Source organism: Sphingopyxis sp. BE235, from assembly GCF_031457175.1.
GTDB lineage: Bacteria > Pseudomonadota > Alphaproteobacteria > Sphingomonadales > Sphingomonadaceae > Sphingopyxis.
Window position 1 is genome coordinate 862635 of sequence record NZ_JAVDWC010000001.1, and the last position, 57671, is coordinate 920305.

General features: G+C 65.8%; 45 protein-coding genes, 1 tRNA gene and 1 riboswitch (1 of these 47 only partly in view). Of the genes, 25 read left to right on the forward strand and 21 right to left on the reverse strand.

Going from position 1 to position 57671, the window contains the following annotated elements; all coding sequences use genetic code 11:
• Positions 1 to 239 precede the first annotated feature (239 nt).
• A complete protein-coding gene (locus J2X38_RS04185; RefSeq protein WP_310251621.1) occupies positions 240 to 1007 on the forward strand; it encodes a glutaminyl-peptide cyclotransferase in 768 nt (255 codons plus the stop codon).
• A 10-nt stretch (positions 1008 to 1017) separates the two neighbouring features.
• Here J2X38_RS04185 and J2X38_RS04190 read toward each other — a convergent pair whose 3' ends face one another.
• The 4 genes from J2X38_RS04190 to J2X38_RS04205 form a co-directional block, all read right to left on the reverse strand.
• A complete protein-coding gene (locus J2X38_RS04190) occupies positions 1018 to 1698 on the reverse strand; it encodes a DJ-1/PfpI family protein (RefSeq protein WP_310251623.1) in 681 nt (226 codons plus the stop codon).
• A 21-nt stretch (positions 1699 to 1719) separates the two neighbouring features.
• Positions 1720 to 1812, reverse strand: a riboswitch (ZMP/ZTP riboswitch).
• A 34-nt stretch (positions 1813 to 1846) separates the two neighbouring features.
• Positions 1847 to 2059 carry a hypothetical protein gene (locus J2X38_RS04195; RefSeq protein WP_156419758.1) on the reverse strand — a complete coding sequence of 71 codons (213 nt, stop codon included), beginning with the start codon at positions 2057 to 2059 and terminating at the stop codon, positions 1847 to 1849.
• A 78-nt stretch (positions 2060 to 2137) separates the two neighbouring features.
• A complete protein-coding gene (locus J2X38_RS04200; protein ID WP_037514457.1) occupies positions 2138 to 2467 on the reverse strand; it encodes a hypothetical protein in 330 nt (109 codons plus the stop codon).
• 180 nt (positions 2468 to 2647) lie between these two features.
• Complete coding sequence (locus tag J2X38_RS04205; RefSeq protein WP_058536846.1) at positions 2648 to 2980, reverse strand: hypothetical protein; 333 nt, start codon at positions 2978 to 2980, stop codon at positions 2648 to 2650.
• 229 nt (positions 2981 to 3209) lie between these two features.
• Between J2X38_RS04205 and J2X38_RS04210 the strand changes: the two genes are divergently transcribed.
• From J2X38_RS04210 to J2X38_RS04235, 6 genes are all read left to right on the forward strand, one after another.
• The gene (locus tag J2X38_RS04210; RefSeq protein WP_310251626.1) at positions 3210 to 4196 is read left to right on the forward strand and encodes a metalloregulator ArsR/SmtB family transcription factor; all 987 of its coding nucleotides are present in this window, start codon (positions 3210 to 3212) and stop codon (positions 4194 to 4196) included.
• On the forward strand, positions 4193 to 5134 hold the full coding sequence (metF, locus tag J2X38_RS04215; RefSeq protein WP_310251628.1) for a methylenetetrahydrofolate reductase [NAD(P)H]: 942 nt from the start codon (positions 4193 to 4195) through the stop codon (positions 5132 to 5134). The genes J2X38_RS04210 and metF overlap by 4 nt, the downstream gene beginning before the upstream one ends.
• Complete coding sequence (locus J2X38_RS04220; protein WP_310251630.1) at positions 5131 to 6195, forward strand: homocysteine S-methyltransferase family protein; 1065 nt, start codon at positions 5131 to 5133, stop codon at positions 6193 to 6195. Before metF ends, J2X38_RS04220 begins: the two co-directional genes overlap by 4 nt.
• Before the next feature lie 4 nt (positions 6196 to 6199).
• Positions 6200 to 6724, forward strand: a complete 525-nt coding sequence (locus J2X38_RS04225; protein ID WP_058536843.1) for a GNAT family N-acetyltransferase — start codon at positions 6200 to 6202, stop codon at positions 6722 to 6724.
• A 22-nt stretch (positions 6725 to 6746) separates the two neighbouring features.
• Entirely contained in the window at positions 6747 to 9365 is a 2619-nt protein-coding gene (gene metH, locus J2X38_RS04230) for a methionine synthase (protein WP_310251633.1), read from the forward strand.
• Between the two features lie 94 nt (positions 9366 to 9459).
• Positions 9460 to 10413, forward strand: a complete 954-nt coding sequence (locus J2X38_RS04235; RefSeq protein WP_310251635.1) for a right-handed parallel beta-helix repeat-containing protein — start codon at positions 9460 to 9462, stop codon at positions 10411 to 10413.
• Positions 10414 to 10416: 3 nt separating this feature from the next.
• Here the strand turns inward: J2X38_RS04235 and J2X38_RS04240 are convergent, their stop codons facing one another.
• The 5 genes from J2X38_RS04240 to J2X38_RS04260 all read right to left on the reverse strand — a co-directional run bounded on the left by J2X38_RS04240 (position 10417) and on the right by J2X38_RS04260 (position 14857).
• On the reverse strand, positions 10417 to 10923 hold the full coding sequence (locus tag J2X38_RS04240; RefSeq protein WP_058536841.1) for a YbjN domain-containing protein: 507 nt from the start codon (positions 10921 to 10923) through the stop codon (positions 10417 to 10419).
• 129 nt (positions 10924 to 11052) lie between these two features.
• On the reverse strand, positions 11053 to 11406 hold the full coding sequence (locus tag J2X38_RS04245; RefSeq protein WP_310251637.1) for an accessory factor UbiK family protein: 354 nt from the start codon (positions 11404 to 11406) through the stop codon (positions 11053 to 11055).
• Positions 11407 to 11441: 35 nt separating this feature from the next.
• Positions 11442 to 11993 (reverse strand): TspO/MBR family protein, encoded by a 552-nt coding sequence (locus J2X38_RS04250; RefSeq protein WP_248456909.1) that lies wholly within the window; start codon positions 11991 to 11993, stop codon positions 11442 to 11444.
• A gap of 60 nt (positions 11994 to 12053) precedes the next feature.
• On the reverse strand, positions 12054 to 12794 hold the full coding sequence (locus tag J2X38_RS04255) for a TlyA family RNA methyltransferase (protein ID WP_310251641.1): 741 nt from the start codon (positions 12792 to 12794) through the stop codon (positions 12054 to 12056).
• A complete protein-coding gene (locus tag J2X38_RS04260) occupies positions 12794 to 14857 on the reverse strand; it encodes a protein-disulfide reductase DsbD family protein (RefSeq protein WP_405053426.1) in 2064 nt (687 codons plus the stop codon). Before J2X38_RS04260 ends, J2X38_RS04255 begins: the two co-directional genes overlap by 1 nt.
• 83 nt (positions 14858 to 14940) lie before the next feature.
• Between J2X38_RS04260 and J2X38_RS04265 the strand changes: the two genes are divergently transcribed.
• Entirely contained in the window at positions 14941 to 16638 is a 1698-nt protein-coding gene (locus tag J2X38_RS04265) for an alkaline phosphatase family protein (RefSeq protein ID WP_310251645.1), read from the forward strand.
• Between the two features lie 19 nt (positions 16639 to 16657).
• Positions 16658 to 17488, forward strand: a complete 831-nt coding sequence (gene proC, locus J2X38_RS04270; RefSeq protein ID WP_310251647.1) for a pyrroline-5-carboxylate reductase — start codon at positions 16658 to 16660, stop codon at positions 17486 to 17488.
• A gap of 153 nt (positions 17489 to 17641) precedes the next feature.
• Here proC and J2X38_RS04275 read toward each other — a convergent pair whose 3' ends face one another.
• On the reverse strand, positions 17642 to 18154 hold the full coding sequence (locus tag J2X38_RS04275; protein ID WP_058536836.1) for a MarR family winged helix-turn-helix transcriptional regulator: 513 nt from the start codon (positions 18152 to 18154) through the stop codon (positions 17642 to 17644).
• Between the two features lie 77 nt (positions 18155 to 18231).
• On the opposite strand from J2X38_RS04275, the gene J2X38_RS04280 reads away from it, so the two are divergent.
• From J2X38_RS04280 to J2X38_RS04295, 4 genes are all read left to right on the forward strand, one after another.
• On the forward strand, positions 18232 to 19317 hold the full coding sequence (locus J2X38_RS04280; RefSeq protein WP_058536835.1) for a branched-chain amino acid aminotransferase: 1086 nt from the start codon (positions 18232 to 18234) through the stop codon (positions 19315 to 19317).
• Positions 19318 to 19373: 56 nt separating this feature from the next.
• Positions 19374 to 19448 (forward strand) — tRNA-Gln (locus J2X38_RS04285).
• Positions 19449 to 19857: 409 nt separating this feature from the next.
• Positions 19858 to 20418 carry a hypothetical protein gene (locus J2X38_RS04290; RefSeq protein ID WP_310251650.1) on the forward strand — a complete coding sequence of 187 codons (561 nt, stop codon included), beginning with the start codon at positions 19858 to 19860 and terminating at the stop codon, positions 20416 to 20418.
• 28 nt (positions 20419 to 20446) lie between these two features.
• Positions 20447 to 20803, forward strand: coding sequence for a hypothetical protein (locus J2X38_RS04295; protein ID WP_310251652.1), 357 nt, complete (start codon positions 20447 to 20449; stop codon positions 20801 to 20803).
• Positions 20804 to 20938: 135 nt separating this feature from the next.
• On the opposite strand, the gene J2X38_RS04300 is transcribed toward J2X38_RS04295, so the two are convergent.
• The 3 genes from J2X38_RS04300 to J2X38_RS04310 form a co-directional block, all read right to left on the reverse strand.
• Positions 20939 to 21220, reverse strand: a complete 282-nt coding sequence (locus tag J2X38_RS04300) for a DUF1153 domain-containing protein (RefSeq protein WP_269433268.1) — start codon at positions 21218 to 21220, stop codon at positions 20939 to 20941.
• Positions 21221 to 21461: 241 nt separating this feature from the next.
• Complete coding sequence (locus tag J2X38_RS04305; protein WP_310251655.1) at positions 21462 to 21923, reverse strand: MaoC family dehydratase; 462 nt, start codon at positions 21921 to 21923, stop codon at positions 21462 to 21464.
• Between the two features lie 242 nt (positions 21924 to 22165).
• Positions 22166 to 25210, reverse strand: a complete 3045-nt coding sequence (locus J2X38_RS04310) for a TonB-dependent receptor domain-containing protein (protein WP_310251657.1) — start codon at positions 25208 to 25210, stop codon at positions 22166 to 22168.
• 392 nt (positions 25211 to 25602) lie between these two features.
• On the opposite strand from J2X38_RS04310, the gene J2X38_RS04315 reads away from it, so the two are divergent.
• A complete protein-coding gene (locus J2X38_RS04315; protein ID WP_310251659.1) occupies positions 25603 to 27981 on the forward strand; it encodes a penicillin acylase family protein in 2379 nt (792 codons plus the stop codon).
• Here J2X38_RS04315 and dacB read toward each other — a convergent pair.
• From dacB to J2X38_RS04350, 7 genes are all read right to left on the reverse strand, one after another.
• Entirely contained in the window at positions 27978 to 29459 is a 1482-nt protein-coding gene (gene dacB / locus J2X38_RS04320; RefSeq protein WP_310251661.1) for a D-alanyl-D-alanine carboxypeptidase/D-alanyl-D-alanine-endopeptidase, read from the reverse strand. The genes J2X38_RS04315 and dacB overlap by 4 nt on opposite strands.
• 1 nt (position 29460) lies before the next feature.
• Positions 29461 to 30483, reverse strand: a complete 1023-nt coding sequence (locus J2X38_RS04325) for a serine hydrolase domain-containing protein (RefSeq protein ID WP_310251663.1) — start codon at positions 30481 to 30483, stop codon at positions 29461 to 29463.
• On the reverse strand, positions 30480 to 31988 hold the full coding sequence (locus tag J2X38_RS04330; RefSeq protein ID WP_310251665.1) for a permease: 1509 nt from the start codon (positions 31986 to 31988) through the stop codon (positions 30480 to 30482). Before J2X38_RS04330 ends, J2X38_RS04325 begins: the two co-directional genes overlap by 4 nt.
• Positions 31985 to 33223 carry a dicarboxylate/amino acid:cation symporter gene (locus J2X38_RS04335; RefSeq protein ID WP_310251666.1) on the reverse strand — a complete coding sequence of 413 codons (1239 nt, stop codon included), beginning with the start codon at positions 33221 to 33223 and terminating at the stop codon, positions 31985 to 31987. The genes J2X38_RS04330 and J2X38_RS04335 overlap by 4 nt, the downstream gene beginning before the upstream one ends.
• Positions 33224 to 33244: 21 nt before the next feature.
• Positions 33245 to 34237: an N-acetyl-D-Glu racemase DgcA gene (gene dgcA / locus J2X38_RS04340; protein WP_310251668.1), complete on the reverse strand. Its 993-nt coding sequence runs from the start codon at positions 34235 to 34237 to the stop codon at positions 33245 to 33247.
• A gap of 10 nt (positions 34238 to 34247) precedes the next feature.
• On the reverse strand, positions 34248 to 35270 hold the full coding sequence (gene dgcN / locus J2X38_RS04345; protein WP_310251670.1) for an N-acetyltransferase DgcN: 1023 nt from the start codon (positions 35268 to 35270) through the stop codon (positions 34248 to 34250).
• A gap of 95 nt (positions 35271 to 35365) precedes the next feature.
• Positions 35366 to 36250 carry a LysR family transcriptional regulator gene (locus J2X38_RS04350; RefSeq protein ID WP_310251673.1) on the reverse strand — a complete coding sequence of 295 codons (885 nt, stop codon included), beginning with the start codon at positions 36248 to 36250 and terminating at the stop codon, positions 35366 to 35368.
• Between the two features lie 184 nt (positions 36251 to 36434).
• On the opposite strand from J2X38_RS04350, the gene J2X38_RS04355 reads away from it, so the two are divergent.
• Together J2X38_RS04355 and J2X38_RS04360 are read left to right on the forward strand one after the other, a co-directional pair.
• Positions 36435 to 38066 carry an amidohydrolase family protein gene (locus J2X38_RS04355; RefSeq protein WP_310251675.1) on the forward strand — a complete coding sequence of 544 codons (1632 nt, stop codon included), beginning with the start codon at positions 36435 to 36437 and terminating at the stop codon, positions 38064 to 38066.
• A 173-nt stretch (positions 38067 to 38239) separates the two neighbouring features.
• Positions 38240 to 39481, forward strand: coding sequence for an ROK family transcriptional regulator (locus tag J2X38_RS04360; protein ID WP_058536824.1), 1242 nt, complete (start codon positions 38240 to 38242; stop codon positions 39479 to 39481).
• A 4-nt stretch (positions 39482 to 39485) separates the two neighbouring features.
• Here J2X38_RS04360 and J2X38_RS04365 read toward each other — a convergent pair whose 3' ends face one another.
• Positions 39486 to 40871 carry a sugar porter family MFS transporter gene (locus J2X38_RS04365; protein WP_310251677.1) on the reverse strand — a complete coding sequence of 462 codons (1386 nt, stop codon included), beginning with the start codon at positions 40869 to 40871 and terminating at the stop codon, positions 39486 to 39488.
• 176 nt (positions 40872 to 41047) lie between these two features.
• Here J2X38_RS04365 and J2X38_RS04370 point away from each other — a divergent pair, with 176 nt between their 5' ends.
• From J2X38_RS04370 to J2X38_RS04410, 9 genes are all read left to right on the forward strand, one after another.
• A complete protein-coding gene (locus J2X38_RS04370) occupies positions 41048 to 41875 on the forward strand; it encodes a class I mannose-6-phosphate isomerase (RefSeq protein WP_310251680.1) in 828 nt (275 codons plus the stop codon).
• Positions 41872 to 43131, forward strand: a complete 1260-nt coding sequence (locus J2X38_RS04375; RefSeq protein WP_310251682.1) for a sugar MFS transporter — start codon at positions 41872 to 41874, stop codon at positions 43129 to 43131. The genes J2X38_RS04370 and J2X38_RS04375 overlap by 4 nt, the downstream gene beginning before the upstream one ends.
• A gap of 39 nt (positions 43132 to 43170) precedes the next feature.
• Positions 43171 to 45537 carry a GH92 family glycosyl hydrolase gene (locus tag J2X38_RS04380; protein WP_310251684.1) on the forward strand — a complete coding sequence of 789 codons (2367 nt, stop codon included), beginning with the start codon at positions 43171 to 43173 and terminating at the stop codon, positions 45535 to 45537.
• 95 nt (positions 45538 to 45632) lie between these two features.
• The gene (locus J2X38_RS04385; protein WP_310251686.1) at positions 45633 to 47585 is read left to right on the forward strand and encodes a sugar-binding domain-containing protein; all 1953 of its coding nucleotides are present in this window, start codon (positions 45633 to 45635) and stop codon (positions 47583 to 47585) included.
• Between the two features lie 295 nt (positions 47586 to 47880).
• A complete protein-coding gene (locus tag J2X38_RS04390) occupies positions 47881 to 50886 on the forward strand; it encodes a TonB-dependent receptor (RefSeq protein ID WP_310252685.1) in 3006 nt (1001 codons plus the stop codon).
• A 112-nt stretch (positions 50887 to 50998) separates the two neighbouring features.
• Positions 50999 to 52072 (forward strand): glycoside hydrolase family 43 protein, encoded by a 1074-nt coding sequence (locus tag J2X38_RS04395; protein WP_310251688.1) that lies wholly within the window; start codon positions 50999 to 51001, stop codon positions 52070 to 52072.
• 17 nt (positions 52073 to 52089) lie between these two features.
• Entirely contained in the window at positions 52090 to 54411 is a 2322-nt protein-coding gene (locus J2X38_RS04400; protein WP_310252687.1) for a GH92 family glycosyl hydrolase, read from the forward strand.
• A gap of 14 nt (positions 54412 to 54425) precedes the next feature.
• Entirely contained in the window at positions 54426 to 55862 is a 1437-nt protein-coding gene (locus tag J2X38_RS04405) for a glycoside hydrolase family 125 protein (protein ID WP_310252689.1), read from the forward strand.
• An 11-nt stretch (positions 55863 to 55873) separates the two neighbouring features.
• On the forward strand, positions 55874 to 57671 hold the 5' portion of the coding sequence (locus J2X38_RS04410; RefSeq protein ID WP_310251690.1) for a GH92 family glycosyl hydrolase. 533 nt of this gene lie beyond the right edge of the window; 1798 of the gene's 2331 nt are visible here — the first part of the coding sequence; it begins with the start codon at positions 55874 to 55876; the stop codon falls past the right edge of the window.

Here is a 57671-nt window from a genome sequence, read left to right on the forward strand (position 1 = left end):
CCGGGGTCGCATGCCGACTTGCCGAACGGCCAAGTCAAAAAAGAAGGGCCGGGGGAGCAATCCTCCGGCCCTTTTCTTTGTGCAACTTATCTCCATCGTCACCCCGGACTTGATCCGGGGTCCATGTCACGGGCGGCGTCATGGATGCCGGATCAAGTCCGGCATGACGAAAATGGCATGGCGAAATAGGGCAGGCGGGACATTGCCAGTTCAGGCGATGCGGCATAGCTAGGGCAGCGATGATCTTCGTCCTCGCTCTCGCCCTGCTCGCCGATCCTCCGGCCGCGGCAACGCCCGCGCCGCCGCCGATCGAGCGCTGCGGCTACCGCATCGTCGAAACCTTCCCGCACGACGCGACCAGCTTCACCCAGGGCCTCTTCTGGGACGAGGGGCATCTGTACGAGGCCACCGGTCAATATGGTCAGTCCCGCGTGGCGCGGCTCGACCTCAAGACCGGCAAGGCGCTGGCGCAGACAAAGCTGCCGGCGGACCAGTTCGGCGAAGGCATCACGCGCTGGGGTGATCAGATCATCGGCGTGACCTGGCAGGGCGGCGCCGGCAATCGCTGGTCGATCAAGGATCTGAAACGCGTCGGCACCTTCAAATATGAAGGCGAGGGCTGGGGCGTGACGATGGTCGAAGGCAGCCTGGTGCTCAGCGACGGCACGACGGAGCTCCGCTTCTTCGATCCCGCGACAATGAAGGAGCAGAGGCGTGTCACGGTGCGCTTCGGCGGCCGGCCGATCTCGATGATCAACGAGCTGGAGACGATCGACGGCCAGATCTGGGCGAATGTGTGGATGACCGACTTCATCGTCCGCATCGATCCCGCCACCGGCAACGTCGTCTCGCTCGTCAACCTGACGGGGCTCAAGGCCGACGCCGGTGTCAGGGGGACCGACAGCGTGCTCAACGGCATTGCATGGGACGCGAAAACGAAGCGCTTGTTCGTCACCGGAAAATATTGGCCGAAACTTTACGAAATCGCACTCGCGGGCTGCCGTTAGGGTCCAGACCCTAACCGCCCGACAACGCCGCCTCCATCCGCGCTGCCGCGGCGTCATAGACATGCTCTTTCAATCCCGCGGTGATCGCCTTGGGCGCGCGGTCGGGATGGCCGCCGGGGAAGGGCGGCGCGGGGTCATATTCGATCGCGAGCTGGATCGCCTGCGCGACCGCATCGCCGCGCAGCCGGGCGATCAAGGTCAGCGCGAAATCGAGCCCCGAGGTGACGCCGCCGCTGGTCACGACATTCCCGTCCTCGACGACGCGTGCCTTCACCGTTTCGGCACCGACCAGTGGCAGCAGGTGGGTATAGGCCCAGTGCGTCGTCGCGCGCTTGCCGTCGAGCAGCCCGGCGCGGCCGAGCAGGAAGGCGCCGGTGCAGACGCTCGTCACCCATTGCGCGCCCGCCGCCTGGCGCGCGATGAAATCGATCGTCGCGGCGTCGCCCAGCGCGTCGGCGACACCGTGCCCGCCGGGGATGCAGAGGATGTCGCCCTGCGGCGCACTCGCGAAATCATGCGTCGGCACGATCGCGAAGCCGCTGTCGGTCATGATCGGGTCGAGGCTGGCCGCGGCGCCCGCGAGTATGGCGCCGGGCATGCGCGAAAGCGCCTGCGCGGGAGCGGTGAAATCGAGCTGGGTGATACCGGGAAAGAGCAGGAAGACGATGGTGGTGGCGGGCGTATCGGTCATGCGGATGTCCTTGCGCTGGCGATGGATCACCCAGGCGCGCGGCTCCTGTCGACCCGTCGGTCCGCCCCGCTTCCCGATGGGACTCCATCTTCAGCGCCAGTTGCGGGGCGAGAGCAGCCTAACGCCCTGATGCGGCGAGGGGAAGGCGCTATTTGACGGTCTTTTCGGCGTCGCCGTCCGGCTTGTCCGCGGCGGCTACCGGCGCGCTATCGCGGCTTTCGAGCATTTCGGCGGCATCGTCGAGCGCCTTGGCCTCGCTGACGGTCACGCCGCCGGGGCCGGGCTCATTGTCGGTACGGCTGCATCCCGTCGTCAGGATCAGCATCGCGAGCGCGGCGCTCGTCATCCGAAGGTCGATCATCGCATGCGCTCCCATGAAAAAGGGCCCCATCCGTGGTGGATGGAGCCCCCGATATCAGCCCGAAGGCGTGCCGACGACTTACTTCTTGTCGTTGGCTTCGGCCTTCTTGGTTTCTTCGGCAATATTGGCGCCGGCCTTGTCGGCGGCTTCGCCAGCGGCGTTCACGGTGCCTTCGACGGCGTTGCCGGCCTTGTCGGCGGCGGCGGCGGTCGCATCGGCGGCTTCGTCGGCGGCAGCAGCCGTCGCGTCGGCAGCGCCAGCGGCAGCATCGGCAGCGGCATCGCCAGCGGCGGCGGCGTCATCGGCGGCCGAAGTGGCGGTTTCCGAAGCGGCGTCCTGGGTCTTTTCCGAGCAGGCGGCGAGGCTGAAGGCCGCGGCGGCCATCGAGGCGATGATGATCTTGCGCATGATATTCCTTTCGAATGCAATGGCCGGGCGACGGCCATAGGGACTGAGAGTTAACGGCGGATCAGGGGCTTGGCAACTGCGCCGATTGATACCTGTCCCGAATGAAAAAGGGGCCACCGGCGAACCGGCGACCCCCCTTTGCCTGTGGCATTTCTTCGGCCTGAAAGGCCGAAAAGACGCTTACTTCTTGGCTTCTTCCATCGCGCCCTTGGCGGCGTCGGCAGCTTCCTTGGCAGCATCGGCGGCTTCGGTCGCCTTGTCGGCAGCCTTGGCAGCGTCGCCCGAGGCAGCGGCATCGCCAGCGGCGTCGGCAGCGGCGCCGGCTTCGCCAGCAGCAGCTGCGGTCGCGTCGGCAGCGCCTTCGGCCGCTTCCATCGCGCCATCAGCAGCGCCTTCGACGGTCGCGGCTGCGTCTTCGGTTGCAGCAGCCGTGTCGTCGGCAGCCTTTTCGGCGCAAGCAGCGAGGCCCATCGAGGCGGCGAGGACGAGCGACAGAGTGATCGATTTCTTCATTTGGGAATACCCCTCTCGGTTTGAACTGACCGATCGGCACAGGAACTGATCGATCCCGAAATTTGCCAATCGCGCGCAGAATTACCCCCTCGCCAAATGGCACGCAACGCCCTTTTTGCCAGAGCCCCGCTGTTTCGTCGTAATTCGGTCCCGGCTGAAGGGTGCGTGGCGGAAATAGGGGAGCGGCGCTTGGTTGACCGGATATAAAGAAAGCTTTATATGTTGCTCCATGAGCGAGCTGATCGACATTTTCCGTGCCCTCGCGGACCCGACGCGATTGCGAGTCGTCGCGCTTTTGCGCGAGATGGAGCTCGCGATCGGCGAATTGGCGGTCGTGCTCGACCAGAGCCAGCCGCGCGTGTCGCGCCATGTCCGGATCCTTGTCGAGGCCGGGATCGTCGAGCGGCGGCGCGAAGGAAGCTGGGTTTTCCTGCGCATCGCGAACGGCGGGCCGGTCGCCGACATTATCGGCCAAGCCGAAAAATGGCCCTTCTCTGCGCGCGAGACGCGGGTCATCGCGCATGATGCGCGGCGGCTGGCGGCGGTGCGCGACGAGCGCGCGGCGTCCGCCGAACGCTATTTTGCCGAACATGCCGCCGAATGGGATGCGATCCGGTCGCGCCACGTCGCCGAAAGCGAGGTCGAGGCCGCGATGCTGGCGATGATGCACAACCGCCGGCTCGGGCACTTGCTCGACATCGGCACCGGCACCGGCCGGATGGCGGAAATCTTCGCGCCGACCGCGCGCCGCATCACCGCACTCGATCGCAGCCCCGAAATGCTGCGCATCGCGCGCACCAAGCTGGCGGAGCAATCGGTTCCGGTCGACCTGCTCCAGGGCGACTTCCTGAACCTGCCGGTCGATGATGCGAGCATCGACAGCATCGTCATCCATCAGGCGCTGCATTTCGCGCACGAGCCCGACCGCGTGATCGCCGAGGCGAGCCGCGTGCTGCGCGGCGGTGGCCATTTGCTCGTCGTCGATTTCGCGCCGCACGAGGACGAAGAGTTGCGCAATTTTGCGGCGCATGCGCGTCTCGGCTTTTCGGACGCGCAGATCCGCGGCTGGTTCGCGTCGGCGGGGCTGCTGCTGGAAAATACCCAGACGCTGGAAGGCGGGGAGCTGGCCGTGAAGCTGTGGCTCGGCCGCCGTCGCAGCGATGAAGATCAACCCCCCGTCATCGGCGACGGACAAAATAAAAGGCTTGCGGCATGACGTCGAATTTGAACTCGCTGGCAGAGGCGCGCCGCGCCGCGGCCTCGCCGCTGTTCGCCAACCTCGAAGGCGATATCGGCGTCAGCTTCGAATTCTTCCCGCCGAAGACCGAGAAGATGGAAGCGCAGCTGTGGGACACGTTCCGCACGCTCGAGCCGCTGGGCCCCAGCTTTGTGTCGGTCACTTATGGCGCGGGCGGTTCGACGCGCGAGCGCACCCATGCGACCGTCGCGCGCATCGCCGCCGAAAGCGCCGTTCCGCCCGCCGCGCACCTGACGTGCGTCGAGGCCTCGCGCGCCGAGATCGACGAGGTCGCGCATGCCTATTGGGATGCCGGAGTGCGCCATATCGTCGCGCTGCGCGGTGACGTCCCGGGCGGCGCGCCGTACCGCGCGCATCCCGACGGCTATGCCAATGCGATCGAACTCGTAGCCGGATTGAAGGCGATTGCGCCGTTCGACATTTCGGTCGCCGCCTATCCCGAAACGCATCCCGACGCCGATTGTCCGCAGTCCGACCTCGACAATCTGAAGCGCAAGCTCGACGCGGGCGCGACGCGCGCGATCACGCAATTCTTCTTCTCGCCCGACAGCTTCCTGCGTTTCCGCGACGCGGCTGCGGCGGCGGGGATCACCGCACCAATCATCCCGGGCATCCTGCCCGTGTCGAACGTGTCGCAGACGCGGCGCATGGCCGATATGTGCGGCACCGCGATCCCCGCGTGGATGATCTCGCTGTTCGAGGGGCTCGACGACCTGCCCGCGGCGCGCCAGCTTGTCGCCGCAACGATCGCCGCCGAAATGTGCCGCCGCCTCTATGCGGGCGGCGTGCGCGACTTCCACTTCTACACGCTCAACCGCGCCGAGCTGAGTTATGCCATCTGCCATCTTCTGGGCCTGCGCCCGGCGGCGGCGCCCGCGACGGAGAAAGCCGCATGACCGCCAATTTGACGAGCAGCGCACGCGAAGCCCTGCAGGCAGCGGCGAAGGAACGCATCCTGCTGACCGACGGCGGCTGGGGCACCCAGATCCAGCTCCGCAAGCTGGTCGAGGCCGACTATGCCGGCTCGCTCGGCCTGACGCACGACCAGAAGGGCAATAACGACATCCTCGCGCTGACGCGGCCCGATGTCGTCACCGCGATCGGCGAAGCCTATCTGGCGGCGGGTTCGGACATCGTGTCGACGAACACCTTCAGCGCCAACACGATCAGCCAGGCGGATTATGGCGCCGAACATCTGGTCGCCGACATCAACCATGAAAGCGCGCGGCTGGGCCGCGAAGCCGCCGATCGCTATCAGGAGCGCGACGGTCGCCGCCGTTTCATCGCGGGCGCGGTGGGGCCGACGAACAAGACTTTGTCGCTGTCGCCCGACGTCAACAACCCGGGCTATCGCGAGATCGATTTCGACGAGCTCAAGAATGTCTATCTCGATCAGGTCGTGGCGCTCGCCGAAGGCGGCGCCGACTTCATTCTGATCGAGACGATCTTCGACACGCTGAACGCCAAGGCGGGGATCGCCGCGACGCTCGAGGCAGAAGCGAAGGTCGGGCGCGAGCTGCCGCTGATGATTTCGATGACGCTCACCGATCTCAGCGGCCGCAACCTGTCGGGGCACACCGTCGAGGCCTTCTGGTATGCGGTCCGCCATGCCAAGCCGCTGACGATCGGGCTGAACTGCTCGTTCGGCGCGTCGCAGCTTCGCCCGCATGTCCGCGTGCTGTCGGACATCGCCGACGCGCTGGTGATGGTCTATCCGAACGCGGGCCTGCCGAACGAACTCGGCGAATATGACGAAATGCCCGACACGACCGCGGGGCTGGTGCGCGAATGGGCCGAGCATGGCCAGGTCAACATCCTCGGCGGCTGCTGCGGGTCGACGCCGGCGCATATCGCGGCGATGGCGAAGGCGGTTCAGGGCCTTGCGCCCCGGCACATTCCCGAGGTGCCAGTGCGGACGCGGCTCGCGGGGCTCGAGCCCTTCACCATGGCGGCCTGAACCGATGACCGACAATCCGACATGGACAATCCGGGAAGCCGGAGCCGACGATGCGTCGGCGCTCGCGCTGATCGGCGCCGCGACCTTCCTCGAAACCTTCGCGGGCATCCTCGACGGCGATGCGATCGTCGGTCATTGCGCCGCGCACCACAATGAGGCGGCGTACAAGGCCTATCTGGCGGCCGGCGCGCGCGCGTGGATCGCCGAGGCGCAGCCCGGCGGCGCGCCGATCGGTTTCGCGCTGGTCGGTAAGCCCGACCTCGCCGCGGCGCTTGAAGGCGATATCGAGTTGAAGCGCATCTATTCGCTGTCGCGCTTTCACGGCAGCGGGCTCGGCGCGGCGTTGATGAAGCAGGCGCTGGAAGCGGCGAGCGGCCATCGCCGCCTGCTTCTGGGCGTTTATGCGAAGAACGAGCGCGCGCTCGCTTTCTACCGCAAGCAGGGGTTCGCCGACCTCGGCACGCGCCAGTTCAACGTCGGCGGCAAGCTTTACGACGATCTCGTCCTCGCCCGCCCGCTCGCTGCCTAATACTCAGTTTCAGGATTACCCGATGACCACCGCCGCCTCATCCAGCTTCGTCAATATCGGCGAACGCACCAACGTCACCGGATCGGCGGCGTTCAAGAAGCTGATCCTCGCCGACGACTACACCGCGGCGGTCGAGGTCGCGCGCCAGCAGGTCGAAAACGGCGCGCAGGTCATCGACGTCAATATGGACGAGGGTCTGCTCGACGCCGAATATGCGATGACGACCTTCCTCAAGCTGATCGCCGCCGAGCCCGACATCGCGCGCGTGCCGGTGATGATCGACAGCTCGAAATGGAGCGTGATCGAGGCGGGGCTGAAATGCGTTCCCGGCAAGCCGATCGTCAATTCGATCAGCATGAAGGAAGGCGAGGAGCCGTTCCTCGAACATGCGCGCAAGTGCATGGCCTATGGCGCCGCGGTGGTCGTGATGGCGTTCGATGAGGTCGGGCAAGCCGACACCAAAGAGCGCAAGATCGAGATTTGCGAGCGCGCCTATAAATTGCTGATGACGATCGGCTTTCCGCCCGAGGATATCATCTTCGACCCCAATGTGTTCGCGGTCGCGACAGGGCTGGAAGAGCACGACAATTATGCGGTCGATTTCATCGAAGCGGTGAAGATCATCCGCGTCCGCTGCCCGCACGTCCATTTCTCGGGCGGGCTCTCGAACCTGTCCTTCGGCTTTCGCGGCAACGAGGTCGTGCGGCGCGCGATGCACAGCGTCTTCCTCTATTATGCGATCCCCGCCGGGCTCGACATGGCGATCGTCAATGCGGGGCAGCTCGACGTCTACGACACGATCGACCCCGAACTGCGTCAGGCGGTCGAGGATGTCGTGCTCAACCGCAAGGTCGAGGGCGAGGCCGAAAGCCCGACCGAGCGGCTGATCGCGCTCGCCGAACGCTATAAGGGCACCAGCGCGGCGCAGGAAAAGGCGGCCGAGGAATGGCGCGGCTGGCCGGTCGCCAAGCGGCTCGAGCATGCGCTCGTCAAGGGCATCGACGCTTATGTCGTCGACGATACCGAGGAAATGCGCCTGCTGATGCCGCGCCCGATCGAGGTGATCGAGGGGCCGCTGATGGACGGCATGAATGTCGTCGGCGACCTGTTCGGGTCGGGCAAGATGTTCCTGCCGCAGGTGGTGAAATCGGCGCGCGTGATGAAAAAGGCCGTCGCGCACCTGCTGCCCTTCATCGAGGCATCGAAGGAGCCGGGCGCAAAGGGCAAGGGCAAGGTCGTGATGGCGACCGTGAAGGGCGACGTCCACGACATCGGCAAGAATATCGTCGGCGTCGTGCTCCAGTGTAACGGGTTCGAGATCGTCGATCTCGGCGTGATGGTGCCGTGGTCGAAGATCCTCGAGGCGGCGAACGAGAATGACGCCGACATGATCGGCCTCTCGGGCCTGATCACCCCCTCGCTCGACGAGATGGTGACGGTGGCCGAGGAAATGCAGCGCGCGGGCATGACCATGCCGCTGCTGATCGGCGGCGCGACGACATCGAAAGTCCATACCGCGCTGCGCATCGATCCCGCCTATCAGGGCCCGGTGCTCCACGTCCTTGATGCGAGCCGCGCGGTGGGCGTAGCAACCTCGCTGGTCAGCGATACCGGGCGCGAGACCTATGTGCAGGGATATAAGGACGACTATGCCCATATCCGCGACGTGCGCGCGGGCAAGGGGCAGAGCGTGCTGCACACTCTCGAAGAAGCACGTGCCAATTATTACGACGCCTATCTCAGCGACAAGCCTGCGCCGCCGCTGCAGCCCGGGCTGCACCGCTTCGACGACTGGTCGCTCGACGATTTGCGCGAATGCATCGACTGGACGCCCTTTTTCCGCGCGTGGGAATTGCACGGCACCTGGCCGTCGATCATGGACGACGACGTGGTCGGCGAAACGGCGCAGGCGCTGAAGGCCGATGCCGATGCGATGCTCGACAAGCTGATCGCGGAGAAGTGGCTGACCGCACGCGGCGTCTGCGCCCTCTGGCCGTGCGCGCGCGACGGTGACAGCGTCACGATCCACATCGCCGAGGAGGAGCGCCATGTGACGCTTCCTTTCCTGCGTCAGCAGGTCAAGAAGAGCCGCGACCGCGCCAATATGTGCCTCGCCGATTTCATCGATCCGGCGGGCGACTGGATGGGCGGCTTCGCGGTCGGCATCCATGGCATCGAGCCGCATTCGGAACGCTTCCGCGCCGACAAGGACGATTATTCCGATATCTTGCTGAAGGCGCTGGCCGACCGCTTCGCCGAGGCCTTCGCCGAGCGGCTGCACCAGCATGTCCGCACCACCCTGTGGGGCTATGCGCCCGGCGAGCAGCTGACCAACGAGGCGCTGATCAAGGAAGAATATCGCGGTATCCGACCCGCCCCTGGCTATCCGGCATGCCCCGACCACAGCCTGAAGCCGATCCTGTTCGACTTGCTGGCGGCCGGCGACAATGCCGGGCTGGTGTTGACCGAAAGCTTTGCGATGTTGCCGACCGCGGCGGTCAGCGGCTTTTATTTCGGGCATCCCGAAAGCCAGTATTTCGGTGTCGCCCGGATCGGAAGCGACCAGCTCGAAGATTATGCGGAGCGGCGCGGCGTCGACATCGAAACCGCGACGCGCTGGCTGCGGCCCAATCTGGATTAACCTGCGTCCGCGCGCCTGTCCGATAAGGGGACAGGCGCGCGATTAACCAGCTTCGCCAACGACGGACGCGCCGAAAGCCGCTATGGGCGGCGGCATGTTCAAGGCACTTCTTCGCCGGCCCTTGTTGCCGCTGCTCGCCCTCCCGCTGCTTCTCGCGCCGGTGCCGCTGCCCGCGCAGACCGGGGGCGCACCTTACAGCGTCGATGGCCGCAGCTTCGGACGGCTGCAGGACGCCGTCGATGCGATCGGCGAAGGCGAGGGCACCATCCGCGTCGCCCCCGGCTATCATCGTGACTGCGCGGTGCAGACCGCGGGCCGTATCGCGTTCGTCGCCGTCGAGCCCGGCCGGGCGATCTTCGACGGCGTGACGTGCGAGGGCAAGGCGGCGCTGGTGCTGCGCGGCGCGGGCGCGAAAATCGACGGGATCGTGTTCCAGAATATGCGCGTCCCCGACGGCAATGGCGCGGGCATCCGCCTCGAAAAAAGCAATCTCGACGTCGTGAACAGCCTGTTCCGCAACAGCGAGGAAGGGATCCTCACCGCCGACGACCCCGCGGCGACGCTGACGATCGACCGCTCGACCTTCTCGCGCCTCGGCCGCTGCGACCGCGGCCTCAGCTGCGCGCACAGCGTTTATACCGGCGTCTATGGCCGCGTCGTCGTCACGCGCACGCGCTTTGAAAAGGGCAGCGGCGGCCATTATCTCAAGACCCGCTCGCCGCGCGTCGAAATCCGCGACAACAGCTTCGATGATACGCAGGGCACCGCGACCAATTATCTGATCGACCTGCCCGCGGGATCGACCGGACGGATTGCAAACAACCTGATGATCCAGGGACGCGACAAGGAAAATTACGGGGCGCTGATCGCGATCGCAGCCGAGGCGCGCGACAATCCGTCGCGCGGGCTGATCATCGAAGGCAATCGTGCGAGCGTTCCGCAGGGCACCGGCCGCAAGACGATCTTCGTCGCCGACTGGAGCGGCGAGCCGCTGGCGATCGGGCCGAACGAACTGGGGCCGGGGCTGACCCGCTTCGAAAAGATTTAGGGCTTAGGCTTCGCCGCGCGTTTCGATGAGCGACGCGGCGAGCGCCTCGGCCGGCGACTTGCCACCCCACAGCACGAACTGGAACACCGGGTAAAAGCGCTCGCACTCGTCGATCGCGCTTTCGATCAGCGTTTCGGTGAGGTCGAGCGGCAGCGATGCGTCGGCGCCGAGCAGCATGCCGTGGCGGAACAGGATTGTGCCGCTGTTCGACCACAGCTCGAAATGACCGAGCCACAATTGCTCGTTGATCAGCGCGAGCGCCTCGTGCGCGGCGGCGCGCTTGTCCTCGACGACGCGGATGTCGGGAAAGGCGAGGAGCTGGATGACGCCGTCGTCGGCGCGCCACACCGCGCGCAGCTCATAGGTCGTCCAGCTGCCCTGCGCGGTCGCGACGATCTCGTCCTCGCCGACCATCTCGTGCGGCCAGTCGTGCGCGGCGAAATAGGACGCCAGCATCTCCATCGGTGCCGCATCCTGGCCGTCATCGTCGTCGTAAATATCGTCACTCATGCGCGCGCCTTTAGCGGCTCTCGCGCATCGTGGCGAGTCCGCGAATATTCGTCGCCCCTGCGAAGGCAGGGGCCGCTATCGGCATTGCGCAAGGTTGCCAGCGGCCCCTGCCTTCGCAGGGGCGACGCATTACTTGGCCTTCGGCTTTGCCGCGGCTTTGGTTGCCGGTTTCGCAGCAGCGGGTTTCGCGGCCGGCTTCGCAGCGGCAGGTTTCGCAGCCGCCTTGGGCGTCGCCGCGGGCTTCGCCACGCCTTCGAGCCTATCGAGGCGCGCTTTCAGCGCTTCGGCTTCGGCGCGCGCGGTCGCGGCCATTTTCTTCACCGCCTCGAATTCCTCGCGGCTAACGAAATCCATGCGGCCAACCCATTCCTTGGCGCGGTCGCGCATCGCGGACTCGGCTTCGCGGCCGGCACCGGCAACGGTTCCGGCAATGCCGTTCACCATCTTGGCGAGATCGTCGAAAAAGCGGTTTTCGCTCTGCATCTTAACTTCCTTCGTCGGGGAGATACCCCTTGCCGTCACCCTATTTGGGTGCTGGCGGCGGCGGGGACAAGGGTTTCGGCATCGGGATTGCGCTGATCGATCTGGAAATTGAGGATCGCGGCAAAGCTGAGCCAGACCATATAGGGCACGAGCAGCCACGCCGCGGCCTTGCGGATCGGCGCAAAGGCAAAGGCGGTCGCGACCGTCACCATCAGGATGAAGATGATCACATAGAGCGCGGTCGTCACCTGATGCTGCCCGAAGAACAAAGGCGACCAGGCGAAATTGGCGATCAGCTGGACGAAGAAGAGCAGCAGCGCAAAACCGCGCCCCTTCGCGCCGCGGGCGTGGAGGATCATCGCGAGCGACAGGCCGAGGCAGATATAGAGGAGCGGCCAGACGGTGCCGAACACCCAGCCCGGCGGCGTGATCGGCGGCAGGTCGAGCGACGCGAACCAGCGATTGCCATAACCGCTGTTCGACAAGAGGCCCGACAGGCTCCCCGCAAGCACGATCGCCGGAACCGTGACGAGCGCCCAGCGCAGATAGGACATGCGAAGCTGCCCCGGCGTTGCGATTTCGGTCATGTCCGCATTATCCCCCACACGCGAATCCGTTGCATGGTGTCGCGATTGTGCGGCGCAGCGTCAAGCGGCTCGCTTCACCGCAGCGATCAGAAATTCCACATTGCCTTCGGGGCCGGTGATCGGGCTCTCGACAAGGTCGATAACGTCCCAGCCTTCGCCGGTCAGCCAGCCCTGCACGTCGGCGCAAACGCGCGCATGCACCGCGGCGTCGCGAACGACGCCTTTCTTGCCCACCTCATGTCGCTCGGCCTCGAACTGCGGCTTGATCAGTGCGACCATCCGCGCGCCGTCTTTCGCGAAGGACATCGGCACGGGAAGCACTTTCGACAGCGCGATGAAGCTCGCATCACACACGATCAGGTCGATGGGCTCTGGAATGTGCGTGGGCGTCAATATGCGCGCGCTCGTCTGTTCGTGGACGATGACGCGTTCGTCCTGCCGCAGCTTCCACGCGAGCTGGTTGGTGCCCGAATCCACCGCATAGACGCGCGCCGCGCCGCGGCTCAGCAGCACATCGGTAAACCCGCCGGTCGACGATCCGACGTCGATCGCGACCGCGCCGGTCACGTCCCAGTCAAGATGGGTCAGCGCATGGTCGAGCTTGATCCCGCCGCGCGACACCCACGGATGGTCGCGGCCCTTGACGCTGATCTCTGCATCCTCGGCAACCTGCTGCCCCGCCTTGTCGATCTTGCGGTCGCCGACGAAGGCGAGCCCCGCAAGGATCAGCGCCTGCGCGCGCGTCCGGCTTTCGGCGAGGCCGCGGTCGACGAGCAACTGATCGGCGCGCTGCTTCGCCATCAGCCGCCAACCTTGTCGGTGAGCAGGCCCGGGGTCAGGATCTGCGGCAGGATTTCGGGTTTCGCGGCGCCCGTCGCATACCAGAGGTAGAGCGGCACGCTGTTGCGGCCATGCTCGGCGAGGGTGCGCGTGATGACGGGATCGCCGTTGGTCCAGTCGCCGACGAGCGTCACGACACCCGCCTTGTCGAACGCCTCCTGCACCGCCTCGCGATTGATCGCCCCGGCCTCGTTCGCTTTGCACGACAGGCACCAGTCGGCGGTGAAATAGACGAAGACCGGTTTGCCGGTGGCGCGCGCCTTGGCGAGCGCATCTGCAGAGAAGGTCGATCCGGCGCCGTCGGCAGTGCGTTCGGCCTCGGCGACTTCGGTCACCGTGCCCGCGAGGCTGACAAGCAAGAGCAGCCCCGAGGCGTAGAGCAACCACGACCGCCGGTCCCCGCGCTGGATTGCGCCGTAATGCGTGAGCAGGACAAGCGCCATGGCGACCGCGAGGATCGGCCATATGAGCTGTTCGCCGCCGCCGAGTTGCCGCCACAGCAGCCATGCCAGCGCGAGCGTGGTGAGCCCCATCGGCAGCGCCATCCATTTGCGGAAACGGTCCATCCACGGTCCCGGCTTCGGCAGCCGGTTGCGCAGTGCGGGCACAAATCCGATTGCGAGGAAGGGCAGGGCGAGGCCCAACCCCAAGCCGCCGAAGATCGGCAGTGCTGCCCACGCTGGCAGCACCAGCGTCGCGCCGAGCGCCGCCCCGAGCAGCGGGCCGCTGCACGGCGTTGCAACAAAGGCCGCGAGCGCGCCGGTCCAGAAGCCGCCCGCCGCACCGCCCTTGTCGACAAGCGCCTGTCCGCCACCGAATGACGGCAGTTCATAGGCGCCGAGCAGATTGAGCGTGATCGCCAGTGCAAGGATCAGCAGCGCGAGCACGCTCACAGGATGTTGCAACTGGAACGCCCAGCCAACCTGCTCGCCCGCCGCGCGCAGCGCGAGCAGCACGCCGCCGAGCAGCAGTGCGGTGACGATGGCACCGGCAGTGTAGGCGAGCGCCTCGATCTTCGCCGACCGCGCATCGCCGCCCGAGCGAGCAAGGCTCAATGCCTTGAGGCTCAAGATCGGGAAGACGCACGGCATCAGGTTGAGGATCAGCCCGCCCAAGATAGCCCCGCCGAGCGCGGTCCAGAACAGTCCCATATCGATGCCGCCGGCTTTCCCGGCGATCGCCTTGCCGGCCGCGGGGACCGCGCCGGGGTCGAGCGTCAACGACAGTCCGCGCCCGCCGCCGAGTTTCAGCAGCGCCGAAACCGGCCCTGCTTTTTCGCCCTTGAAGCGCGTTTCGACGACGATGTGGTCGCCATTGCGGCTGAAGCGTTGCGGTGCGGCATAGTTGACGACATCCTGCGTCTCGACGAACAGGTGCGGCGCGTCGATCGCGGTGCTCGCGGGTAGGGGGATGGCAAAGCGCACCATCTCGCCCTTGCGTTCCCAAGTGCCGTGGCGGTCGAGCGGCTGCGGCAGCAGCGCGCGCCAGCCGTCGAAGCGGGTGCGCTCTGCGGGCGCGATCTTGCCGTCACCTGCCTTCAGCGCGACCGAAATCACCGCTTTTTCGGGCACGCACACCTTGTCGGTGCAGGCGAGCCAGTTCGCGACCCCCGATAGCGTCAGGTCGGTCCCCGGCGCGACGCTTTTGTCGACCTGCACCTCCGCCAGCAGCGCATAGGGATGCTCATAGACATGGTTCATCATGCCAAAGAGGATCAGCGCATCGGGCACCGGATAGCGAAAGGGCGCGATCGTCACCCCCTCGGGCGCGTTCCATTCGACCGACAGGCCGAAACCCGCGTCGCCACCATTCGCCCAATAGCCGTGCCAGGTCGGCTCGGGCGCCATCGTCAGCGCAAGTGTCGTGCTGCTGCCGGGGGCGGGCGCCGCCGACTCGGCGACCAGTTTTGGCTGGATATGCGTCGATTGCGCGTGCGCAGGGCTCATGGTGATGAACGACAGCGCCAACAAAGCCAGCACGGTTCGCCATGCGCGTGTCACAAAAGCCTCACTTGTCAAATTCATGCTCTGCCCGCGCCCGTTCATCGTTCGAAGGCTTGCCATATAGGCGGCTTTCGACGAGAGGACAGCCCGCGCTTTTTGGGGCGATGCCCCGCCATCATTTGGAGAAGCCGTCCGTGAAGCTGAAATATCTGTCCACTGCCATCGCTACCGCGCTTTGTGTTGCCGCCGCCGGAACCGGTCTCGCGCAGAATTCGGCGCCGCCGGTACAGAAAATTACCGCCACGACCCCGGCGCCGAAGCTCGTCGTGATGATCGCGGTCGATCAGTTTTCAGCCGATTTGTTCGCCGAATATCGGGGGCGTTTCACTGGCGGCCTCGCGCGGCTCGCGTCGGGCATCGTCTTCCCGTCGGGCTATCAGGCGCACGGCGCGACCGAAACCTGCCCCGGCCATTCGACGATCCTGACCGGTAATCATCCGGCGCACACGGGGATCGTCGCCAATAATTATTTCGACCTGTCGGTCGCGCGCGAAGACAAGCGCGTCTATTGCGCCGAGGACGAAACGGTCGCCGGGACGACATCGAAAAGCGGCGCATATGCGCCGTCGGTGAACCATCTGCTCGTGCCAACGCTCGGCGATCTGATGAAGGCGCGCGACCCGAAGGCGCAGGTCGTCTCGGTATCGGGCAAGGATCGCTCGGCGATCATGATGGGCGGCCGGCAGGCCGACGAACTGATGTGGCTCGCGCCCACCGGGCTCACCAGCTATCGCGGCACGACCTTGTCGCCGGCGGCGCAGCAGGCGGGCACCGCGATCGCCGCCGCGATTAACCAGCCGCGCCCCGCGCTGACGCTTCCCGCCGATTGCACCGTGCACGACATCGCGATCCCGCTCGAAAAGGGCGGCTCGGTCGGCACCGGCCGCATGGCGCGCGACGCCGGCGACTTCCGCCGTTTCATGGCGTCGCCCGAGGCCGATGGCGCGGTACTCGCGACCGCCGCCGCGCTGCGCCAGGTGCGCAAGATGGGTGAGGGTAGCGGCACCGACCTCTTGATCGTCGGGCTGGCAGCGACCGACTATGTCGGCCACAGCACCGGCACCGAAGGCAGCGAAATGTGCATCCAGATGGCGGGGCTCGACCGCGAGCTCGGCGATTTCTTTGCGCGGCTCGATGCGACGGGGATCGATTATGTCGTCGCGCTGACCGCCGACCATGGCGGCCACGACCTGCCCGAACGCAACCGCCAGAACGCCTGGCCCGACGCGCAGCGCGTCGACAAGGCGCTCGACCCCGAAGCAATGGGCAAGGCGGTCGCCGAAAAGCTCGGCCTGCCGCAGCCCCTGCTCTATGGCGATGGCGGTGACTATTATCTGGCGAAGACGCTGACCGCCGCGCAGCGCAAGGCCGTGCTCGCCGAACTGCTTCCGCGCCTCCGCGCGCATCCGCAGATCGAGGCGGTGGTGACGCGCGAAGAACTCGAGGCGCATTCGATTTCAAAACGCGCCCCTGACACCTGGACCCTGATGGATAAGCTGCGCGCCTCGTATAATCCGCAGCGTTCGGGCGATTTCATCATCGCGCTGAAGCCGCGGGTCACGCCGATCCCCGAATCGGGCATCGGCTATGTCGCGACGCACGGGTCGGTGTGGGATTATGACCGCCGCGTGCCGATCCTCTTCTGGCGCAAGGGGCTGGCCGGTTTCGAACAGCCCAACGCCGTGATGACGGTGGATATCATGCCGACACTCGCCTCGCTGATGGGCCTGGCCGTGGACGCGAACAAGATCGACGGACGCTGTCTCGACCTGTTGTCGGGGCCCGAGAGCAGCTGTCGATAAGGACAGAAAAGTAGGACCTATGACCAAAGCATTGCGGAATTTCTCCGGCCGATTCCTGTTCGTCGGCTGCGGCAATATGGCGGGCGCAATGCTCGATCGCTGGCTGGCGGCGGGTCTCGACCCGGCGCTGGTCGCGATCGTCGACCCCTATGCGGCGCCGCGCGCGGGCATCGTCCAGCACGCGTCGCTCGATGAATGGCAGGCCGCGGGCGGCAGCGCCGACTGGATCATGCTTGGCATGAAGCCGCAGCAGCTGGGCGACGTCGCCGATGTGCTGGCGCCGCTTGCGACCGGCAAGGTTCATCTGCTCTCGATCCTCGCCGGCGTGTCACTCGCCGATCTGGCCGCACGCTTCCCCCACGCAGGCGCGCAGGTTCGCATCCTGCCGAACCTCGCCGCGCGCATCGGCGCCGGGGTGTCGGCGGTCGCGACGCTGGGCGACGCCGACGATGCGGCGATCGACGCATTGCTCGACACATTGGGCCAGACGGTGCGGCTTGCCGACGATTCGACGATGGATCTTGTCACCGCCTTCACTGGCAGCGGCCCCGCTTTCGTCTTTCGCCTGATCGAATCCTATGCGGCCGCGGGCGAACGCCTCGGCCTGTCCGCCGAAGACGCGCTGGCGCTCGCGACCGCGACGTTCGGCGGCGCGACCGCGCTCCTTGCCGACAGCGGCGAAAAGCCGGGCGTGCTGATCGCGCAGGTCGCGAGCAAGGGCGGCACGACGCAGGCGGGGCTCGACGTGCTCGACAGCGACGGCCAGCTTGCCGCGCTGCTCACCAACGTGCTGCGCGCGGCGCGCGATCGCGGGCGCGAACTTGCGGATATTGCGCGCGGTGAGGGCTGACCCTTCATAACCCGCTCGTGTCGAGCGAAGTCGAGACACCCCTCAGTGTAGCGCCCAACCGATGGGCATCTCGACTTGGGCCAGCGGCCGAAGTTTATCCTGAGCGCCTGCCAAGGCAGTCGAAGGGCTCGATGCGAACGGAATTGGGTTTAGCTAGCCCGTATCTTTCCCCAGCATCGCGATCCGACGGCGTTCGCGGGCGGGGACAAGCGCCTCGCTGACCTGCCAGAACCCCGTCACCGCCTGCTGCCCCGCATGGGTATAGGCGCGGCTCATCGTGTCGCGCAGCATGCCAAAGATTACCGTCTCGACCGCTCGGCCGGTATCGGTCAGGCGCAGCTCCTTTTGCCGCCGGTCGCGATTGCCCGGGCGCGTCGTCAGATATTCGCGCGCCTCCAGCTCCTTCACCACGCGGCCGAGCGACTGTTTGGTGATGCCGAGCAAGGCGAGCAGGTCCGAAATCGTCAGCCCCGGTTGCCGCGCGATGAAATAGAGCGCGCGGTAATGCGCGCGCCCGAGCTCCTTTTCGGCGAGCCGCGCATCGATCGCGCGCCACAGCGAGGCGTGCGCGAAAAAGAGGAATTCGATGCCGCGGCGCACTTCGTCTTCGCGCAAGAAAAGAGCAGAGGCGGCGGGTACTTGTGAAAGAAAATTCTCATCCGGCATAGTCGCTACCGTTGCGCGCGCCGCCGGTCTTTGGCAAGAGGCCCGCTCCACAAACCAGCAAACACAGGTGTTTTCGCATGTCCGCTCCCGCCTTCACCCATCTGCCGCACCCCAATCTGATCGCGGACGATGTACGGGCGGCGGCGATCGCCGATCCGGCATTCGGGCGCGTCTTCACCGATCATATGGTGTCGATCCGTTATACCGAGGGACAGGGCTGGCACGATGCGCAGGTTATGCCGCGCGGCCCGCTGTCGCTCGATCCCGCGACCGCGGTGCTCCATTATGCGCAGGAAATCTTCGAAGGGCTGAAGGCGTACCGCCTCGACGACGGCTCGATGGCGCTGTTCCGCGTCGAGGCCAATGCCGCGCGCTTCAACGCCAGCGCGCGCCGCATGGCGATGGCCGAACTGCCCGAGGAACTGTTCATCGCCGCGGTCAAGGAAGCCGTCGCCGCCGACGCGCACTGGTTCCCGCAGGTCGACGGCGGCGCGCTGTACCTCCGTCCCTTCATGTTCGCGAGCGAAGTGTTCCTCGGCGTGAAACCCGCGGCCGAATATCAGTTCCTCGTCATCACCTCGCCGGTGGGCAATTATTTCAAGTCGGGCGCCCCCGCGATCTCGCTCTGGGTGTCGGAGGATTACACCCGCGCCGCGCCCGGCGGCACCGGCGCCGCCAAATGCGGCGGCAATTACGCCTCCAGCCTCGTCGCGCAGCGCGAGGCGATCGCCAAGGGGCACGATCAGGTCGTCTTCCTCGACGCCGCCGAGCGTCGCTGGATCGAGGAACTGGGCGGCATGAACATGTTCTTCGTCTTCGACGACGGCAGCATCGTCACCCCGCCGCTGACCGGCACGATCCTTCCCGGCATCACGCGCGAAACGATCATCACGCTGGCGCGCGACGCCGGGCTGACGGTGCGCGAGGAACCCTATGCGATCGACCAGTGGCAGGCCGATGCGGAAAGCGGCAAGCTGACCGAAAGCTTCGCCTGCGGCACCGCCGCCGTGGTGACCCCGGTGGGCAAAGTGACGCGCGGCAATTCAAGCTTCACCATCGGCGCCGGCGGCCCGGGACAAGTGACAACGAAGCTCAAGGACAAGCTAGTCGACATCCAACGCGGCCGCGCCGCCGATCCGCATGGCTGGGTTACCCGGCTCTGACTGGCTAGCTTGCCAAGCGGCCGAGAGGCGCTATAGACGCGCTCGCACCGGCCTGTTGGGGCGTCGCCAAGTGGTAAGGCAGCGGCTTTTGATGCCGCCATTCGCAGGTTCGAATCCTGCCGCCCCAGCCAGTCGAATCTTCGAGATTTGGCTGAAAAACATGGAATTCCGGTGCAAAGCGGAGTCTGTCACGACGACAGTCCGCCAGGTGCGGGCCAATCGGTTGGCGCCCGAAGGCATGACGAACTCCCGCCTTTCCACCGCCGCGCCGTTAGATCGCGCCTTCCCTCAGCAGCTTGGCGGCGTGATCCGCGGCGCGCGCCGAGAGCGCCATATAGGCCGGCGACGGGTTCTGGCAGCCCGACGCCCGTCCCGCAGTAGCCGCCGGTAACCGGCTCCCTTTCGGGCCGACCGATGTCTTCGCCGATTGGCGAGGGACGTCGGCTCGCCGCGTCCGTAGCACGGCCGGGCAACATCGCATTTGGCACGCGGTCGTGCGATGCGGCACGGGCGGGCATATTTGTTCGACAGGAGCGCTTCATGCACAAATCCTTCGGCCCGATCGCCGCATTATTCCTTGCGAGCGCGATACCGCTCGCTGGCCCCGCCGCGCAGGCGCAGGCGCCAGCGCCAGCGCCGGCACCGGCCGCTTCGCTGGTCGTGGGTGCCAAGGTTTATGACCAGAATGGCGAAGAGGTTGGCCAGATCGCCAAAGTGTCAGGAGACAGGGTGGCCGTGTCGATTGACGGCAACGGGCTGGTGGTTCCGAAGAATGCCTTTGTGAAGAGCGCGAAGGGCCCGGCGCTGAAAGCCCCGAAGGAGAAGATCGTCGCCGTTCTGAGGCAGGCCGAGGCCGATGCGGCGGCGGTTGACGGAGCCTTGAAACCGGGCGCCGAAGTGCGGAGCGCCGACGGTGCCGCTGTGCTCGGCAAGGTTACGGCGATGGCGTCCCAGGGCGCGGTGCTGGCGACCAGCGAAGGCAATATCACCATGCCGCGCGCCGCATTCTTCCTCTCGGCGAGAGGATTGGCGATGAAGGTCAATGAAAAGCAGTTTCTCGCGGGCGTCCGGGCTGCGCGGGCGCAGAAGAAGGGCGGTTGATCCCGCGCGCGCTTGAAGGGAGAGTGAGATGGCGCTCGAAAAGGAGCTTTATGACATCGAGCGAGGATTCTGGCTCGACGGCAAAGATCATTTCCTGAAGCATGTCGACCGCCAGTGCCTGCTCGCCTTTCCGCAGGCGGGAGAAATGCATGGCGTGCATTCGCGCGAAGAGGTCGCGGCGACGGCGACCAACGCCAGCCGCTGGCGTGACCTCACGATGGGGGATCGTCAACTTCTGGATAATGACGAAGATTTTGCGATCATCAGCTACCGGGCGGATGTGACGCGCGCCGATGGCGAACCCTATGCGGCGCTCGTCAGCTCAGCCTATGTGCGGCGCCCCGATGGTTGGAAGCTGGTGTTTCACCAGCATTCGCCGATATGATCGGTGACTAATCGCGGGCCATCGGTGCCCAGAGGCGGCGAAGCAGAGCATTTGGAAAGGGCGGCGCGAGAGGGACCAGTCTGCTCGCGCCGCCCCGCCGTTGCCGTGCGTGTGGGGACGCCCGGCATCGATTGATCATCTGCCCAACCGATTACGATATTCCTGCGTTCTGGTGATACGAAGGCCGGGGATGCCCGCGCGATCGATCGACCGCCGCCAGCCGGCAAGTTCCTCGACGCTCAGCCGGTATCGCGCACAGGCCTCGCTCTGGCTGAGCAATCCGCCATCGATCGCGGCCAGCACTTCGGCCTTGCGGCGGCTGACCCAGTGCGCCGTGGACGAGGACGGCAGATCGTCGAGAGTGAGCCGGCCCAGCGGCCCCATGACCGATGCCGGCCTTGTTTCATATTCGAGCACTGCGAACTCTCCATTCGCGCGGCCTGTGCCGCTTTGTGCCCCCCGCCCGACATCTGCAGGAAGGGGGTTAACAAAAACTTGCCCGAAGGCGCGCGATGCGGTGAACCGTTCGTCGCCGCTGAGGCGGACGGGCCTTGTCGTGCTTGCCGCGACCATCCTCGGCGGTGTCGCGCAGGCTCGAACTGCCTCAGCGTCTCCGCTCGCCGACAGACATCTATCGGCCGGGTGCTGCTGAAGGAGCCTAGCTATCGATGACGGGCCGGGTTGGCATTTGGATGAGGTTGGTGAACGCCATCACGACCGCGCCCTCCTGGTTGGTAACGGTCATTCGCATGGTCAGCACCCCCCGGTCCGGCTTGCTTTTGGAATGCGCGATGTCGACGACCTCGCGCGTGATGCGAAGCACATCGCCGGGCCGCACGGGTACGCGCCACGTCAGATCGTCGATTTTGAGGCCAAGAAGCGGCGTGCTCCCGAACGGGGCGGCTTCGACAAAATCGCGCATCACGACCGAGGCGACGTGCCAGCCGCTGGCAATAATGCCGCCAAAGCGCCCGCTCGCGGCCGCCGCGTTGTCGATGTGCATCGGCTGGGGATCATATTCGCTCGCGAAGCGGATGATATCTGCCTCGGTCATTTCGATCGGGCCGCCATGCCATTGCTGGCCGACCTGCAAATCATCCAGGAAAAGCGATTTCGACATGGGGGCTCCGTTGTTCCCGGGGCGGTTGGGACCCGCAGCGGGACACCGGCCGTGAGAGTTTCGCGGCCGCCTATAGTCCATGCTGGGGCCCGCCTCAATCACACAGACCCGGGCGTGTGCCACGCCTGCCTTTTCCGTTGTCGGACGGTCGATTTTCGTTCAACCCGAGCGACACCCTGGACCGCTCAACAAAAAAAGGGAGGGCCACCGGTGCCCTCCCTTTTTCTTTCGTTCGTCCCGTGTCACTTCATCTTGAAGCGCACGCCCACACGGAAGCTGCGGCCAAGCAGGTCCGAATAGGTGCTGTTCGCGGCGAGGCCGGTTTCGGGTAGCAGGATCGGGTCGGCGTCGAACACATTGGTGACGTTGACGAAGAATTCGGCGTCGCCCTTGGCCATCGCGTCGAACTTGAACGTCGCGTTGAGGTCGACGTAAGTCGCGCCGTCGATGCTGTTGTCCTCGTAGGTCGGGAACTGGTTGGTCGAGATCGGGCAGCTGGTCCCACACTCGATGCCGGTGGCATCGTACCTGCCGTCGCTCACGCCTCGCGCCGTCGCGGTCAGCGAGAAATCGTCGGTGTCGTAGGACGCGGTGAAGCGGTAGATCCACTTCGGGGTGATCGATTGCGTGCCGGTGCCGACACCCAGCGTCCCGACGGAGTTGAGCGGCACGAAGCCGGGCACCCCTGTTGTGACGATATTGTCGATATAGCGCGTCGCCAGGCCGCGCAGGGTGAAATTGCCCCCGGCGAGGGGCATCCGATACGACGCTTCCAGATCGACGCCGCGCATGACGAGGCTGGAGAAATTGACCGGCTGGCGGCTGATCAGGACGCGCGAGGGATTGGCTGGGTCGGGCGTGATCGCCGCGCAGAAGTCCGCCAGCCCCTCGAAACAGCGGTTGACGATGTCGTCCGCGCTGAGGCTGTCGATCGCTTGTTTCACCTTGATGTCAAAATAGTCGGCCGACACGCTGAAACCCGGAATGAAGCGGGGCGAGAACACCGCGCCGACGTTCCACGAATCCGCCTTCTCCGGTCTCAGATCCAGATTGCCCGTGATCGTGCCCAGGTAGGAGAGGCTGGAGCCATAAGTGCCGGTCCCCGGCCCCACTCCCGGGAAGAACGGGTTGGTGACGGTGGAGGTGTTGGCGGTACCCGCCTGGAACAGCTCGTTAAGATTGGGCGCGCGAATGTCGCGCGAACGCGTGGCGCGCAGTCGAATGTCGTCGATGGGCTGCCAGGTCGCACCCAGCTTCCATGTCGTGACATAGCCCGAGGTCGAATAATCGGTGGCGCGCACCGCCCCGTTGAACTCGAGTCCAAAGCCCAACGGCACGACCGTTTCGAGGTAGGCCTCCTTGACGTCGTAGCTGCCCTTGCTGGGGCGGTAGTTGCCGACCGACCAATTGCTGGTCGATGCGCCGGTGGCTGGGTTGAAGACGGGTTGGAACTCGGCGGGCACGGACCCGTCGATCTCCTCCTTGCGATACTCGGCGCCGACCGCGATGCTGACGTCGCCCGCCCAGGTCGCGAAAGGCGTGAGCGACAGGTTGGCGCCAACCACGGTCTGTTCGAGCGTCTGATCGCGGAACGGATCGCCGAGGACATAATCGACCGCCGCCGGATCGGCGACGCCGATGCCCAGCAGGTTGAGCGGGCGGCAGTTGGGATCGTCGTCCGCCGCGCTGGCGTTGACGTTGATCAGGCACTGGATCGAACCGACCGGAAGACCGCGCGGGTTGCCGGCCGGCGCGAACACGGCGGCGAGCGCGTTGTTTCTCCGCACCGTTTGCTGGATATTGGTCAGTTGCTCGTGCAACTCGGCGCGGCCGTACTGGGCATAGACGTCCCAGCCCGCCGGTTTTCCGAAAGCCTCGAAATCACCCTCGGCGCCGATCAAATAGCGCTGCACCTTGCGCTCGTTGTTCGAGCCGCGGCCGGGCAAGTCGACGGCGGTCGTCGCCAGCGTGGCGCTGGTCAGGCCCGCCAGCGCTGTCGGTCCGAGCGCATTATAGAGGAATGCGTTGCACGTCGTCGGGGCGGCCGCCGCGGTCGCCGCCGTGCCGCAGCCTCTCGCGTCCAAGCTAAGGCCGGTCATCAGGTTCGGACCCGCGTTGAACAGGGTTTCCTGCCGATTGTACGAGGCCTCGGCGAAAAGCGTGACCCCGTCGCTGACCTCGAAGCTCAGCCGGCCGAAGAGGCCATAGCGGTCTTCTTCCGGGCTGAGGCCGATGCGGCGGCCCGAATCATTGACCTGCCAGTCGCCGCCTTGCGTCAAAGACGGGGTGGACGAGCAGGCGGGCGAAGGAAAGGTCAAGGCGCCGTACTGGTACTGGTTGAGCGACCCACCCCCGCCGAAATAGGTCCCGCACAGCCGTGAAGATGCCACGGTGGCAGGGGGGCCACCGGTGGGGTTCGGGATGGTGCTGCCCGTGATGAGCCCGCCCGGCGTCGAGTTCGCCGCGCCGACCTGGGTCCGGAGCAGATACCGGGGCACGGTGCTGTTGGCGGTCCAGGCCGGGTTCTGGATCCGCACGAAGCCGGTGTGGTTCCAGTCGCGATCGACTTGGAAGATGCCGTCCGAGTGGGCGATCTCGCCCGCCACGATCAGGCGGCCACGGCCATCGGCGAACTTCAAGCCGGCGGCAATGCTCGCCGAATAGTTGAAGCCGTCGCCCTCATCGGTCACGCCGACATCGCCGGATAGCTTCAGCCCGCTGAAGTCTTTGTTCAGGATGAAGTTGGTCACCCCCGCAACCGCGTCGGAGCCATAGGCGGCCGAGGCACCGCCCGTGACCACTTCGACGCGTTCCACCAGTGACTGTGGGATCGTGTTGATGTCGACCACGCCGCTGGCGGTCGAACCCACGGACCGCCGCCCGTCGATCAGCACGAGCGTACGTACGGTGCCCAGGCTGCGCAGGTTGAGCGCATTGATGCCGGCGATGCCGTTACTGAGCTCAAGGCGCGAGTTCGACGGACGGATCGATGCCGCGAGCGCCGGCATCTGGTTGACGAAGTCCGCGATGTTGTTGGTCGGCGAGCTGTTCTGGATATCTTCCTGCGTCAGCACCATTACCGGCGTCGGCGCCTCGAAGCCGTCGCGCGTGACGCGCGAGCCGGTGACGACGATCTGTTCAACGGGCGCCGCTTCGACGCTGTCCGGGGCGGCGGTCGCCTCCTGCGCCAACGCCGGGGCGCTATGGACCAGCGCGATGGCGGTCATAGCCACGCCGAGGCGGCCCTTGCAGCCGAGCGGTCGACGAATATGTTCAAAATTACGCATATCAGCAGTCCCCTTTTTACCCAGAGCCGAGCCGCACGCCGCCCGAGGCGTGCCCCGGCGCGGTGCCGGGCTGGCTGCCCTATTTGTCCCACCTGACCATTTGGCGGATGCTTGGCCCGCCTTCTTATATTTCGTGATGTTCGTTATACGGTCCGGCCATCGTCGCAGCCGAAGCGCGCAGACAGCCGATTTCGTGACAACGAGGTTACAGGGTGGTTGCGGGGGGTCAACAGCTTGGCCACTAACCTGGCGATATGGACATATAGCCCGAAGATATGGCGTCGCTGAATAGCTTGTAGTTATAGGACGCAGCCCGCTTGCTATGGCCCTGCGGTGCGATGCTGCGATAGGGTCGCGTTTCGTCATTTTCATACTTGATCGGGGAGGGCCTGTTGATCCAGCGCCGCGCGTTTCTGCTGGCTTCGGTCGCGCTTGTCGCGGTGCCGGGAAGCCTGTTCGCGAAACCCCGGATCGAGGGCGCCGCGCAAACGATCAGCCTGTCCGGCGCGCGCGCGCCGGTCGAGGTGGTCGAAGACGAGCTGGGCGTGCCGCATGTCCGCGCGGCCTCGCTGCACGATGCCTTTTTCGGGCAAGCCTATCTCGTCGCGCGCGACCGGCTGTTCCAGATCGACATGGAACATCGCCGCGACATGGGGCGGATGGCCGAAGCCTTCGGGCCGCGTTTCGTCGCCGCCGACAAGGCGGCGCGGCTCTTCCTCTATCGCGGCGACATCGATGCCGAACTTGCGGCGCTGCCGGCGGACGTGCTCGAATGCGCGCGCGGCTATGTTGCCGGGGTCAACGCCCGGATCGCGGAACTCGCCGCCGATCCGGCGCAGCTGCCGCTCGAATATGGCATATTGGGGATCAGCCCGCTGCGCTGGGATATCGCCGACCTCGTTCGCAATCGCGGCATCGGCATGGGCGACGCCGACGACGAGGTGCGCCGCGCACAGCTTCAGGCGCGCGGTCTGCTCGATGCCGATCAGCTGATGGTGCCGCTGCGCCCCGCCTGGTCCTTCAACGTGCCCGAAGGGCTCGATGTCGCGGCGGTGAGCGACGCCGACCTCGGCGTCCTCGATCCGGCAAACCGCCCGATGGATTTCGATCCGGTGCAGGAAGCATCGCTCGACCCCGAACAACGTTGGACTGATCGCTTCGCGCTGGGCAGCAATGCGTGGACCGTTTCGCCGTCGCGCAGCGCCACCGGCCGGCCGATCCTCGCCAACGATCCGCATCTCGGTATCGGCCGCGCCAGCCCGCGGCATATGTGTCATCTGTCGGCGCCGGGGCTCGACGTCATCGGCGCGGGCGCGCCGGGGCTGCCCGGGATCATGCAGGGGCACACCGACCGCTTCGCCTTTGGCCGCACGAACTTCCACATCGACCAGACCGACCTGTTCGTCCTGCGCACCAAGGAGGGCGATCCGGGCCGCTATTGGCACAAGGGCAAGTGGAAGGCGTTCGAGACCTTCGAGGACGAGATTGCGGTCAAGGGCGCGCCGAGCGAGCGCGTGACGTTGCGCTATGCCGCGGGCCGCCCGATCGTGTCGGACGACGCCGCGCGCAATCGCGCCGTTGCGTTCGCCACCGTCAGCATGCTGCCCGGCGCCAACCAGCGGTTCGCGATCATCGCGATCAACCTGTCGAAGGACTGGGCCTCGCTGCGGCAGGCATTCAAGCTGCACGTGTCGCCGACCAACCTCCATTATGCCGATATCGACGGCAACACGGGCTGGCAGACGATCGGCTTCACCCCGCGCCGGCCGAAGCATGACGGGCTGTTTCCCGCGCCGGGCGATGGCGCTTTCGACTGGACGGGTATCTTGCCCGTCGAGGATATGCCCCACGTCTATAACCCGCGCGAGGGCTGGTTCGCTTCGGCCAACCAGATGAACCTGCCCGCGGGCTATCCGTATCGCGAGCGGATCATCAGCTTCAGCTGGAGCGACCCCTTCCGATACGATCGCGTCGCCGAGGTGCTGCGCAGCCAGCCGAAGCACCGGATCGAGGACAGCATCGCGCTGCAGCACGACGTTCAGTCGCTTCCGGCGCGCGCGCTGCTGAAGCTGCTCCCTACCAATCCCACGGCGGCGGCCGCCCCCGCCGCCGCATTGCTGCGGCGATGGGATTGCGGGATCGAGGCGGATAGCGCGGCGGCGCTGCTGTATGAAATGGTGATGCCGGCGCTATCGACGGCCTTTTACGACCGGATCGTGCCCGCGGCGGCGCGCGATCTGATCGCGTCGGTCAATCTGTCCGAAATGCTGCGCCTCCTTGCCGCGCCCGACAAAAGGCTGGGCGCCGACCCCGCCGCCGCGCGCGACGCGCTGGTCGACGGTGCGCTGGCGGCCGGCTGGACGAAGGCGGTCGAACTCGGCGGCCCCGATCCGGCGCGCTGGCGGTGGGGCGATCTGCACCGCGTGACGATCGCGCATCCCATGTCATCGAACCCGGCGATCGCCGCGGCCTTTCCCCGGATCGAGGGCGGCCGGTCGGGCGGCGACGGGACGACGCCGATGGCGCGCGGCTTCAATCCCAAGCGGGGCTTCAACGTGTCGCACGGCGCGAGCTATCTGTTCGTCGCCGACGTCGGCGCGTGGGACAACAGCCGCTTCCTGCTGCTTCCCGGGCAATCCGCCGACCCGCGCTCGGCGCGCTACCGCGACTTTTATCCTTACTGGCTCGCTGGGGCGATGCAGCCCTTGTGGTTCAGCAAGGCGGCGGTCGACCGGCATGCTGTGGGGCGGCTGACGTTGACGCCCGCTTAAAGCGCTTCGGCAATCGCCACGAGCGCGCGGTCGACCGCGGCGGTGGCCTGCGCGTCGGTGTCCTCGGGCATGTCGTTCGCCAGCGCTGAGAAGATCAGCGTCTTGCCGCTGCGCGTCGTCAGATAACCCGACAGCGCGCGCGATGCGTTGAGCGATCCGGTCTTGGCGAACAGCTTACCCTCAAGGATCGTGCCCTTGAAGCGGCTCTGCAGCGTCCCGTCGCGTCCGGCGATCGGCAGCGTGCCACGCCACGCCATGCTCCACGGCTGGCGTGCGATCCAGCTAAGCAGGCCGACGGCGGCGCGCGGGGTGATGCGGTTATAGCTCGACATCCCCGACCCGTCGGCGAAGTGATAGCCGGTCGCGGGCAGCCCCGCCTGCGTCATCACGCGATGCATCACCGCCTGCCCGTCGGCGATCGAGCCGCTGCCCGCCTGTCGCGACACGCGCCGCAGCATCAGTTCGGTGTGAAGATTCTGGCTCTCCTTGTTGATCCGCACCATATTTTCGGCGAGCGACGGCGCGGGCAGTTCGGCGAGCATCGCGGGTTCGGCGGGCAGGATGGCCGGCGTGCCCTTGCGGTTCTCGGGATCGTCGGCGGGCGTCAGCGGCCGGTGGCGCGCTTCGATTTGGCCATCGACGCGTACACCGCGCGCGCGCAGCAATTCGCCAAGGCGCCACGCGGCATGGTGCGCCGGATCGTCGATGCCATAGCGCAGCGTCAGGGGCGCGACCTCGGCGCCGACGGTGCCCGTCAGGCGAAGGACACGGCTGTTCGGCATGCGGTCGGCCTCGATCGCCTCTTCCTTGCCCGCGACGGTCGTGACCCGATTTTCGATGATATAATAGCCCGATGCCTGCACGCCCGGCGGGGCGCCGACCGCGCCCGGCGCCAGCTTCACCACCAGCTCATTGTCGTCGAGCGTCAGCGCCGACGTGCCGGTGCCGTAACGCGACTGGATATTGTTCCAGCTCATCCCGGGGCCCCAGCGCTCATCGGGGAACCAGCTGTCGTCGCCGATGATGTTGCGGACGTGGCGCGTCTTCGCCGCCACCGCGTCGGCGAGCGTCTGCAGGCAATCGACCTTGCAGTCATTGGCGCTCGACAGCAGCGCATCGCCGCGGCCGTGCAGCACGACGTCGACCTTGCCGTCGGCGCGCGTTTCGAGCCGCACCCCGGTGCCCTTTGCGGTGCGCTGGAGCAAAGGCAGCTCGGCATAGGCGATCGCGGTCGTGAACATCTTGGTGTTCGATGCGGGGATGAAGCGCTGATCGGGGGCGATCGACAGCAGTATTTCGCCATCGAGCGTCGTGACGAGCAGGCCGAAGCGCGACCCCGCGGGTCCCGCGGCCAGTTTCTGTTCGACCGTCGTCAGCAGTGGCAGGGGCGCCGGGGTCGTCTGTGCGTGGGCCGCGGTCAGCGAAAGCGACAGCGCGAGAGCCGATGCGAGCGCGAAGCGTCCAATCGATGTCGTCATATTAATTTCGTTCGTCCCAAGCTGTAATGACCCGCTCGCCCACCGCGGGGCGCAGGATCGTGATGCCGCTGTCGGCGTGGCGGGTCGGATGGACCCGGTTGGTGAGTAAGGTCCACGCAACGCCGCGCTCGAAATCGATCCACAGCCCAGTGCCGGTAAAACCCGTGTGACCGATCGTGTCGGCCGAACAGGCATCGCCGCCATGCCATCCGGCAAAGGCGTTTTCCCAGCCGCAGGTGCGATGGCGCTCATTCGCGGTGCGGACCTCGGCCAGCATCGCAGGCGACAGGATTTCCCCGGTGAGCATCGCGCGTGCGAACCCCAACACGCCGTCGACCGTGCCGAACAGCCCCGCATGCCCCGGCGCGCCGCCGAGCGCATAGGCATTTTCGTCGTGGACCTCGCCCTTCATCACGCGCCCGCGCCAGCTGCAATTTTCGGTAGCGACCGCCGGGCCGGGCGGCGGGCCGAAACCGAGTCCCTCGCCGAGCGGCCAGTCCGACAGCGCGGCGCCGGTCAGGCGCTCGATCGCGATGCCGAGCAGGATGAAGTTGATGTCCGAATAGACGGGCGGCCCGTGGCGCCATTCGCGCTGCAGGACAAAGGCGCGCAGCCGCGCCGGATCGTCGCCATAGGTGTAGATGGGCTCGACCGCGGGCAGGAAGGTCCTGTGCATCAGGCAGTCGCGAAAGGTCAGCCGGCGTTCGGCAGCGCCCGCGACGTCATATTGGCGGAGATCGGGGATCGCATCGGTCAGCGGCCGGTCGAGGTCGAGGCGTCCCTGTTCGGCGAGTTTCATGATGATCGTGGTCGTCGCGATCACCTTGCTGAGCGAGGCGAGGTCGAACCAGTGATTGCGAGTCAGCGCCTCGCGCTCGGGGACAAGCGCGGCCATTCCGGCGAAGCGCACCGCGCGCTCGCCGTCGGCGGACACGATCCCCAGCGCAGCGCCGGGAATGCGGCCGCTTTCGACCGCTTCGAGCGCGGGCGCGAATGCCGTTTCGCAAATCGCCTCGATCGTCATGTCGGCACGCGGCCCTTCACCCGCACGATGATGGGTAGCAGGAAGATCGCGGCAAAGCTCAGCGCGCCCGAAAGCAGGAAGAAGCCGTCATAGCCGATCTCAGTCTGCATCGAGCCCGACGCGCCCGCGAGCAGGCGCGGCAGCAGGAAGGCGAAGCCCGAGAGCAGCGCATATTGTGCGCCCGGATATTTCGGGCTCACCAGCATCGAAAGATAGACGACGAACACCGCACCCGCGAACCCGTTGCCGAACTGGTCGACCGCGACCGAGGTATAGAGGACAAAGGCCGACGGCTCGCTGTGCCACAGCCAGACATAAATCCAGTTGCCCGCCGCGGCGGTCACCGCGCCGATCCCGAGCGTCCAGCCGAGCGACAGCCGCGTCGACAGAAAGCCGCCGAGTGCGACGCCGAGCATGCTTGCGGACAGCGCGACGACGCCATCGGCAATGCCGATCTGGTGCAGGCTGTAACCCTTGTCGTTCCACAGCGGGTGCGACAGCGTCAGCGTGAGTACGTCGCCCATGCGATAGAGCGAGACGAAGGCGAGCACCGCGAGCACGGGCGTGCCATAACGCCAGAACAGTTCGACATAAGGCGCGGCGAAGGTCGATACGTTCGAAAGGGCATCGGCGGGGAGGCGGCGGATGCGCGGCAAGGCGAGCGCCAGCGCGACGAAGGGCAGCAAGGCGATCGCCAGCACGACCGGCGTGACATTGGTCTTCGCCGAAATGCCCGCACCCTGCGCCGCCGAGAGCAGCGCCCAGCCGACCACAGCGGTGACGAGCGTCGCGGCAAGTATGACGAACAGGCTGGCGAGCGTGCCCGCAACGAGCGCCTGCCCCCGGCCCCCGGTGCCTTCCTGGTCGGGCCGCATCGCCGCGAGGATCGGGAAAGGCAGGAAGGCGGCGACGGCAATGACCAGATAGGCCCAGGTCCAGTCGGCCCACGCCGCGACAAGGATCGCGCCGCTCCCCGCCGCGACCATCGCGCTGCGATAACCCCACAGGTTCGCGGCGACGATCGGCGCCTGTTCGGCCTGCGTCGGCGCAAGCTCGATGCGCCAGCCGTCGGCGGCGACCTCCAATGTCGTCGTCCAGAAAGCGAGCACGACCGCGAACAGCGCGGTGAGCGGCAGGCTCTTGTCGCTCGAGGTGAAGGCCATCGCGACCATCGAGAGGAAAATACCGAGCTGCGACAACATGATCCACCCGCGCCGGCGTCCCCAGAAACGGGAAAATCCGGGCACGTCGTATCGCTCGATCAGCGGCGCCCAGGCGAATTTGAACGTGGGCAGCAGCGCGATCCACGCGAAGAAGCCGATGATCACGATATCGACGCCGTGCCGCGCGAGGCGCAGCGTCAGCACCGCGTTGAACATGTAGAAAGGCAGCCCCGCCGAAAAGCCGAGCAGCAGGTAGAGGCCGAGCAGGCGCCGTGCCGATGGCTTGGCGGGCGGGTCGCCCGCCAGAACGCCGACAACGGCCTCGGCGGCCGCCGCGGTCACGCCTTTTCCTCGGGCTCGACGGCGTTTTCCCAGCGCGCGACGACGCTGGTGACCGTGAGGTTCGCACTCGCGCTTGCGACGGTGCGCGTCATGTCGAGCAGCCGGTCAAAGGGCAGGACGAAGCCGACGACGAGCGCGGTCTGTTCGGGCGAAACTCCGACCGCCGAAAGCACGGCGGCCAGCATGAACAGCGACGCCGACGGGATCGGCGCCGTGCCAAACGCGGCGAGCGCGCCGGTCAGCAGGACGATCGCCAGCATCGGCAGGTCGGGTTCGACCCCGACCGCCTGCAGCGCGAAAATGCTGAGCAGCCCGACATACATCGCGGTGCCGTCCTTGCCGATGCTTGCGCCGATCGGCAGCACGGTCTTGGCGACCCCGGGGGCGATCCGCAGATCCTCGAGCGCGATGCGCAGCGCGACGGGGAGGGTCGCGGCGGAGGAGGCGGTCGAAAAGGCGACCGCCAGCGCGTCGATAATCGTGCGATAGAAACGGAGCACCGGCCGCCGCGCGACAAAGGCGATCAGCGGCAGGTGGACGAACAATATCTGCAGGACCACGCCCGCCGCGACGCCGACCGCGAGCCAGCCGATGTTGGCGAACACCGCGACGCCATTGTCGGCGACCGCTTTTGCGATCAGCGCGAGCACGCCGAAGGGAGTGATCTCCATGACGATCCGCACCAGCTGGAACAGCACTTGCCCCGCCGACTGCAGCAGGTCGGCCATCGGGCGCCCCGCTTCGCCGGCAAGGATGACGCCGAAGCCGAAGAGAATCGAAAAGAAGATGATCGCGAGCATGTCGCCGGCGACGAGCGCCTCAACGATATTGACGGGGACGATGCCGATCAATTGGTCGTGCAGCGACTTGGCCTCGCCGAGTGCGTGCGGGACGGCGCTGCCGAGCGCGGCGCCCTGTCCGGGTTCGAGCAGCAGGCCCACGATCATGCCGATCGACACCGCGCAGAAGGTGGTCGCCGCGAACAGGCCGACGGTCCGCGCGCCGACCGAGCCCAGCTTTCGCGGGTCGGCGAGCGCGGTGACGCCCGACGCGATGCTGATGAAGACGATCGGGACAACGAGCATCCGGATCACACGGACGAACAATTCGCCGATGAAGGCGATCGCGCCGGTCGCGGCAGGCCACAGGAGCCCCAGCAGCACGCCGACGACCATCGCGCCCAATACGCGTTGCCACAGCGGCACTGCGAACCAGCCGCGAAGAAACCCCGTCATCCGTCCCCCTGTTTTATCGTATCAAATGCCGCCCCAGAAACCGGGCCGCGGCGGCGCCATGATGCCGTTCGCCGCGCTGACCCCGCCCGCGCGATCCTCTGCAAGCCAGAGCGGTCCGTCAAGGTCGACGAAGCTGCTCGTCGCCGCGATGGCCCAGGCGGGTGCGATCGAGAGCGACGAACTGATCATGCAGCCCGTCATCACATCGAGCCCGCGCGTCCGCGCCGCCTGCGCCAGATCGAGCGCGGCGGTGAGCCCGCCGGTCTTGTCGAGCTTGATGTTCACGACCGCATAGCCATCGGGAAGGCTGTCGAGATCGGCCGCGACATGCACCGCCTCGTCGGCGGCAATCGGGATCGCCGAGCGGAAACCGATGAGGTCGCGGTCGGCATCGGCGGGGAGTGGCTGTTCGAGCAGGTCGATGCGCAGATCGGTCATCAGACCCTGCAGGCTGCGCACTTCGGCGATCGTCCAGCTTTCGTTGGGGTCGACGATCATTTTCGGCTTGGGCGCCGCGGCGCGGACGGCCCCCAGCTGCGCGGCGGGATCGCTGCGATCGACCTTCACCTTGACCAGCGGCGCGTCGGCGAGTGCGGCGGCAGCCACCGCCATGCGTTCGGGGGTGTCGAGGCTGACCGTCATCGCGGTGACGATCGCGCGCAGCGGCTTTTCGAGGCCCAACGCCGCCGCGAAATCGCTTCCCGCGAGCCGCAGTTCCAGATCCCACAGCGCGCAGTCGACCGCGTTGCGCGCGGCACCCGCGGGCATCAGCTGCAGCAACTCCTGCCGGCCCACGCCGCGCTCGATCGCGCCGCGCGCCGCTTCGATCGCGGCGATCGTGCTCTCGGCATTCTCACCATAGCGGGGGTAGGGGACGCATTCGCCGCGCCCGGTGACCCCATCCTGCGCGATGGCGACGGTCACGACCTCGGCGGCGGTCTTGACCCCGCGCGAGATGCGAAACGGCGTGTGCAGCGGCAGGGTTTCGCCGGCGACGGTCAGGATGCGGGGCATCGCCGGGCGATCAGACGGTTTCGGCGGTGGCGGGGGTATCGAGCAGCCGGTCGAGGATTGCCTCGACCCCGAAGCGATAGGGGTCGCTGGTCGGCAGGCCGAATTCGGCCTCGGTCGCGGCGCACAGTGCACGCGCGTCGTCCTCGGCCATCGCCGAGGTGTTGAGCGCGATGCCGACCACCTGCACATCGGCATTGGTCAGCCGCGCCACGCGCAGATTGGCCTCCAGCGTTTCGGCAATGCCGGGCAGCGGATAGTGCGGAAGGCCGCGCATGTGCGGGCGCACCGGGTCGTGACAGAGGACGAGCGCGTCGGGCTGCGCGCCGTGCAGCAGCCCCGTCGACACCCCCGCGAAGGAGGGGTGATAGAGCGAACCCTGACCCTCGATCAGGTCCCAGCCATCATCGGTGCGTGCGGGCGAAATCTGTTCGATCGCGCCCGAGATGAAATCGGCGACCACCGCGTCGAGCGGCACGCCGTCGCCCGCGATCAATATGCCGGTCTGTCCGGTCGCACGGAAATCGGCGGCCACGCCGCGCTTTTCGAGCGCGCTGGCGAGGCACAGCGTCGTGTACATCTTGCCGACCGAACAATCGGTGCCGACGGTCAGCAGCCTTTTGCCCGCGCGCGGCTTGCCGTTGCCGATCGGAATGTCGGGCCGCGGGTCGCGCACATCGTGGAGCTTGCGGCCGAGCCGCGTCGCGGCTGCAATCAGGCGCGGTTCGGCGTTCAGCCGGTGGTGGAGCCCCGATGCGATGTCGAGCCCGGCGTCCATCGCGGCGAGCGCATCGACGATCAGATCCTCACCCAGCTTGCCGCCCGCATTGGCGATGCCGAGCACCAGCGTCCGCGCACCGGCGTCGTGCGCTGCGGCGAAATCCATGCGCGGCAGGTCCAGAGTCAGCGGACAATCGTCGTGGCGATATTCGCCGATGCTGATGTCGGGCCGGAACACCGCGAGCCCGCGCGAGGTCTTGATGTCGGCGGGGTCGCTCGAGTGGCCGAGGTAGAGAAGATAGGGCGTTTCGATCATGGATCCGGGAAACCTGCGAGATGATGAGAGGCCGATATTATCCCTTGCTGCCGTAACGCCCCAATATCTAGCGCCCCATATCCTATAGCTTGACGCTATAGCCCCTCGATCACCGTCGCGAGCACCGCGAGGAACGCCGACGCCGTTCGCGATGGCGGGCGGTTCTGCAGATAGACCGCGTTGATGTCGAAGGTGATCGCGGGCTGCAGCGGCCGGCTCGATAGCCCGGGGGGCAGCGCGGCATGCGCGGTGAAATTGTCGACGATCGCCATGCCGACCCCCGCGCTTACCAACGCCGCGGCGACATAATAGGTGCGCGCCGACACAACCTCGTCCAGCTCGACCTCGAGTCGGCTGAGCTCGCTCGACAGCATCCGTCCGATCGGGCCACCCTGCACCGGGCTGATGAACTTGTGCCCGCGCAGCTCGTCGAGGTGCAGGCGCGGCGGTGCGCCGGGCATGTCCCCCTCGCGATAGATGACGACCAGCTCGCCCTCGCCGATCACCTGATGCGCGACGGGCGCCGACAAGGGCACTTCGAAACTGATCGCGATGTCGGTTTCATGCTCATAGAGTTTGCGCACCATTTCGTCGTGATGCAGCGTCTGGAGGTCGAACATGATGTCCGCATGATCGCCCATGAAGCGGGCGACGGCCTCGGGTATCGCGCCGAGCCCGAGCGAGGGAAGCGCCGAAATGCGGAGCAGCCCGCCGCGCCCGTGGCGCAAATTCTGGCACGCCTGGCGCAGCGAGCGCACGCGGTCCTGAATGTCGGAGACTTCGGCGAACAGCGTGTGCGCGTCCTGCGTCGGGATCAGCCGCCCTTTCGACCGTTCGAACAGGGTCAGGCCGATCGAGCGTTCGGCGTGGCGCAGCACCTTGGTCACCGACGGCTGCGACACGTTGAGCGACCGCGCCGCGGCGCTGACCGTGCCGTGCAGGAAGACCGCGTGGAATATCTCGATCTGGCGCAGGTTCATCCCGTTACGATCCCGAAGTTGCGACACCGGGGCGTGCGATTGCCCCTTGTTTTGGCCGGATATTGTTGTGGCTTTGATCTCTATGCCATCGGGTTATAGGGGGTGCAACAACGCTGTCTGGACGCGGGACGTGCAATCGAGACATCTTCGTCCCTGATAAAAGCTCCATGGAAGGATCACGCCGATGCCCCAACCGCTTGCTTCGCTTTCGGTTCGCCGCACGATCGGTTCGCTGTCGGTGGCCGCAGCGCTGCTCTGCGTGGGCGGAGCGGCGGCGAAGGCGGATCAGACGGTCGATGTGATCATCCGCGGCGGTACGATTTACGACGGCGGGGAGGGCAAGCCCTTTGTCGGCGATGTCGCGATCCGCGGCGACCAGATCGTCTATGTTGGCAAGTCGGGCCGCCATAAGGCGGGCAAGGTCATCGACGCCAAGGGCATGATCGTCGCGCCGGGTTTCATCGATCCGCACACCCATGCCGACAGCTTCATCCGTTCGCCCGACAAGGCGGTGCGCGTCAATGCGGCGTGGCTCAATCAGGGCGCGACCACCGTGATGATCGGGGTCGACGGGTCGGGTACGCCCGATGTTGCGGAGGATGCCGGCAAGCTCGCGGCATCGGGGATCGGCACCAATATCGTTCCGTTCGTCGGGTTCGGCCCGGTCCGCCAGCGCGTGCTCGGTCAGGATGCGCGCGCGCCGAGCCCTGCGGAGCTCGACCGGATGAAGGCGCTGGTGGCCAAGGGCATGTGCGAAGGCGCCGTCGGTCTGTCGACCGGCCTCTTCTATGCGCCGCAAAGCTTCTCGACCACGGGCGAGGTCGTCGAGGTGGCGCGCGAGGCGGCGCGCCGCGGCGGCGTCTACGACACCCACCAGCGCGACGAATCGAGCTACAGCATCGGCCTGCTCGGGTCGGTGCAGGAAGCGATCGACATCGGGCGGCAGGCGGGAATGCCCGTCCATTTCGCGCATCTGAAAGCGCTTGGCGTCGATGTGCATGGACAGGCGGGCGCGGTGATCGACGCGATCGACGCCGCGCGCAAGTCGGGGGTCGATGTGACCGCCGACCAATATCCCTGGCTGGCGTCGGGATCGAGCCTCGATGCGTCGCTGCTGCCGCGCTGGGCGGTCGACGGCGGCGGGCCGGCCTTGCTGAAGCGGCTCGATGATCCCGCGACGCTGGAACGGATTCGCGGCGAGATGCAGGAGAATCTTCGCCGGCGCGGCGGCGCGAGTGCGCTGCTGCTCATCGCGCAGGGCTTTCCCTGGACCGGCCAGACGCTCGAACAGGTAGCAGGCACGTGGAAGCTCGACAGCCGCGACGCCGCGCTGCGCATCATCCGGCAGAGCATCGAAGCGGGCGAACAGAAGAGCGGCGGCACCGCGGTCGCGTCGTTCAACATGGCGCAGGCCGACGTCGACCTGCTGATGAAGCAGCCGTGGATGGTGACATCGTCCGACGGCTCGGACGGCCATCCGCGCATGTTCGCGACCTTTCCCGAAAAATATGTGCGCTATGTCCGCGAGCGGAAGGTCATCGACCTCGCTACCTTCATCCGCCAGTCGACGGGGCGCACCGCCGACATCTACAAGCTCGACCGGCGCGGCTATCTGCGTCCCGGCTATTTCGCCGATATACTCGTCTTCAACCCCGACCAATATGCCCCGCGCGCCGATTATGTGCGCCCGCGCGAGCTGAGCGTCGGTGTCCGCAAATTGTTCGTCAACGGCGCGCTGGCGGTCGACGACGGCCGGACGACCGGCGTCGCCGCGGGCCGCGCTTTGCTGCGGCCCCGTCCGGCCGGATGCCCATAGCCGACAACCACGCTTCAACCTGATCGCTGCACAGCCTTAGCGCCCGTCATTGACAGGAGGGCGTTGCTCCGCTTTATCTAAATTCGAATTATTAAAGCGCCTATGCTTTATGAATCGAATCTGTTTGGCGGGGGGCGCCGGGCATTCGGATCAGTTTGAAGGACAATCCAGCGATGGCCCTTAATCTTCCGGGTCTTGACCGGCGGCAACCGACGAAAAATGGTCCAGAGGCGCGCGACGCGCGGCTGACGCTCAGCCTCTCGGGCACCAATCTGGAGCGCGCGGGCGACTATAATCAGCGGATCGTGCTGCAGGCTATTCGCCTGACCGACGAAACGACGCGCAGCGACCTGGCGCGCGTCACCGGGTTGACGCCGCCGACGATCGTCAACATCACCAAACGGCTGATCGACCTGGGGCTCGTCAAGCCGGCGGGACGGCTGCAGGGCAAGCGCGGCCAGCCCGCGATGCGGATCGTGATCGATCCCGACGGCGCCTTTTCGATCGGGCTCAACATCGACCGCGATCATATCACGCTGGTGACGCTCGACCTCGCGGGCAAGATTCGCAGCCGCCACACGCGCGAGATCGCGTTCGCGCTGCCGGGAACGGTGGTCGATCATGTCCGCGATATATTGCCCGGGCTGCTGGAAGAGGGCGGCGTCGATCGGGGGCGCATCCTTGGCGTCGGGGTTGCGCTGCCCGACGATCTCGGGCGGATTTCGCTGCCGCACCGACCGACCGAATATGACGCGTGGGACGATATCGACTTGGGCGCGCTGCTCGGCGAAGTGCTCCCCTGGCCGCTCCACGCCGACAATGATGCCGCGTCGGCGGCGCTTGGCGAGGTTCATCTGGGCAACGGCATCGCGCTGCCGAGCTTCTTTTACCTGCTGATCAGCGCGGGCCTCGGTGGCGGGCTGGTGATCGATCGCAGCTATGTTCGCGGCGCCGATTCGCGGTCGGGCGAGATCTGGGCGCTGCCCGATCCCGCGCGCGGCGAGGGGGCGAATGTGCAGGACACGGTTTCGCTGTCGGCGCTTTACGCCCGGTTGGAAGCGGCAGGGCATGTCGTCGACGGGCCCGAGGCGCTGATCGACGGCCCGGCGGCGCAGGAGGCGGTGATCGTCCAATGGCTCGACGATGCCGCCGACGTGCTGGTCCAGCCGCTGATTGCGGTCAATTGCCTGATCAATCCGGCCGCGATCCTCATCGGCGGGCGGCTTCCGGGCAAATTGGTCGACGCGCTTGTCGAACGGCTCAATGCGCGGATGGCGGGGCGCAAGCTTCCCGTGGTGGCGCCGGTGCGACGCGCCGAGGCGGCCGACGATGCGTCGGCGATCGGCGCCGCGATCATCCCGTTCCTCGACAATGTCCTGCCGTCCGAATCGATCCTGATGCAGGCGGGGCGCTGACGCTTTACTCGATCCGCTCTGCCATCTCGTCGAGGTCGACGCCCCGCGTTTCGGGGAAGATCGCCGCGACGACGACGAACTGGACGACCATCGCGGCGGCGAAGATCGCGAACGGCGCTCCCGGCGACCACGCCACCAATATCGGGAAGATACCGGCGATCAGCGCGTTCATCAGCCAGTGCGTGCTCGCGCCAAGCGCGCTGCCGCGCGCGCGGACGGGGGTCGGGAATATCTCCGAAATATAAACCCAGATGACCGCGCCCTGGCTCGTCGCGAAGAAGGCGATGAAACCGATGAGCGCGGGGAGCATCAGGCCGTTGTCGAGCGCGCCGTAAAGGACCCCTGCGGCGGCGGCGAGGCATAATGTCATGCCCGCCGCCCCTGCGAGCAGAAGCGTCTTGCGCCCGATCCGGTCGATCAGCGCCATGCCGACGAGGGTGAACACCAGATTGGCGATGCCGATCAGCACCGCCTGGCGGTCGGGCGACAGCGACCCCGCGCGCGCGAAGATGTCGTTCAGATAATAGAGCACCGCGTTGATGCCCGCGAGCTGGTTGAACATCGCGACGAGGATCACGAGCATCATCGGGCGGCGATGGCGGCGCCACGACAGCTTCTCGCCCGGCGGGTCGCGTTCGAGCGCCTGCTCGACGCGGCGGAGTTCGGCTTCGGCGGCATCGGGCGCGGTGCCGATCCGCGTCAGCGCGATGCCCGCTTCGTCCCGGCGTCCCTTGGAGACGAGCCAGCGCGGGCTGTTGGGGATCGCGAACAGCAGAACGAAGAACAGCAGGGCGGGGGCGGCGGTGACGCCCAGCTTCCACCGCCATGCCGCGTCGCCGCCGACCAGCCCCGCGATCGTCGCGTTGCTCAGATAGGCGACGAGAATGCCGGTCACGATCATCAGCTGGAACAGGCCGACGAGGAACCCGCGGTGCCGCGGCGGCGCGATCTCTGCGATATAGACGGGCGCGAGCACCGACGAGCCGCCGATCGCGAGCCCGCACATGAAACGGAAGATAAGGAAAGCCGGCCAGCTCGATGCCAGCGCGCAGCCGATTCCCGCGATGAAATAAAAGGCGGCGAGGATCCGCAGGCTGTCGCGGCTGCCGAACGCATCGCCGGGCTTGCCCGCGAACAGCGCGCCGACGAGGGTGCCCCAGAGCGCGGCCGATACGGTGATGCCGAGCGTTTCGGGGGTGAGCGCGAAGAGATGGGTGAGGTCACCCGTCACCCCTGCGATCACCGCGGTATCGAATCCGAAGAGAAGACCCGCGAGGGCCGCCGTCCCGATCGCGGCGGCCAAAGTACCGCGACCTCCCGTGCCGCGCCCTCCCGGACGTTGCGGTGCGCCGGGCACCCGAAATGCTTCGCTGTCGTGCTTGCCTGTCATCCACTCTCTCCGACGGATCGGGCATCGGCGCCCGTCCTGATTGCCTGCAGACATGCCACAACGGCGATTTCGATCAAATAAATTAATTTTCATTATTATCTTGACGAGGGGCGTCCGGCCGGGGCAGTTTTTGCAAACCAGACCCGGAACGGCGGCTGGGAAACAGGGAGAGGTTTGTGCCGGCGAAATTGCTTGCGACCCATCGCGTGGAAAAGCCCTGGGGGCGCCACCAGCTGTGGGGGCCGTTTCGCGATTCGCCCGCGGGCGGCGAGCCCGTCGGCGAAATCTGGTTCCAGGCGCCCGGCGACAGCACGCCCGACCTCCTGATCAAATATCTCTTCACCAGCGAAAAACTGTCGGTGCAGGTCCATCCGAACGATGAGCAAGCGCATGCGCGCGGGCTGCCGCGCGGCAAGGACGAATGCTGGCTGATCCTGGGCGCCGCGCCCGATTCGACGATCGCGCTGGGAACGAAGGCGCCGGTCGATGCGGCCGTGCTGCGCGAGGCCGCGCTCGACGGCAGCATCGAACAATTGCTCGACTGGAAACCCGTGAAGGCAGGCGATTTCTTCTACGTCCCCTCGGGCACGGTGCATGCGATCGGCGCGGGTCTGACGCTGATCGAGGTGCAGCAGAACAGCGAGACGACGTACCGCCTCTATGACTATGGGCGCCCGCGCGAGCTGCATCTGGAGGACGGCATCGCGGTGTCCGATCCGCAGCCCTATGCCGCCCATCCGTCACCGGGCCGCATTGCCGACGACCGCAATATCCTCGTCGACGGGCCGAAGTTCGTGCTCGAGCGGCTGGCTGGCGGTGCGCGCACGATCGACCTCCCAGATAGCGTCACCGCCTGGCTGATCCCGGTCACGGGCAAGGGCGTTGTCGATGGCGTCGCTTTCGCGGCGGGCGAATGCCTCGCGCTTACCGGCTCGGTGCAGATCGACGCCGAGGCCGGGGCCGACCTGTTGCTTGCCTATCCGGGCGCGGAGAAATTCGCATGACCGCCAGCCGATCGGGCACCGCCTGGACCTTCGCCTATGTCACCATGCTCTTCTTCGTCTGGGGCGCGGTGACGGCGGTCAACGACATTTTGATCCCCGCGGTGAAGGCGATCTTCGCGCTCAGCGATACCGAAAGCTTCCTCACCCAATTCGCCTTCTTCATGGCCTATGGCGTCGTCTCGCTGCCTGCGGCGGCGATCATGGGGCGGCTCGGTGCGGCCAATTCGATCATCGTGGCGCTCGCGACGATGATCGCCGGCTGCCTGATCATGCCGCTGGCGACCGTCGTGCGCGAATATTCGATCGTGCTCGTCGGCCTGTTCGTGATCGCGTCGGGGATTACGCTGCTGCAGGTCGCGGCGAACCCGCTGTCGGCATCGCTCGGCCGTCCCGAACGCTCGCATTTCCGGCTGGTCTTGAGCCAGGCGTTCAATTCGTTCGGCACCGTTATCGCGCCCTATCTCGCGGCGCGGACGTTGCTGCAGGGCGGATTGTTCGAAGACGGGCCGGTGACCGAGGCGAAGATCGCCTATTCGCTCGGCCGGATCGACGTCGCTTATGTCTTCATTGCCGCAGTGATCGCGGTGCTCGCGATGTTCCTTTACCGCGTCCGCCACGAGATCACCGCGGCCGCGCCGCCGGTCGAAACAGGCGCGCGCGTGTCGAGCGCCTTCGCATCGCCGTGGGCGCTCGCCGGCGCGCTCGCGATCTTCCTCTATGTCGGAGCCGAGGTAGCGATCGGCAGCGCGATGGTCAATTTCCTCGAACAGCCCGATGTGTTCGCGATCAGCGCGGTACAGGCGGGCAGCTTCGTCAGCCTCTATTGGCTCGGCGCGATGATCGGGCGCTTTATCGGCTCGGGTCTCCTCTACAAGCTGCCCGCGGGTCCGCTCCTCGCGGTCGCGGCGGTCGCCGCGGCGCTGCTCTGCCTGACGATCAGCCAGATCAGCGGGCCGGCGGCGGGCGTGCTCGCGATCTCGGTCGGGCTGTTCAACTCGATCATGTTCCCCGTGATCTTCTCGCTGACGATCGAGCGTTCGACCGCGCCCGCGTCGGCGACGTCGGGGCTGCTCTGCATGGCGATCGTCGGCGGCGCGCTCGTGCCGCTCGTCTTCGCGCAGGTCGCCGACGCGAGCGGCAGCCGCTTCCTCGCCTTTCTGGTGCCGATGGCCTGTTACCTCGTCATCGCGCTGTTCGGCTGGCGCGCGGCGCGGGAGCCGGCGCGGACGACCAGCTTCGCAACTTCGCTGCACTGACCACGCAATCAACGAAAATATTCAGGGAAGAGGGTCGCAATGGATATCGACAGGAATGTGAACTGCGGGTGGAAATTTGGCGCCATGCTGGCGTCGTCGGCGGCGATATTGCCGCTCATGCTCGCCTTATCGCCCGTGGCGGCGCAGCCAAAAGCCGGTCAGTCGCCGGTCGATCTCGCCAACCCGCTCGTCGGCACCGCGCCGCTCGACGATCCCGCGGTGATCGGCAATGCGCCGCCGCCGGGCGAGCCTGTCTATTCGGGGCAGACCTCGCCGGGCGCGCGCCTGCCGCACGGCTCGGTCGAAGCGGCGCCGGTGAACAATAATATCGAGCTTCTCTATCCGAACGGCGTCCCCGTTCCCTATTATTACACCAACCCGACGATGATCGGCTTCACCGGCGGCGGCGGCTCGACCTATGGCGGCGGCGCCGAGCCGTTCATCATGCCGGTGGTCGGCGACTGGTCGCCGCCGCCCGCCTACAGCCAGTCCTATTATGACAAGTCGCGCGAAAAGGCGTCGCCGGGCTATTATTCGGTCTATCTCGACAGCTTTCGCACGCAGGCCGAACTGACCGCGACGCGCTGGGCGAGCGTCATGCGCTTCACCTTCCCCGCGAGCGAGCGGTCGAACATCATCGTCAACCTGCCGCGCCACGGCGGCTCGGTCGAGGTCGTCGGCGACCGCATCATACGCGGCATATCGAACGACAAGGACAGCGCCGACGGCGGCTATTTCGTCGCCGAATTCTCGAAGCCCTTCGCCGCGCTCGGCACCTTCCGCAAATCGCCGGGCGACAATGCGGGCTGGGGCATCGGCACCAGCGATGTGAAACCCGGCGGGCGCGAAATGACGGGCAGCTATGCCGGCAGCTATGTGACCTTCAAGACGAAAGCCGGCGAGCAGGTGCTGGTGAAGATGGCGCATGGCACCAGCTATGAGCAGGCCGCGCAGCGGCTCGCCGCCGAAGTGCCGGGATGGGATTTCGACGGCGTCCATGCGGCGGCGCGCGATACCTGGGCGCAGCTGCTGGGTCGCGTCCGCGTGACCGGCGGCACCGACAAGCAGCGGGGGCTCTTCTACTCGACCCTGTTCCAGTCCTTCGCCTCGCCGCGCCTGATCGCGCAGACGGGCGAGAAATTCGCCGACACCAACGGCAAGGTCCAGACCGCGACGCACGACCGTTATGGGCCGGTGCCCTTCTGGGACACGGGGCGCAACCAGATCGTGCTGCTCGAACTGATGGAGCCCGAGGCGGTCAAGAATATCATGGCGTCCGAACTCGCGATGGCGCGCGAGAAGGGCTATATGAACACCTCGTTCCACGGCGACAATGCGGTGTTCCTGTTCCTCGGCGCGTGGGAACGCGGCATCGAATTCGATTACGAGGCCGCGTACGAATATCTGCGCAAGAATGCGACCGACCCGAAGGGGCCGCGCGGCTATCTCGCCGAATATATGGAGCAGGGGTGGATTTCGGACATCGTGCCCGATCATAATCCCAGCCCGCCCTACGCCGGCGGCAAGGCGGGCGCGGACAAGACGCTCGAATATGCGTGGGACGATTATGCGCTCGCGCTCTACGCGAAAAAGCTCGGCAAGGACGCCGACCACAAGATGTTCCTGAAGCGCGCGGGCAACTATGCCAACGTCTTCGACAAATCGATCGGCTTCATCCGCGGGCGTACCGCCGACGGCAAGTGGATCGCGCCCTTCGATCCCGCCGAACCCTATTATAATTTCATGATGAAGGAGGCATCGGGCTGGTCGACCTTGTGGCTCGTCCCGCACGACGTGCAGGGGCTGATCGGCCTCCTCGGCGGGCGCGACGCGTTCAATGCCAAACTCGACGAGTTTTTCACCAAGCCCTATAATCCGACGGGCATCTGCCGCGACTGCACCGGCGTGATCGGCCAATATGTCCACGGCAACCAGCCCGACCAGCAAGCGCCCTATTATTACAACTGGAGCGGCCAGCCGTGGAAGACGCAGGCGCTGGTGCGCCAGATCCTCGACAAGACCTATGCCAGCGATGCCGCGGGTTACGGCTATCCGGGGATGGACGATCAGGGCGCGACCTCGTCGTGGTACGCCTTGAGCGCGCTCGGCTTTTACCCGGTCGACCCGTCAAGCCAGGATTATATCATCGGCAGCCCGGTGTTCGACGACGCCAGCCTCGACATGGGCAATGGCAAGACGCTGCGGATCGTCGCGAACAATAATTCGGCGACCAATGTCTACATCCAGTCGGCGACGCTCAACGGCAAGCCGTGGAACAAGCCGTGGTTCCGCCACGACGACGTCAAGGACGGCGCGACCTTCGTTTTCACGATGGGCGCCAAGCCGAACAAGGCGTGGGGCGCCGCGCCCGATGCCGCGCCGCCGTCGATGTCGCGAAAGCGCTAACCAGCCCCTCGCCCCCGCCACCCCGCGGGGGCGCGAGCCCAGGACCCGCCATCCCCCTCTGGTCCTGGGCTCCCCTAATCAACAGGACAGATATCATGCGCAGCCTTTTGATCACCGCATCCCTTCTCGCTCTCGCGCCGGTCGCAGCGCAAGCCCAGACCGCCGCATCGCCGCCTGCGGGTGACGCGGTCTACACCAGCGACCTGATGACGCGCTGGGGCAAGGAGGTGACCCCAGAAAACGCCTGGCGCCTCTACCCGCGCCCGCAGATGGTGCGCGAGCGCTGGGTCAATTTGAACGGCCTGTGGGACTATGCGATCGCCCCCAAGGCGGCCGAACGGCCGGCGGCGATGGACGGCCAGATCCTCGTGCCTTTCCCGGTCGAATCGAAGCTGTCGCGCGTTGCGCGCAAGGTCACGCCCGACGACCGCGTCTGGTATCGCCGCAGCTTCACCGTCCCCGCCGACTGGCGCGGACAGAATGTCATGCTCAATTTCGGCGCGGTCGATTATGAAGCGACGGTGCGCGTCAACGGGTCGGTCGTCGGATCGCACAAGGGTGGCTTCGACGCCTTCGGCTTCGACATCAGCCCCTATCTGAAAGCGGGCGCGAACGAGCTGGTCGTCGAAGTCACCGACCCGACGAGCGCGGGCACGCAGCCGCGCGGCAAGCAGATCCTCGACCCTGCGGGCATCTGGTACACCGCGGTCAGCGGCATCTGGCAGACGGTGTGGATCGAGCCAGTGCCGAAGCTCCATATCGCCGAGGTGCGCGCGACCCCCGACATCGACCGCGGCACCGTCGACGTCGCCGTCGCGCTCTCGGGCTGGGCGAACGACAATGACGCAGTGCGGCTGACCGCGAGCGCGAAGGGCAAGGTCATCGCCTCGACGATCATTCGCGCGAACCGGCAGGCGACGCTCGCGATCCCGAACGCGCACCTCTGGTCGCCCGACGATCCCCACCTCTACGATCTCAAGGCCGAGCTGGTGACGATCGCCGATCCCTATGCGGGCGAAGCCGAGCGCGACCGCAAAGCCTATGACTCGCGCTTCACCGACCATGAGAGCCGCGTCTATGCGAAGGCGAAAGTTCAGGGCGCGCCGCGCGACAGCGTCGCCGCCTATTTCGCGATGCGCAAGGTCTCGGTCGGCCCCGGCCGCGTCGCGGGGCAGCCCGCGATATTGCTCAACAACAAACCTTTGTTCCAGCACGGCACGCTCGATCAGGGCTGGTGGCCCGACGGGCTTTATACGCCGCCGTCGGAAGAGGCGATGAAGAGCGACATCGTCTTCCTGAAAAAGGCGGGGTTCAACATGCTGCGCAAGCATATCAAGGTCGAACCCGCACGCTATTATCACGACGCCGACCGGCTCGGCATGCTGATCTGGCAGGACATGCCCTCGGGCGGCGGCGAGGATCAATATCTCGCCGGCACCAGCCAGTATCAGGCGATCTTCCCGTCGGAAACGCTCGCCGAGCAGCAGAAACAATTGTCCGAGATGATCGGCGAGTTGCGCGCCTTCCCCTCGATCGTGACATGGGTCGTGAACAATGAGGGGTGGGGCCAATATGATTCGGCGACGCTGACGCGTTTCGTGAAGGGGATCGATCCGACGCGGCTGGTCGACGCCAATTCGGGCTGGCTCGACGTCGCGCCGAAGGATTCCGACATGCTCGACATCCACACCTATGAGGATGTGCCGAAGACGCCGCCGCTGCAGGCCGACCGCGCGATCGTGCTCGGCGAATATGGCGGGGTCGGTTTCCCCGTGCCGGGGCATATCTGGAAACCGGGCAAAGGCAATTGGAGCTATCAGGTCGCGCAGGACGAGAAGGAATATCTCGTCCGCTTCCGCCGCAAGATGGAAGGCGTGATCCGGCAGGCGAAGGAGAATGGCCTCAGCGCGTCGGTCTACACCCAGACGACCGACGTCGAGGACGAGATCAACGGGCTGCTGACCTATGACCGCGCGGTGCCGAAGGCATCGGCGGAGGCGTTGGCGGAGATCGCCGCGCCGCTTTGGAAGACTCCGACTCCGGACTGACCCGGAGCGGGCGAAAGCATGATGGCACCTGCCGTCCCCGGAGTCGGGGATGGCGGGCGCGGTGGTCTGCGGCCGCGAGTCTATATCCACGCAAAACTGCGAAAAATTGTGTCTTTATGACGAGTCCGTAACGATTCATCGCGTCCCGCCACCGGCTCGAAAAATTTATTTTGACAAATTGTTTTTTATATTCTGATAGAGGCTCAACGGGTCCGATGATCCGCTGCTCGGCGACTCCGAAAGCGCCGAATAACGAGTGGGGGCGAGCAGCCCCTCGAACAGGGAGGTCGATGTGATGAAGGCAGGACAAATCCATTCAGCGAAAGCGGCGCGGCGCGCGGCGCTGATCCGCGAACTGATGCTGGGCGCGGGCACGCTCGCAGCGCTGTGCAGCGCCGGACAGGCTTATGCGCAGGCCGCGCCCGCACCGGCGCCGCAGCCGCCGGCGGATGAAGCGGCAGAGGCGGCATCGGGCGATGCGATCGTCGTCACCGGCTATCGCAAGTCGATCGAGCAGAGCCTCGAACAGAAGCGCGAAGCCAACTCGCTGATCGAAGTCATCACCGCCGAAGACATCGGCAAATTCCCCGACAAGAACGTCGCCGACGCGCTGCAGCGCGTCCCCGGTGTGATCATCACCCGCGACGGCGGCGAGGGCAGCCGCGTCAGCATTCGTGGTCTCCAGTCGGACCTGACGCTCACCCTGCTCAACGGCAATTTCATCGCCGGCGCCGACAGCGGCGATCCGTCGCGCTCGTTCAACTATGTCCTGCTGCCGTCGAACTTTATCGCCAGCACCGAAGTGTACAAGTCTGCCGAAGCGCGGCTTGAGGAAGGCGGCGTCGGCGGCACGGTGATCCTCAACACCCGCCGTCCGTTCGACCTGCCGGCCTGGTCGGGCTTCGTCTCGGCCGAGGGCACCTATTCGGACACGACCAAGAAATTCGATCCACAGATTGCCGGCCAGATTTCATGGAAAGACCCCGAAGAGCGGCTCGGTTTCCTGATCGGTGCGACCTATCAGGAACGTTCGAACCGCGAGCTGCGCGGCTCGACCGAAACCTGGCGCTGGTGGAGCGACCGCGCCCCGAACGGCGACATCATCACCCCCGCGACCGACGTCAACGGCAATCCGTTCGAGAATGACGACGCGATTTCCTATTGGCCGGGCACGGGCGTGACGGGGCAGGACGGCAAGCATTATTCGGGCTATTGGGCGCCGCAGTCGGTGAACGCCGAAGTCTTTTCGCAGCAGCGCAAGCGTCTCGGCATCCAGGCGACCGCGCAGATGCGCCCGATCGAAAACCTGACCGTCACCGCCAATTATTTCCGCTTCGATTACAAGAGCAACTGGCAGAGCAATGTGCTGAAGATCCCCGAATGGGGTTATGGCAATTTCTTCACCGGACCGACCTTTGACGAGAGCGGCACGATCTTCCAGTCGGCGAATTTCCAGGTGCCCGCCGCGGGAACCGGCTGCCTTACCCGGCCGACACCCTGCACGATGGAAACGCCGCAGATTGCGGGTTCTTACAGCCGCGAAAAGCAGGTTTCGAACACGTTCGAGACCGAGGTCGCCTGGAATCAGGACAATTTCGACGCGGTGCTGAAATTCGGCAAGACGAAGGCGACCGGCGGTCCGTCGATGCGCTTCGGCGTCGCTGTGAAGCCGCGCCTGACGATCCCCGGGCAGGAGCAGAACGGCAATTTCCTGAGCGCGTGGGATTTCACCGGCGGCAATCTCAACATGGAATTCTCGCCCGAGCTGCAGGAAAATATCAAGAACGGCATTGCGCAGATTGACGTCGGCTCGACCGGGTCGGGCTTCACCAACAGCGCGATCTCGCAGCGTTATGCGCAGCTCGATCTTGTCCGCCGCTTCGACAGCTTTTTGAGCGCGTTCCGCGTCGGCGGCAAGTGGCGCGAGATGAGCATCCACCGCGAAACCGGCCGCAATGAATGGTACGCCGATCCGGCGACCAAGCGGCGCTATCAGGACACGCCCGAGGGCGCGGTCGCGCGGCCCGAATATTTCTATGACAATCCGATCGGCAACATCGCCGGCGGGTTCGATGCAAGCTCGTTCCCGGGCATCAATTTCAGCAATTATCTCGACTATATCAACGACACCTATGGCCCCTCGGTGCGGGTGCCCGAGCCGAACAACACCTATGACCTCAAGGAAAAGGTGTTCGCCGGCTATGTGCAGGCCGATTTCGAGGCTGGTCCGCTGCGCGGCAACATCGGTGTCCGCGTCGCGCACACGAAGCAGTCGGGCCTGACCTCGGATCGTCTGCAATTCCTCAACGATTATTGCGTCGACGGCCCGGGCGGACCGTTCGATCCGAATGTGCCGCTCGCTCCCGACGGCAATTGCCAGGTGCGGCCGCTTGCCGAGCGCGAAGTGATCGTCAACACGCAGATCGATCAGTCGAAGAGCTACACCGACTGGCTCCCCAGCCTGAACGTCGTCTATGAAGTCACCCCCGACATCGTCGTCCGCGGTGCGGTCGCCAAGGTGATCGCGCGCCCTTCGTTCAACGACCTCGGCTCGCAGCGTTCGCTCACCTATCGTTCGGCGGCTTACGCCTTCGACCGCGGCCAGTTCGGCGAGTTCGAGGGCTGGTCGGGCAGCGGCGGCAACGCCGATCTCCAGCCCTTCTCGGCGTGGCAATACGACCTGGGCGTCGAATGGTATTTCAAGCGCGGTTCGGTGCTCGGTGCCGGTGTGTTCCGCAAGGAAGTCTCGGACTTCGTCGTGCCGCTCGTGCTCGACGTGACGCGCGAAGTGAACGGCGAGCAGGTGCTGATCCAGCCCTATTCGACGGTCGCCAACGGTTCGAACGCGGTGTCGCAAGGCGTTGAAGTCTATGCCCAGCACACGTTGGACTTCGGCCTCGGGGCGCAGGTGAACTTCACCTATAACGACACCTCGGTCGCCGACATCACGCTTGACGGCGAAACCGTCGGCAAGTCGGCGCTGGTCGGCAGCGCGAAGACGCAGGTCAACGCGTCGGTCTTCTACGAAACCGACAAGTTCCTCGTCCGCGCCTCATACAACCGCCGCGGCGAAGTCGTCGGCGGGCTCCAGTCGGGCCTCAACGTCTACACCGACCCCTATGAACAGGTCGACATCAACGCCTCGTACGAGCTGATGGACGGGCTGATGCTCACCGCTTCGGTCATCAACCTGACCAAATCGGAAGAGCGCCAGCACCTTGGTAACGACACCAAGGACCGCTTCGTCCGCAGCAACTATTTCGGCCGCCGCGCTTACGTTGGCGTTTCGTACAAGTTCTGATGGGGCCCATACCCCAGCTCTCCCCCTTGGGTGGCTCCGCAAGGAGCCACCCACCTCTTTCCGGGCGAGCGGGTATGACTATGGTAATGAGCGAAACGGGGAGCGACGCAGGGTGCGTGTCGGGTTGAAATTGCTGGTTTTCGGTGCCGCGCTGCTGACGGGCGGCTCCGCTACGGCAGAGAATCCGATCGTTCCCGGCTGGTACGCCGATCCCGAAATTCGTGTTTTCGGCGACCGTTACTGGATCTATCCGACCTATTCGGACCATGGCGAGACGCCCGATCTCTCGCAGCATTTCAACGAGCAGCAGCAGAAGCTGCGCGAGCAGAAGACGGTTCGCCCGTCCTATCATTTCCAGACCTTCTTCAACGTCTTTTCATCGCCCGACCTCGTCCACTGGACGAAGCATAGCCACGCCCTCGACGTCGAGAATGTCGCCTGGGCGGCCTATGCCGTGTGGGCGCCGTCAGCGATCGAGAAGGACGGCAAATATTATCTCTTCTTCGGTGCGAACGACATCCAGTCGGACGACCAGTTCGGCGGTATCGGCGTCGCGGTCAGCGACCGCCCCGAGGGGCCGTTCAAGGATGCGATCGGCAAGCCGCTGATCGACGCCTTCCACAATGGCGCGCAGCCGATCGACCAGTTCGTCTTTCGCGACGATGATGGGCAGCATTATCTCTATTATGGCGGCTGGAAGCATTGCAACGTCGTGCGCCTCGGCGACGATCTGACCTCGATCGAGCCCTTTGCCGACGGCACGACCTACAAGGAAATCACGCCCCCCGGCTATGTCGAGGGCTCGTTCATGGTGAAGCGCAAAGGCGTCTATTATCTGATGTGGTCGGAGGGCGGCTGGACCGGCCCCGACTATTCGGTCGCCTATGCGATGGGACCGTCGCCGACCGGGCCGTTCAAGCCGATGGGCAAGATTCTGAGCCAGGATTTCAAGATCGCGCGCGGCGCGGGGCATCATTCGGTGGTCAATGTGCCGGGCACCGACGACTGGTATATCGTCTATCATCGCCGTCCGCTCGATCAGCAGAGCGGCGAGCGCCGCCAGCTCGCGATCGACCGCATGACCTTCAACGCCGACGGCACGATCGCTCCGGTGATAATGACAAATAAGGGCGTCGCAGCGCGCCCGCTGCCGGCACGAACGGCGAACAGGGGAGAGACGAAGTGAAGACGATCCGCAAGACGATGCTGAGCGCCGCCGCAAGCGCGCTCGTGCTCACCAGCGTCGGGACGCCGGTGGCGCTCGCGCAATCGAGCGCGAACCAGACCGCGCTCGTCGATTATGTCAATCCGCTGATGGGCACCGATTCGAGCTATCGCCTGTCGTACGGCAACACCTATCCCGCGGTCGCGGTGCCGTTCGGCATGAACAGCTGGACCCCGGTGACCGGCGAGCCCGGCAGCGGCTGGGGCTACACCTATGATGGCGAGAAGATCAGCGGCATCAAGCAGACGCACCAGCCGAGCCCGTGGATGAACGATTATGCCGCTTTCGCGCTGATGGCGGAAACCGGCCCGGTGAAGGTCAAGCAGCAGGAACGCGGCAGCTGGTTCAGCCACAAGGCCGAGGTCGCGCGCCCCTATTCGTACAAAGTCTATCTCGCCGACTATGATGTGACCGCCGAGGTCGCGCCGACGACACGCGCCGCGCAGTTCCGCTTCACCTTCCCCGAAAGCGATGACGCGCACATCCTGCTCGATGGCCTCGCGGGCGGATCGATGGTCAAGGTCGACGTCAAGAACCGCCGCATCACCGGCTATGTCCGCAACAACAACGGCGGCGTGCCCGACAATTTCCACAATTATTTCGTCGCCGAATTCGACCGCGACTTCACGCTCGCGCGCACCTGGGCCGGCGACAACGCGCCGACGAACGAACTGGCGCGCGAGGGCGATCATGTCGGCGCGGTGCTGAGCTTCAAGACGAAGAAGGGCGACAAGGTCCATGTCCGCGTCGCCTCGTCGTTCATCAGCCCCGAACAGGCGTTGCTGAACCTGCGCAGCGAAATCGGCAGCGACAGCTTCGATGCGACGCAGGCGAAGGCGAAGGCAGCGTGGGAGAAGGAACTGTCGCGCATCCGCGTGAACGATCCCGACCCCGAAAAGGTCCGTACCTTCTATTCGTCGCTCTACCGGATGCTGCAATTCCCGCGCGTCTTCTATGAAAAGGACGCGAACGGAAAGATCGTCCACTACAGCCCGTACGACGGCAAGGTCCACGACGGCTATATGTTCACCGACAATGGTTTCTGGGACACGTGGCGCGCGGTCTTCCCCTTCTTCGCGTTGATGTACCCCGACCTCGACAGCCAGATCATGCAGGGGCTGGTCAACACCTATAAGGAAGGCGGCTGGCTGCCCGAATGGGCGAGCCCCGGCTATCGCAACGTGATGATCGGGTCGAACTCGGCGAACCTGATCGCCGACGCCTATTTCAACGGCGTGCGCGGTTTCGACGTCGAGACGCTCTATGAAGCGATGATCAAGAATGCGACGACGAGCGAGGGCCGGCCCAAGGACAAGGCGGGCAAGGTCATCGCCGCGGTCGGGCGCGAGGGCGCCGAATATTACAACCGGCTCGGCTATGTCCCTTACGACGTCGGCATCAACGAAAATGCCGCGCGGACGCTCGAATATGCGACTGCGGACTTCTCGATCGCGCAGCTCGCAACTTTGCTCGGCAAGGAAGCCGATGCGAAGAAATATACCGAGCGCGCGCTCAATTACCGCAAGCTCTATGACAAACAGAGCGGCTGGATCCGCGGCCGCAACCAGGATGGTTCGTGGTCGACGCCGTTCAACCCCTACAAGTGGGGCGACGCCTTCACCGAGGGTAACGCGCTCCATTACAGCTGGGCGGTGATGCAGGACGTCCAGGGGCTGATGAACCTGATGGGCGGGCGGCAGAAATTCGTCGAGCGGCTCGACGCGATCTTCACCACCGCGCCGATCTTCGACGAAAGCTATTATGGTCAGGTGATCCACGAGATCCGCGAGATGCAGATCGTCGACATGGGCCAATATGCCCATGGCAACCAGCCGATCCAGCACATGCCCTATCTCTACAATTGGGCGGGTGCGCCGTGGAAGACGCAGCATCATGTGCGCGACATCATGGCAAAGCTCTATTCGTCGGCGCCCGATGGTTATCCGGGCGACGAGGATAACGGCCAGACCTCGGCCTGGTATGTCTTCTCGGCTTTGGGCTTCTATCCGGTCGCCTCGGCAACGGGCGAATATGCGATCGGCAGCCCGCTGTTCCAGAAGGCGGTGCTGACGATGCCGAACGGCAAGACGCTGACGATCAACGCCGCGAACAACAGCAATGCGAACGTCTATCTCCAGTCGGTCGCGCTCGGCGGGAAGCCGCAGAGCAAGACCTATTTCACCCACGGCGCTTTGTCGCAGGGCGGCACGGTCGACTTCGTGATGGGCGCCAAACCCAACAAGCAATGGGGCACCGCCCCCGCCGATGCGCCCTTCTCGATCAGCGTGGCTTCCAAATGATTTCGGAGATGAGCATGACCCCCAACCGCCGCGAGATCATGGCCGGTGCCGGCGCACTGGCGCTGGCGGCCGCGATGCCCACCGCCGCACGCGCCGCCGGTGCCTTCACCAGCAAGCGCCCGGCGCCCGCCCAGCGCGCCTTCACCAGCCCCGCGATCGAGGCCGAGATTTCGCGCGTGAAGGCGAAGATCGCCGACCCCGAACTCGCCTGGCTGTTCGAGAATTGCTACCCGAACACGCTCGACACGACGGTGCAGACGGGCACGCTCGACGGCCGCCCCGATACCTTCGTCATCACCGGCGATATCGAGGCAATGTGGCTGCGCGACAGCTCGGCGCAGGTGCAGCCCTATATCCACCTCGTCGCGAAGGACGCGAAGCTCAAGCGCCTGTTCCAGGGGCTGATCCAGCGGCAGGCGCGCTGCATCCTGATCGACCCTTACGCCAATGCGTTCGACAAGGACCCGACCGCGCCGTCGAAGCTCGAATGGTCGCAGACCGACAAGACCGAGATGAAGCCGGGGGTCGCCGAGCGGAAATGGGAAATCGACTCGCTCTGCTACGCGATGCGCCTGTCCCACGAATATTGGACGCGCACGAAGGACAAGGCGCCGTTCGACGACACATGGTCGCGCGCGATGAAGCTCGCGGTCGCGACCTTCCGCGAACAGCAGCGCAAGGACGGCCCCGGCCCGTACAGCTTCCAGCGCCCCGCGCTCCAGCCCACCGACAGCGTGATGCTGAGCGGTTATGGCGCACCGACGAAGAAGGTCGGGCTGATCCACTCGATGTTCCGCCCGTCGGACGATGCGTGCCTCTATCCTTTCCTGATCCCGTCGAACCTGTTCGCGGTGTCGGTGCTGCGCAAGATCGCGGCCGTTCACCGCGAGGCGCGTGGCGACAATGCCGCAGCGACCGAAGCCGAAGCGCTCGCTGCCGAGGTCGACGCCGCGCTAAAGGCGCACGCGCTGATCGACGACGGCAAGGGCGGTCAGGTCTGGGCCTATGAGATCGACGGCTTCGGCAACTGGGTGTTCATGGACGACGCCAATGTGCCGAGCCTGTCGGGGCTGCCGCTGATAGACGTCGTCGACAAGAACGACCCGATCTTCCTTCGCACCGCGGCGCTCGCCTGGTCCGACCGCAACCCCTATTTCTTCAAGGGCACGGCGGCCGAAGGGATCGGCGGCCCGCATATCGGCCTCGACATGATCTGGCCGATGTCGATCATCACCCGCGCGATGAACGCCGACGACGATGCGACGATCCTGCAATGCCTGCGCTGGCTCAAGACGACGCACGGCGGCACCGGCTTCATGCACGAAAGCTTCCACAAGGACGATCCGAAGAACTTCACGCGGAGCTGGTTCGCGTGGGCGAACGCGCTGTTCGGCCAGCTGATCGTCGAGGTCGCCGACAAGCGCCCGGCACTGCTGGCGCGGCCGCTGTGATGAGGGATAGAATGATTACCACGAGCCGCCGCCAGCTTCTCGCCACCACGGGCCTGCTCGCGCTCGGCGGCGCGATCCCTGCCGGCTGTTCGCGCGCCGCGGGCGAAGCGCTCGCCCTTGGCAAGCCGAACCTCTTCATCGGCACCGGCGGGCACGGCCACACCTTTCCCGGCGCGTCGCTGCCGTTCGGGATGGCGCAGCTCAGCCCCGATACGAACACGCATGGTTGGGACGCCTGCTCGGGCTATCATCAGAAAGATGGCTCGATCATGGGGTTCAGCCACACGCATCTGTCGGGCACGGGCATCGGCGACATGCTCGACATCCTCGTGGTGCCGACGCGGCGCGAACTGAAGCTCGAACCCGGCACGATCGAGAAACCGGGCGAGGGCTACCGCCAGCGCTATTCGGACGAACATGCCGAGCCCGGCTATTACCGCGTGAAGCTCGAGACCGGGGTGCTCGCCGAACTCACCGTCACCGAACGCTGCGGGCTGCACCGCTATCGTTTCGGCCAGGGGCCGGGGCATATCCTGATCGATTTCGCGCACGCGATCGAGGATGACTGGGACAAGGGCATCGTCGTCGAGGACGCGTCGCTCGACCTTGGCGACGACGGCATGCTGACCGGCGGCCGGCAGGTCAATCGCTGGGCCAAGGGCCGGCGCATCCATTTCGCAATGCAGATGTCGCGGCGGCCCGATCGCGTGCAGTTCTTCGGCGACGACGGCAAGCCCGCCCCCGACGGCGCGACGTCGATCAAGGGCAACAAGCTGAAGGTCGCCTTCTTCTTTGACGATGCCGGTGGCCCGCCGGTCCTGATCAAGACCGGCCTCTCGGCGGTCGATGTCCAGGGCGCGCGCGATGCGCTGGCGCAGGAGGTTCCGGCCTGGGACTTCGACGGCGCGGTCAAGGCCGCGCGCGGCACCTGGGCGAAGGCGCTTGGCGGCATCCGCGTGTCGGGCGGCACCGAGGCGCAGCGCACGATCATGACGAGCGCGCTCTATCACGCGCAGCTCGCGCCGACGCTCTTCACCGATCGCGACGGGCGTTATGTCGGGCTCGACCGGCAGGTGCATGAGGCGGCGAAAGGCGAGGAGGCGTTCAGCACTTACTCGCTATGGGACACCTATCGTGCGCTCCATCCGCTGCTGACCTTGATCGATCCTGCGCGCGCCGCGCTGCTCGTGCGCGACATCTGCCGCCAGACCGCGCAGAGCCCGGCAGGGCCGCTCGTCTGGCCGCTGCAGGGGGTCGAGACCGCGTGCATGATCGGCTGGCACGGCGTGTCGGTGCTCGCCGAGGCGCACGCCAAGGGCATCAAGGCCGATTATGCCGCCGCCTGGCCGAACATCCGCCGCCGCGCCTTCGACCGCGATTACAAGGACATCGACAGCACGCTCGGCCGCGGCTTCTATTACGACCTCGGCTACATCCCGTGCGACGAGGTGTGGGAATCGGTCAGCCGGACGCAGGAATATGCCTATGACGACTGGGCGATGGCGCACCTCGCCGATGCGGTCGGCGCTAAGGACGACGCGGCGGCGCTGCGCAAGCGCGCGCAAAATTACCGCGGCGTCATCGACCCCGAAACCCGCTTCGCGCGCCCGCGCTTCAAGGACGGCAGCTGGTGGAAGGATTATGACCCCGTCCAGATCGGCCATAACGTCAAGAAATGGCGCGACTATACCGAGGCGAACGGCTGGCAGGCGACCTTCCTCAACCAGCACGACATCTATGGGCTGATCGAGCATTTCGGCGGCGACGCGGCGTTCGAAAAGCAGCTCGACGCGCTGTTCAACGCGCCCT

What these genes read in the sequence shown, in the direction of transcription:
- dgcN (WP_310251670.1), bottom strand. Translation starts at nt 35,270, where the DNA reads ATGATCGAAACGCCCTATCTTCTCTACCTCGGCCACTCGAGCGACCCC.
- J2X38_RS04190 (WP_310251623.1), bottom strand. Translation starts at nt 1,698, where the DNA reads ATGACCGATACGCCCGCCACCACCATCGTCTTCCTGCTCTTTCCCGGT.
- J2X38_RS04205 (WP_058536846.1), bottom strand. Translation starts at nt 2,980, where the DNA reads ATGAAGAAATCGATCACTCTGTCGCTCGTCCTCGCCGCCTCGATGGGC.
- J2X38_RS04380 (WP_310251684.1), top strand. Translation starts at nt 43,171, where the DNA reads ATGGATATCGACAGGAATGTGAACTGCGGGTGGAAATTTGGCGCCATG.
- J2X38_RS04295 (WP_310251652.1), top strand. Translation starts at nt 20,447, where the DNA reads ATGGCGCTCGAAAAGGAGCTTTATGACATCGAGCGAGGATTCTGGCTC.
- J2X38_RS04185 (WP_310251621.1), top strand. Translation starts at nt 240, where the DNA reads ATGATCTTCGTCCTCGCTCTCGCCCTGCTCGCCGATCCTCCGGCCGCG.
- J2X38_RS04375 (WP_310251682.1), top strand. Translation starts at nt 41,872, where the DNA reads ATGACCGCCAGCCGATCGGGCACCGCCTGGACCTTCGCCTATGTCACC.
- J2X38_RS04245 (WP_310251637.1), bottom strand. Translation starts at nt 11,406, where the DNA reads ATGCAGAGCGAAAACCGCTTTTTCGACGATCTCGCCAAGATGGTGAAC.
- J2X38_RS04325 (WP_310251663.1), bottom strand. Translation starts at nt 30,483, where the DNA reads ATGACGATCGAGGCGATTTGCGAAACGGCATTCGCGCCCGCGCTCGAA.
- J2X38_RS04280 (WP_058536835.1), top strand. Translation starts at nt 18,232, where the DNA reads ATGTCCGCTCCCGCCTTCACCCATCTGCCGCACCCCAATCTGATCGCG.
- J2X38_RS04360 (WP_058536824.1), top strand. Translation starts at nt 38,240, where the DNA reads ATGGCCCTTAATCTTCCGGGTCTTGACCGGCGGCAACCGACGAAAAAT.
- J2X38_RS04305 (WP_310251655.1), bottom strand. Translation starts at nt 21,923, where the DNA reads ATGTCGAAATCGCTTTTCCTGGATGATTTGCAGGTCGGCCAGCAATGG.
- J2X38_RS04275 (WP_058536836.1), bottom strand. Translation starts at nt 18,154, where the DNA reads ATGCCGGATGAGAATTTTCTTTCACAAGTACCCGCCGCCTCTGCTCTT.
- J2X38_RS04255 (WP_310251641.1), bottom strand. Translation starts at nt 12,794, where the DNA reads ATGGCGAAGCAGCGCGCCGATCAGTTGCTCGTCGACCGCGGCCTCGCC.
- J2X38_RS04250 (WP_248456909.1), bottom strand. Translation starts at nt 11,993, where the DNA reads ATGACCGAAATCGCAACGCCGGGGCAGCTTCGCATGTCCTATCTGCGC.
- J2X38_RS04335 (WP_310251666.1), bottom strand. Translation starts at nt 33,223, where the DNA reads ATGACGGGGTTTCTTCGCGGCTGGTTCGCAGTGCCGCTGTGGCAACGC.
- J2X38_RS04405 (WP_310252689.1), top strand. Translation starts at nt 54,426, where the DNA reads ATGACCCCCAACCGCCGCGAGATCATGGCCGGTGCCGGCGCACTGGCG.
- J2X38_RS04195 (WP_156419758.1), bottom strand. Translation starts at nt 2,059, where the DNA reads ATGATCGACCTTCGGATGACGAGCGCCGCGCTCGCGATGCTGATCCTG.
- J2X38_RS04290 (WP_310251650.1), top strand. Translation starts at nt 19,858, where the DNA reads ATGCACAAATCCTTCGGCCCGATCGCCGCATTATTCCTTGCGAGCGCG.
- J2X38_RS04355 (WP_310251675.1), top strand. Translation starts at nt 36,435, where the DNA reads ATGCCCCAACCGCTTGCTTCGCTTTCGGTTCGCCGCACGATCGGTTCG.
- J2X38_RS04310 (WP_310251657.1), bottom strand. Translation starts at nt 25,210, where the DNA reads ATGCGTAATTTTGAACATATTCGTCGACCGCTCGGCTGCAAGGGCCGC.
- metF (WP_310251628.1), top strand. Translation starts at nt 4,193, where the DNA reads ATGACGTCGAATTTGAACTCGCTGGCAGAGGCGCGCCGCGCCGCGGCC.
- J2X38_RS04210 (WP_310251626.1), top strand. Translation starts at nt 3,210, where the DNA reads ATGAGCGAGCTGATCGACATTTTCCGTGCCCTCGCGGACCCGACGCGA.
- J2X38_RS04235 (WP_310251635.1), top strand. Translation starts at nt 9,460, where the DNA reads ATGTTCAAGGCACTTCTTCGCCGGCCCTTGTTGCCGCTGCTCGCCCTC.
- proC (WP_310251647.1), top strand. Translation starts at nt 16,658, where the DNA reads ATGACCAAAGCATTGCGGAATTTCTCCGGCCGATTCCTGTTCGTCGGC.
- J2X38_RS04265 (WP_310251645.1), top strand. Translation starts at nt 14,941, where the DNA reads ATGCCCCGCCATCATTTGGAGAAGCCGTCCGTGAAGCTGAAATATCTG.
- J2X38_RS04225 (WP_058536843.1), top strand. Translation starts at nt 6,200, where the DNA reads ATGACCGACAATCCGACATGGACAATCCGGGAAGCCGGAGCCGACGAT.
- J2X38_RS04200 (WP_037514457.1), bottom strand. Translation starts at nt 2,467, where the DNA reads ATGCGCAAGATCATCATCGCCTCGATGGCCGCCGCGGCCTTCAGCCTC.
- J2X38_RS04390 (WP_310252685.1), top strand. Translation starts at nt 47,881, where the DNA reads ATGAAGGCAGGACAAATCCATTCAGCGAAAGCGGCGCGGCGCGCGGCG.
- J2X38_RS04240 (WP_058536841.1), bottom strand. Translation starts at nt 10,923, where the DNA reads ATGAGTGACGATATTTACGACGACGATGACGGCCAGGATGCGGCACCG.
- J2X38_RS04260 (WP_405053426.1), bottom strand. Translation starts at nt 14,857, where the DNA reads ATGAATTTGACAAGTGAGGCTTTTGTGACACGCGCATGGCGAACCGTG.
- J2X38_RS04220 (WP_310251630.1), top strand. Translation starts at nt 5,131, where the DNA reads ATGACCGCCAATTTGACGAGCAGCGCACGCGAAGCCCTGCAGGCAGCG.
- J2X38_RS04400 (WP_310252687.1), top strand. Translation starts at nt 52,090, where the DNA reads ATGCTGAGCGCCGCCGCAAGCGCGCTCGTGCTCACCAGCGTCGGGACG.
- J2X38_RS04350 (WP_310251673.1), bottom strand. Translation starts at nt 36,250, where the DNA reads ATGAACCTGCGCCAGATCGAGATATTCCACGCGGTCTTCCTGCACGGC.
- metH (WP_310251633.1), top strand. Translation starts at nt 6,747, where the DNA reads ATGACCACCGCCGCCTCATCCAGCTTCGTCAATATCGGCGAACGCACC.
- J2X38_RS04365 (WP_310251677.1), bottom strand. Translation starts at nt 40,871, where the DNA reads ATGACAGGCAAGCACGACAGCGAAGCATTTCGGGTGCCCGGCGCACCG.
- J2X38_RS04385 (WP_310251686.1), top strand. Translation starts at nt 45,633, where the DNA reads ATGCGCAGCCTTTTGATCACCGCATCCCTTCTCGCTCTCGCGCCGGTC.
- dgcA (WP_310251668.1), bottom strand. Translation starts at nt 34,237, where the DNA reads ATGCCCCGCATCCTGACCGTCGCCGGCGAAACCCTGCCGCTGCACACG.
- dacB (WP_310251661.1), bottom strand. Translation starts at nt 29,459, where the DNA reads ATGACGACATCGATTGGACGCTTCGCGCTCGCATCGGCTCTCGCGCTG.